Genomic DNA, 56,060 nt, shown 5'->3' with positions numbered 1-56,060 from the left:
GGCGCTGGGCGTGTGGTGGCGCGCCGGACAACCGCGCACCGACGGGCCGCGGGCAGGGCTCCTGCTCTGGGGCGGCTGGCTGGTGGTACACATCGTGGTCTTCAGCAACTCCAACGGCAACCACGGCTACTACACGACCGTACTGGCCCCGGCCCTCGCCGCGCTGACGGGTAGCGGAGTTGCCCTCTTCTGGGCCGAGTACCGCGCCGGCGGCCGACGTCGGCGGGCGTTGCCCGTCGCGGTCGCCCTCACCGCACTGTGGGCAGCCGCCATCGACGGCCCGCACAGCGGATTCGCGCCCTGGCTGCTACCGGTGGTGCTGATGCTGGGCCTGTGCGGGACCGTCGGCCTGTGGACCAGCGGGCCGGACACCGCACGACGGACGGTGCACGGCGCCCTGGCAGCGTCCCTGACGGCCGTCCTGCTCGCCCCGGCCGTCTGGGCCGCCTCCTGCCTGCACCCGCGGTACCCCGGCTCAGCGATGGAGCCACTGGCAGGACCGGTCGGACCCGGCTATGACGCCAGGCACCACCACCCGGTCAAGGTCCCACGATTCCCCTTGAGTAAACCGTCCGCCCGGGACACCGCACTGCTGAACTACCTCTCCGCGCACCGTTCCGGGGAGAAGTACCTGCTCGCCACCCAGGCCGCCTACGGCGCCGAGCCCCTGCTGCGCGCCACTTCCCAACCCATCCTGGTCATGGGCGGCTTCACCGGCCTGACCCCCTATCCGACCGCACGACGGCTCAGCGACCTGGTCTCCACCCACCAACTGCGCTACGCCCTGCTCACCACGCGCCGCCCGACCACACCGGCATCGGCCTGGGTGAAGAAGAACTGCACCCGCATCCCCCCAGCGCCTACGGTCGGCCCCCGGGCGGAAGCCACACCCTCTACGACTGCGCTGAAGGCGCATGACCTCCTCGAGACGTAGTCGACGCTTTGCTCAGCGCGGTCGGTCTGGAGCGGTTCGTCCTACCTCGGTGTACGGCGCCCGCGTACCGCGTCCCACGGCGTGCCGTCGACGAAGTGGACGTCGTAACGGTCCTGCTCGGGCAGGAGGCTCGTCCCGGACAGCTGGCCCCGGGCGATGCGGCCGAGTTGCCGGAAGTATCCGAACCGCTCGACACCGGGAGTCGCCACCACAAGCAGGTCAGCCGTGGATTCGGCGGCCGCGCCGAACGCGTGGGGGAGGTTCGGCGGGATGACGACCAGACCGCCCGCGGCAACCGTGGTAATCCGCTCCCGAGGAGGAACTCCATCACCCGTCGAGTACGTAGAACATCTCCGATGACCGTGAGTGGTAATGCGGCCTGGCCCCGTCGGCACCGGTGCCGAGCGTGAGTCGGTTCGCCCCCAATGCGCCGTCGGTGCCACTGGCGTCGACCAGCAGCTGGAACGCACTACCTGGGGACAGCTCCACCACCTCCACAACCTCCCCGGGAATGACCACGGCTTCCTCCATGCGACGACCGGCCACCGACATCTCCGCTCCTTAGGGCGATCTGATTCCGCTCGATGTCCCCCCATTCGACCGAGGGAACAGCGGCGGAACCACAAGCAGTTGTGGCAGACAGAAATCAGCAACGGTGATCAATCAACGGTGACGGACCGGAGAACACATGGAGCTACGACAGTTGCGGTACTTCGTCGCCGTGGCCGAGGAGGGCGGATTCGGGCGGGCCGCCGAGCGGTTGACCATCGTGCAGTCGGCTGTGAGCCAGCAGATCCGCAGGCTTGAGCGCGAGCTCGGGTTGCCGCTGTTCAACCGGTCGACCCGGCACGTGCGTCTGTCGGCCGCCGGTGAGCGTCTGCTGGTCGAGGCGCGGACCGTGCTCGCCGCGGCGGACCGTACCCGTCAGGTGGCGGCCGACATCGCGGCCGGTACCGACGGCGGCCTGCGGCTGGGAGCCATCCACGGCCCCGGGGACCGGCTCTACCGCGCCCTTGTCGAGCTCGCCGCGGGCGCTCCACGGCTGCGTGTCCGGCTCGAGCAGGCTCCGCCGACCGACCGGCTGGCAGCCGTGCGGTCGGGCGAGCTGGACGCCGCGCTGGTGCGCGCCGTGACCGCGGCGCCGGGGCTGAGGCTGATCCCGGTGTGGAGCGACCCTCTGTACGTCGCGCTGCCCGCCGACCACGCGCTGGCGGACGAACCCCTGCTACGGCTGGAACACCTCGCCGACCTGCCGCTGCGTCTCGCCGCACGCGACGGGAACCCTCCCTTCCACGACCTGGTCCTCGATGCCTGCCGGAGGGCCGGCACCGAGCCCCCGCCAGGACCGCCGTTCACCAGCCTTCGGCAGACCCTGATCGACATCGGTACCGACGCCCCCTCCTGGACGGTCTTCTACGAGGTCTCAGGGCTGCCGCCGGCACCCCGAACAGCACTCCGTCCCCTGACCGGTCTTGCCCTCACCACATCGCTCGCAGTCCAGGCCGGGCCCCTTACCCCGGCGCTCAAACGACTCTTGGAGGCACTCAGGTCCGTCGCGTCGTCGGAGGCAACGGGCTACCGAATGGGCTCCGGGACATACGGGCTAGAGTGATCCTCCACTCCACTTCAGGTGCCGAGCGGATTCGCCGGCGGGAGTCGTGGGGTCGAGTCGCAGATCCCGTGAAGGTGAAGGGGTTCCGTTGGGGGGAGCGCGAAGTCGGCGGCCCACCGTGGTCGTGCTCACCGCCCTACAGGTGGAGTACGAGGCGGTCCGCCGGCACCTGGAGGACGTCCGCGAAGTCGAGCTGCCGCAGGGCACCCTCCTCGACGTCGGCCGAATACCCGGCCTCAACTGGGAGGTGGCACTGGCCGAGACGGGCCCCACCAACACCCGTGCCGCGCTCGTCACGCAGCCCACGATCGAGTACTTCGATGCCGAGGCGGTGTTCTTCGTCGGCGTCGCCGGTGCGCTCAAGGACGATCTCCGCCTCGGGGACGTCGTGGTCGCCAGGAAGATCTACGACTATCAAGGCGGCCGGGAGAGCTCGGACAGGTTCAACGCTCGGCCCGAGGCCTGGCGACCGTCGTACGACATGGACCAGTTGGTGCGCTCCGCCCGCCGTAACAAGCCGTGGGCCTTCCTCACCCCCACCGCGGCGCCGCAGCCCACCGCGCCGCCCCGGGTGCACTTCGAACCGATCGCCTCGGGCGATGTCCTGATCGGCTCCCGGGACTCCGAGACGGTCCGCCGGATCCGCAGCCACTACAACGACGCCGCGGCCGTCGACATGGAGAGCCAGGGCGTTGCACACGCGGCCGCCATGCACCGGGGGGTGCGGATGCTGTCCGTCCGCGGTATCAGCGACTTCGCCGACCCCGGCAAGGCCGCGTCGGACGCCGCGGGCTCCCAGGAGACGGCGTCACGGCACGCCGCCGCCTTCGCGCTGCGGGTGCTGCGCGACCTGCGCCCCGCCGGGCGACCGGCCCAAGAGCGGCCTCAGCGGCCCGCTGTCGTCGTGGTGTCCGGACCCGACCGCGGATCCGGCCCCGCGGCCTGGGACACCCGGCCCGTCGTCGAGGTCGGGGAACGGGAGTACCTGCTGTACGAAGGTCCCGAGGACCTCCTCCACGAGTGGAGGGACGGCGACGTGATACGGCGTCAGGCCGTGGCACGGGTGGTGTCCGACCGGGACTCCCGCGGCTCCTACGCGTGGCTGCGCCAGGTCGAGTGGGCGCGGCCGCCCAGTCCGGGCCGCTTCGACCCCCTGGCCGCGCTCGAACAGGAGGCGGGGCTGTGTCGCGCCTTCCGCGGCCCCGACGTCGTACAACTGGCCCGTCGTGGGAACACCGCCACCCTGGCCCTGGCCTGGCCGGCCGACGCGAGGTTCGGCCGGCCCCTGGAGACCCTGCACGAACTGCTGCCCGAGCAGCCCGCGCCGACGGACCCGCTGCGGCTGTGGTCGATCGTGAAGGGGTTCACCGAAGTGGCCGAAGTCCTCGATGGGCTGCACAGCGAGGGGTTATCACACCGGGCGCTCCGGCCGACCGCGGTCGTCATGAACCGGCCGCACATGGTGCTGCGCGACTTGGGCCTCGCCGCCGTGCCACCCCGCCTTGGCGAGAACCCCGGGCCCTATCAGGCACCCGAGCAGCGGTACGGCTCCGGTATCCGCCCCGGACCCGCCACCGACGTCTACCAGCTTGGCGCGCTGCTTTACCGAGCCCTGACCGGCAGGACCCCCGCCCCCGGGCTGCCTCCCTACCGCGGCTCGGCCTCCGTGCCGGACAGCCTCGTCCACGCGGTCGCCGGTGCGCTGCGGCAGGACCCGGGCGCGCGCCCAGGCGTACGTACGCTCCGCCTCGCCCTGCTCGCCGCTGTCCGCGAGCTGTCGTCCGTCCCGCCGCCCCAGCGCTGAGGAGCGCCGCCGATGTCCGTCGCCACCGTCGCCCTGCGCGCTCCGCTGGTGCTCGTCCCGGGACACACGCTGGACGAACAGCTCCGCACGAAGGCCGAGTCCAGCGCCGGGTTACCGCCCGACGTCTCACGGATCATCCACGATCTGAACCAGCTCGAGGGCGGCGCCGCCGTGAGCGTCAGCCCGAGCAACGGCAAGTACAAGCCGTCCTTGCTGGTGCACACGCGTACGTACCGGCTGCGCCTGGAGGCCACGAACCGAGGTACCGGCTACTTCGTCAAGCACATCGATCCGCTGCGCCTCGCCGACCACGCGCGCCTTGCCCGGTCCTGTCTCCTGGTGCGCCCGCCCGCCTGGCGGATGGTTTTCGAACTGAGGGCGGTGCCCGAGGGCTCGGACGCCCAGTGGCGGGTACTTGAAGAGGCCTGGCAACGTCTCAGCCAAACGCCTGCACAGCAGCAGGAGGAAACCTCCTCCGTCAGCGAAGCCCAGTCGGAGTTCCTCGACACGGTGGACCGGCTGATCGACGCGACCGAGGAGATCACCACACGGGAAGAGCGCGAGGCCGCCCCCTTCCTGTATCAGCGCCTGACGACCACCGGCGGCAGGCGCAGCAGCGCTCCGCAATCGGTGTACGAATTCCAGCTCATCGGGCCGGAGTTGCCAGCAGTCGGCACCTTCCTCCGCATCCAGGGCGATACGGAGACCCGTGGCAAGGTGAGCCGGACCGCGGGAAGGTCCGTCACCGTCCGTTTCGACCAGCCCGTGTCATGGGAAAGGCTGCCGGCTCGCGGAGCACTGGAACTGATTCCGAGCAACGTGGTCTTCAACAAGCAGCGGCAGGCCGTGGCGAGCCTCCGCGCGCGGGACACCAGGAATCCGGGCCTGCTCCCGGCAGTGGTCGAGCACCGCGTGCGCACCGTCCCGGCCACGACCGCGACGCCGCACGAGGAGCTCGACCCCGAACAACTCGACGCCTTCCGCAAGGCGTTGACCACCGAGGACCTGCTGGTGGTGCTCGGCCCGCCCGGTACCGGCAAGACCCGGACCATCACCGAGATCGCCCACACCACCGCGATCACGACCGCCTCCGGCGGCGGCCGGGTCCTCGTCACCTCGCACACCAACCGCGCCGTGGACAACGTACTGGCCCGGCTGCCCCGGGAGCTCGTAGTGATCCGGGTCGGGGACGAGAGCAAGGTCCACGCCGATGTGAGGCCACTCCTCCTGGAGGAGCAGTCGGAGAACCTGTCCGAGGGAATCCGACGCGCCATGACCCAACGCACACAGGCATACCAGGAGGCGGAAGCGGCCGCGCCGTGGACGGCGGAGCTCGCCGCCCGCCTCCACCAGGTCGGCGACCTGATCCAGAAGGAGAAGGCCGCGTCGCTGCGTCTGCAGGACGCCGTCCGGGCGTCCACCGCACCGGCCCGGGAGCGGCTTGCCTCACTCCAACGCGAGGAGAGCGAAAGGGAGTCGGCCCGGCTGAGCCTCGCCGAGCGGGCTTCGCGGCTCCAGGCGAAGGTGGAGTCCGCGCAGCAGCGTTCCCATGCCCTGTTGACCGGTCGGCTGCACCGCTCCAGGGCCCGCCGCGGGGAGGAGGAGCTCACCACGGTACGGCACGAGATTCAGCGGCTCGACGCCCTGGGACCCGAGCTGCGCCGGCAGGCCGAAGCGGAGCGCGCCGAGGCGGAGCGCGCGGCGCGCGAGGACCCCGCCGTCAGCTCGGCCCTGGCCGCCTGTGAGGCGGCAGAGCGTCGGCGCGGCGAGAGCGTCCACTCCGCCTACGAGGCCGCCGACATGGCCGTCCGGGCGCTCGGCCCGGTCATGCCGGGCATATCCGCGCCCGCTCGGCTGCCGGATCCGGCCGATGCGGCAGCCGACCTGCACACCCTGCACCGACAGCTGGAGGCGTCGCTGCCGCTCCTCTCCCAGCGTCAGGAACTCACCCGGCAGTGGCAGGCCGCGATCGGCCAGGACCCGGGCCAACTGGTGCCCGAACTCGTCCGCTACGCCCAGGTGGTCGGCGCCACCTGTATCGGGGCCGCGTCCCGCCCCGAACTGGCCGGAGTCGACTTCGACCTGGGGATCGTCGACGAGGCCGGCCAGATCGGCGTCCCGGACGCGCTGGTGCCGCTGACCCGGGTCCGCCGCGGTGTCCTGGTCGGCGATGACCGGCAACTGCCGCCCTTCCTCGACTCCGCGGTGGCCGACTGGGCCCAGGACATCGGCGACCCCGAACTCCTCCGACTGACGTCACAGAGCGCCTTGGAGCAGCTGCGCGCCGGACTGCCTTCCTCCCACATCGTCCAGCTGACCCGGCAGCGCCGGATGCCCGCCGAGATCGCCGACTTCATTTCGGCCGCCTTCTACCAGGGGGAGCTGCTCACCGAGAAGGAACACCGGCACACCGACCCCTTGTTCTCAAGCCCGATGGCCTTCGTCGACACCGCCGCGCTGCCCGACCGTGTACGTCGCGAGTCGGGCGGACACCGCGCCGAGGGCCGCGGCCGCAAGGGCTCCTCCAACACCTGTGAAGCGCGCCTCCTGGCCCGCCTCGCCGCCTTCTACCACGGGCGGGGTTCCGAGTGGGTGGTGATCGTCCCCTACCTCGCGCAGCGCCTGGAGGTCGTCCGCCACCTCACCACCTTGATCGGTGATTCCCAGCTCGCGGACGCCTCGGTCGGCAGCGTCGACTCCTACCAGGGCGGGGAGAGCGACGTCGTCCTCTACGGTTTCACGCGCAGCAACCCCGATGGCCGTATCGGCTTCCTGAAAGAGCTGCGCCGCGCCAACGTCGCCTTCACTCGCGCCAAGAGCCAACTGGTGCTGACGGGCGACCTGAGCACCCTGCTCCGCGCGGACGACCCCGACTTCCGCGCTTTCGCCGACGACCTGCACCGGCATCTGCTCGACCGCGGCGACCTACGGGACTACCAGGACGTCATGGCGGCGCTCGACGAAGCCGCCCCGGGCCTGGACGAAGCCGCCGGCCTGGCCCCGGAAGGAGGCCGAGTGTGACGACCGCCCCCGCCTGATGCCCTTCCCCGAGGAGCGGGTCCTGGAGGATGCCGCCTTCGGCCAGGGCATCGTGCCCACCCGGCTCTACGCCCTGCTGCTGCCCGTCTGGCAGGTGGAGATCCGCGCCGACATCACCGAGGGCGAGGACTTCTTCCTCATCGACCGCTTCCTGGAGCGCGGGCTGCGCCACGGAGCCTTGCACACCGTCGACGAACTCGCCGCGTTCTTCGCCCTGGACCGTGCCCTGGTCGCGCAGGCCGTGCGCTTCCTGACCGCGATCGGCCACCTGCGGGAGTCCGGGGACCGTCTGTCCCTGACGTCACTGGGACAGCGCTCCGTGGACGACGACATCCGCTATGTGGTCACGCGTCAGGACCGCCGCAAGCTGCACTTCGAGGCCCTGAGCTGTACCCCGCTGACGCGGGTCCACTACGACGAGGACGTCGTGACCCTGCTGTCCGGCGACGAACTGGCCAGGGCGACGCGGAGCGACCGCTACCCGCGCTTCACCCCGATCCACGTGACATCCGGATTCGACCGCTCAGCCCTGGACCGTCTCAAAGACCGCAAGGACCGGGCCCGGTTCAATCTGCCCGTCGCGTTGGACGCGCTGGAGAGCCTGGACGAGAAGCTCGTCTTCCTGCCGGTCTATCTGGTGCGCGGCCAGGGGGGACTCCTGGTCTACGGCCAGGCCGGGGCGGGGGCCGCACACGACCCGGAGCTGAGCGAGCTGTGCGCCCGTACTCCAGAGCTGATCAACGCCCTCGACAACGAGGAGCAGGGCGAGGATGCGGACGAGCGCGTCATGCGGGCCGCCCGGAACTGGCTCCGCGAACAGGACCTCGACTCAGTCGCCCCGGAACAGGACGACGACGGCACCTGGTCGGTCTCGCTGCCCGCCACCGCCTTCGGTGAGAACGGAATCCCGGTATCCCGCATCGGCACCTACCGCATGGCGGGCAGCCGCTTCTTCCGCGTGTGGTGCCCGGCGGAAACCCCGCGGAAGCGCGCTCTGCTGGACCGCCTGGACCAACGCCTCGGCTCTCGACGGCAGGTCACCCGGCAGGAGGCGGAGGAAGCCGTCGCCCGCCTGGCCCGCCAACTGCGCCTGGAGGTCCCCGACCTGTCCCGCCTTCGCGGCGGCGCCGCGAGAACCGGCCGCAGCGGCCTGGAGGCCCAACTGGCCCGACTGGAGAATGAACCAAAGTGATCGACACCGGCCAACTCCTGCTCGCCGAGTACGAGCAGATCAAGCAGGAGCAGCGAGCCCGTATCGGCTTTCGGGACAACCTCATCTACGCCACCCTCGGGGTCATGGCAGCGGTGATCGGCTCGACGCTGGCAGGGGGCGGCCATCTCGACATGCTGCTCCTGCTGCCCCCGCTGTCGGTCACCCTCGGCTGGACCTATCTGGTCAACGACGAGAAGATCTCGGCCGTCGGCCGGTACGTACGGGACGAACTGGCCCCCCGTCTCAAGGAACTCACACCGGAACGGACCGAGGTCTTCGGTTGGGAATCCGCGCACCGCCGCGACGCGCGCCGCCACTCCCGCAAGCGGTTCCAGCTCGCCGTGGATCTGCTGACCTTCTGCGCGGCCCCGCTCGCGGCCCTCACCGTCTACTGGCTGCTCGGGCCGATGCAGTGGGCGCTGCTCCTGGTCTCGGTGGCAGAGGCTGCCATGGTCATCGGTCTCGCCATCCAGGTCGTGCGCTACGCCGATCTCGAACGCTGACCGGTGCCGGCTTTCGGGTAGCTCATCGCCGTCATGGAGCGCATCCGCCGCACCCGGGCCGGAGACGGACGCAAGCGCCGTGGCAGTGAGCGTCGAGTACGACGGCGTAGGACCTACAGCAGCCGGCCCGCTGACACACCCGGCGACGCACCCGTAGGTACGGCGGAGAACGGGCAGCAGTGACAGGTCGCCGAGCACGTCTGAATGGGTCAGCGAGGACCTTTGGCGGTGGCTGAGGACCGTCTTGTTCGCCGGGAGGTTGACGCGAAATGATCAGAGGACAGTGATCACAGCATCAAGGGGGAAGAAGCGCGGTGAACACCACACTGCTGTCACCGGCCGGATGGCTCGTACTGGGTCTGCCCTGGCCAACCCAGACCCGCGACGGCTGGGGGGAGTGCGCAACCGTCATCGCGCCGACGATGATTCCCCGCTCTCTCGTAAGTCAAGGCGCCGGCACCGCGCTCGATGTCGCCGCCGCCCTGGCCGGCGATGCGAACGAGGGGCCCGGGAAGGTCGTCTTCTTCTCCGACATCACCCTGTGGCTCGACAAGCAGGGTACGACCTGGGCGGACCTCGGCATCGACCATGACGCGGTCCTCGACGAACTGCTGAACGCGCCTGTCCCTCAGCTGTACCTCACGCTCACGCAGAAGGCCCACGCCATCCTGTGCGATGCCAGCCGCGAGGGCCTGCGACTGCACTACCCGAACGGCGACGTCGAGCACGTCGGCCCGCAGCTGCGGCGCGACGTGCACGACGGCATCGCCCAGAGCCTGGAGCGGGACTGGCCGCCCTACATCCAGGGCCTCATCGACCGCGGTGCCTTCCATACCCGGTGAGATGCGGCGATGGCCCCGCTGATGATCCAAGGCCGGCAGTCCTATGCCGTGGACAGCCGACCGTAGAAGCCTCGTTGGTCTGGCCGAAGATCACCTCTACAGCTTCGGCGTATAAGGGCTCACCCTAGGAACGAGAGCCTGACCTGACGGTGGGGATTGTCGACATTCGTGTCGACCAGGCAGACCGACTGCCACGTGCCGAGCGCCAGCCTGCCGCCGATGACCGGCAGGGTCGCGTGCGGCGGGACGATCGCCGGCAGGACGTGGTCGCGGCCGTGGCCGGGGCTGCCGTGCCGGTGGCGCCAGCGGTCGTCGGCGGGCAGCAGGTCGCGGAGCGCGGCCAGCAGGTCGGCGTCGCTGCCGGCCCCCGTCTCCAGAACCGCCACACCGGCGGTGGCGTGCGGGACGAAGACGTTGAGCAGCCCGTCCCGGCCTCCCGCCCACTCGCGCAGGAACGCCTCGCAGTCGGCGGTCAGATCGACCACGGCCTCCTCGCGGCCGGTGGTGATCTCAAGGACGTGGGTACGGAAGTTCTCGGTCATGTCCCCATCCTCGTACGGCCCTCGGCGAACGCGTCGCTGCGGCGCCGTTGGCGTGGGCGCGGCGCACCGGGCGGGCCGGGCGCTCGCCCCCTCACTGCGCCCCGAACAGCTCCAGCATGTCCTGGCGGTCGAACATCCGCGCCGTGTCGATCGCCGAGGGGCTCCCGGCCGCCGGGTCCGCGCCGTGCGCGAGCAGCAGCCGCAGCACCTCCGCCTCACCCTTGAACGCGGCCCCGGCCAGCGGCGTCTGCCCCCGGTCGTTGGTCCGGTTCGGGTCGGCGCCGCGCTCCAGCAGCGCCGCCACGGCGGCCACGTGGCCGTGGTAGGCCGCGAGCATGACCAGTGAATCGCCCTTGTCGTTGGTGAGGTTGACGGGCACGCCCGCGTCCACGTAGGCGGCGAGCGTGTCGGTGTCTCCGTGCCGGGCGAGGTCGAAGACCTTGGAAGCGAGCTGGAGCACCTCGGGGTCGTGCGCGGGCTCGGTGGACTCGGGGGTCGGTTCGCTCATGCCTCCACCCTACGGACAGTCAGCCGACGCGGGGCGGCGCGTTCCGGCAGCCGGGCGCACGCGCATGCGGGGGGACGCACCGCGCTGCGCTCCCGAACGCGCACGACTCACCGGATAAATCAACATCCTCCTCCATTTGCACCTTTCACCCATTGGATACATGCTGTGATCGAGACACCACCAACAGTGACCGTCCCACTCGCCAGGAGAACGTCATGGTTCTGTCCATCTCCGGAGTCGTCCTGCTGGGCGTGGTCGTCTTCCTGTTCTTCCGCAAGGACGGACTGAAGCCGACCCACATGCTCGTCTGCGCCCTCTTCGGCTTCTATCTCGCCAGCACCGCCATCGCCCCGAGCATCAAGGCGGGCGGGGCGAGCCTCGCCAACCTGCTGGGTGGAATCAAGATCTGACGTGCCACGGCCACCGCTCCCCCGGCTCCCTCGACTCGCCCGGCTCCCCCGCGCCGTCACCGACGGCTCCGCCGATGTCCTGCAACCGCTGCTGATCCTCCTGCGCGGGCTGCGCGAGCTGGCGGCCCGGGCGCGGCGCGGCTGGCTCCGTACGCCGAAGGACCGGCGCGGCCCCGTGGTGTTCCTCGCGGCCGCCTGTCTCGCCGTCATCCCGCTGATCCCGTACGGGCCGCTGCTGGCGCTGCTCGGACTGATGGGCGCGGCCGCCTGGGCCGGGCGGGGCGCGGCGGTCGGCGCCGCCGCCCCGGGCACCGCCGGAACGGAGCGGCTCCAGACGCTCTACGACGCGCTGGTGCCCTACTTCTCGGTGCCGCAGGACTGCGATCCGCTGTACCGGTACGGCGGGGTGTGGACGTCCGCCTTCGAGGACCACGCGTTCGACGAGGGCGGCCGGCTGATCAGGCTGCGGCTGCGCTACCCCGCGTACTTCACCGATGGCGAGCCGGAAGCCCGCCGCCGCGTCGAGCAGTTGCTGTACGCGAAGTCGGGGCGCGGCCGGGAGTACCTCTTCGACTGGGACGAGGAGGGGAACCGACTCCACGTGACCGTGCTGCCCCCGCTGTCCACGGGCGTCGCGGCGCAGCGCTTCGTCACCGCGCAGGGCGAGACGGTCCTGGGGTTCACCGACCCCGGCGACGTGGCCCGTACGCTGCCGGTCGTCGTCGACGGCGGCGCGACGCGCGACGCGTCACCGGTGGTGTGGCGCACCGGCCCGCGCTCCGCCGAGCCGCATCTGCTGGCGCTCGGTCAGCCCGGCAGCGGCGTGACGACGCTGCTGCGGTCCATCGTGCTCCAGGTGCTGCAGCACGGCGACGTCACGGTGGTGGACGGCGGCGGCACGGGCGACTACGCGTTCCTGACCGGGCGGCCCGGAGTGCTGGCCGTGGAGTGCGACCTGGCCGGGACGCTCGCGATGCTGGAGTGGGCCGCCCACGAGACCGAGCGGCGACTCATCGCCGCCAACCGGTCCCGGCAGCACGGCCGTCCACTGCCGGAGGACGTCGACCGGCCGCTGTGGCTCGTCCTGGACCGGCCCTCGGTGCTCGGCCAGCTCGCGGCGGCCGGGGGCGGCGCCTCGGGAGGCGGGCGGCGGGACCCGGTGGAGCTCCTCCAGGTGCCGCTGCGGTACGGCCGGGCGGCGAACGTCACCGTGGTGGTGGCCGACCACTGCGACAGCGCGGAGGCGCTCGGCGAGCCCGTCTGGTCCCTCGCCCGGGCGCGCGTGGTGCTCGGTCCGGCGCCGTACGAGTACGTCACCGCCGTGCTGGGCGAGCCGCCGCACACCACGCCGGTCCACGACATGCCGCCGGGCCGCGGGTACGCCCGGCTGGGCGCGGGCCCGGTGCACCGGCTCCAGGTCCCGGCCACCCCGGATCCGTACGACAGCGCCACCGGCGAGCAGCAGCGGCAGGCGGTGCTGGGGCTGCTGCCGCAGCCACCGGGGCCGACGGCCGCCGCACCGGAGGCGCCGGGGCCGGTGCCGGGGCTGCTGACGAAGCCGGGGCCGGTGGGAACGCCGTAACCGGCGGTCTTGGGCACGGCCCGGCGGGTCCAGGGCGGGGGGGGTGCGGGCGGCGGATCGGCCATGACGTCCTGGGCGGCGCCGCGCCCCTCGGCGGCTCAGGCCACGTACGTCCGGGGCAGGTCGGACTCCGCCGCGGCGCCCGTGGCGACGAGCTGGGCCGCTGCCGCCAGCCGGGTGGCGGCCTGCTCGGCGACCGCGCCGCTGACCGTGAACGGCAGGCGCACGAAGCCCTCGAACGCGCCGTCCACGCCGAACCGGGGGCCGGAAGGCACCCGCACCCCGAGCCGTTCGCCCGCTTCGGCGATCCGCGAGCCGGAGAGCCCGCCGGTGCGGGTCCACAGGGTGAGCCCGCCGCGCGGGACGGTGAACTCCCAGTCGGGCAGATGGCGGCGGACCGCGGCCACCACCGCGTCGCGGTTCTCCCGCGCCTGGTCGCGCCGCAGCGCGACGGCCTCGTCCCAGCCGCCGGTGGTCAGCAGCCAGGTGACGGCGAGCTGTTCGAGGACGGGGGTGCCCAGGTCCACGTACGCACGGGCGGCGACCAGGCTGCGGATGACGTCCGGCGCGGCGCGCACCCAGCCGATCCGCAGCCCGGCCCAGAAGGACTTGCTCGCGGAGCCGACGGTGACGACCGTGCTGCCCGACGGGTCGAAGGCGCTGACGGGGCGGGGCGCGGCAGCATCGTCGGTCCCGTCCAGGCGCAGCTCGGACATGGTCTCGTCGGCGATGAGGACGGTGCCGGCCGAGCGGGCGGCGTCCACCAGTTCCCGCCGCTGCCCGTCGTCGGCGAGCGCGCCGGTCGGGTTGTGGAAGTCGGCGATCACATAGGCCATGCGGGGCGCGGCGTCCCGCAGGACCTGCCGCCAGGCGGGCAGGTCCCAGCCGGCGAGCCGGTCCGCCATGGCGACCGGCACCAGCCGGACCCCGGCCTCGCGCATGAGCTGGAGCACGTTGGCGTACGAAGGGGACTCGACGGCGACACGCTCACCGGGGCGCACGAAGAGTCCGCAGGTGGCGGCGACGGCCCCCATGCCGCCGGTGGTGACCATGATCTGCTCGGGCATGGTGGGCACGCCGCGCGCGGTGTAGCGGTCGGCGATGGCCTGGCGCAGGGCGGGGAGTCCGGCGGGGTAGTCGCCGTGGGTGTGCGCGTACGGCGGCAGTTCCTCCAGGGCGCCGGAGACCGCGCGGGTCAGCCAGGGCTCGGGGGCGGGCAGCGCCGCGCAGCCCAGGTCGATCACCGAACCGGCGGCCTCGGGCGGCAGCGGGTCCAGGCCCCGGCCGGGCAACGGCCGCCCGGCGGGGACGGCGGTCCAGCTGCCCGCGCCGCGCCGCGATTCGAGGAAGCCCTCGCCGCGCAGGGTTTCGTAGGCGGTGGCGACGGTGGTGCGGCTGACCTTGAGCGCGGCGGCCAGCTCCCGTTCGGCGGGGAGCCTGGCCGCGACCGGGACGCGGCCTTCGAGGACGAGCAGCCGCACGCCGTCGGCGAGCGCGCGGTAGGCGGGCAGGCGCCGCCCGCCGGCGAGGGCGGTGGCCTCCCGCGTGTGCTGCGACTGGAGGAGGCGGGCGAGCTGCGGTGCGCCGACCGCCGAGGTCCACGGACTCATCTCTTGCGGTCCACCTTCCCGGAATTGGCCATGGAACTGGACTGGTCTCTTGGTCCAGGGTGACATGCCGTGGGCCACTGTCACCAGTCGCCCCCTTTTTCGAGCCCTGTTTCCTTCCTCGAACCCAGGAGCCGCAGTTGTCCACACCCGGGGGGTCGCACCTCACCCGTCGTCTCGTCCAGCTGTACGCGGGGCTCGTCCTGTACGGGGCGAGCATGGCGATGCAGTTGCGGGCCACCCTCGGGCTCGACCCGTGGGACGTCTTCCACCAGGGGGTCGCCGAGCGCACTCCGCTGTCGTTCGGCACGGTGGTGATCGTCGTCGGCGCGGCGGTGCTGCTGCTGTGGATTCCGCTGCGGCAGCGGCCGGGGCTCGGCACCGTGTCCAACGTCTTCGTGATCGGCCTGGCCGTGGACGGGGGGCTGTGGCTGCTGCCGGAGCCGGATTCCCTGGCGGTCCGGATTCCGCTGCTGGTCGCGGCGATCGTCCTCAACGGGGTGGCGACGGGCCTGTACATCTCCGCGCGCTTCGGGCCGGGCCCGCGCGACGGGCTGATGACGGGGCTGCACAAGCGCACCGGCCGCTCGATCCGGCTGATGAGGACGGGCATCGAGGTCACCGTGCTGGCGACGGGCTTCCTGCTCGGCGGGCCAATCGGCGTCGGGACGGTGGCGTACGCGCTGGCCATCGGGCCGCTGTCGCAGTTCTTCCTGCGGATCTTCGCCATTCCGGATCCGGAGGGCGCGCACTCCCCGGTCGTGGCCCGCGGGACCGCCTCGGAGGACCGCGCCGAGGACCCCGCTCCGGACCGGATTTAGAGGTTACGGGCGCGGAGCGGTAGTGTACGCCCTTGGCCTACCAGGCGGACCGTTACTGCGCGCTAAAGTACCGAAAACGCTGGGTGACATCTGCTGCCAGATGTGACAAACCGGGCGCCTGTGGGTAGAACAACGGGGCGGCACGACGGGCGACGCATGTCCCAGTACGGGAATCTTCACCGCCGACCGGACGTTGACCGGATGACGACGACAGCGACACCTGTCCTGTGGGCGACAAGCCCGGGAGGCACGAAGCATGAGTGAGCGAGCTCTTCGCGGCACGCGACTCGTGGTGACCAGCTACGAGACCGACCGCGGCATCGATCTGGCCCCGCGCCAGGCGGTGGAGTACGCATGCCCGAACGGCCATCGATTCGAGATGCCGTTCTCAGTAGAGGCGGAGATCCCGCCGGAGTGGGAGTGCAAGGCCTGCGGCGCCACGGCACTCCTTGTGGATGGCGATGGCCCCGAGGAGAAGAAGGGCAAGCCCGCGCGTACGCATTGGGACATGCTCATGGAGCGGCGCACCCGCGAGGAGCTGGAGGAGGTGCTGGCCGAGCGGCTGGCCGTCCTGCGCTCCGGCGCCATGAACATCGCCGTGCATCCGCGGGACACCCGTAAGTCCGCCTGACGGCGGAGGGAACGACCAAGGGCCGGGGCCGCTGCCGAGCAGCGGCCCCGGCCCTTGCGTGTCTTGGTGCGCCTGTGCCGGAGGGGCAGAGCGCCGACGGCTTGACCCGTCAGCGGGTCAGCGGGTCAGCGGGTCAGCGGGTCAGCGGGTCAGCGGGTCAGCGGAGGGTCCTGGCGGCCGCCATCGCGCGGTCCGCCCTCGCCACGCGCCGGGTCGTCGTCCCTGATGACCTCGCCCTGGACGACCTTCCCTTCGGGCTGCCGCATACGGGCCTGTTCGAAGGCGTCCTGGACCGAGCCGGGCACCACCGTCCGCATCCGGCGCTCCAGCGCCCGCTCCGCCCAGCGCCGCAGCAGCGCCCGCGTCGGCGGGAACAGGCACAGCAGCGCGAGGGCGTCGGAGACCAGGCCCGGCAGCATGAGCAGCAGCCCGCCGAGCATGACGAAGGAGTTGCCGGTGCCGGGCGCCGCGCGTCCGGCCTCCTCGGGGCGGACCGCACCGGGCTGCTGGAGCGATCCGGCCAGCGACTGCCAGGCCCGCCGCCCGGCCCGCTTGATCACGATCGAGCCCAGCACCAGGCCGCCGACCAGCAGCAGGAAGACCGTCAGCCCGCCCGCCGCGTCGGCCACCACCGTCAGCAGCCAGATCTCCAGCACCAGCCACGCCGCGATGCCCAGCGGTACGAGGGTCCGGGCACGGGAGCGCCTGGGGCGCCGGGAGTCCCCTCCTCCGGCGGAGCCCGGAGAAGAAGGGTCGAAGTGATGCGGTACGCCGGTCGTCATGCCCCCAGTGTGCCTGGACCCCTGCCCGGACCGCGCCCCAGGGCGGGCGGATACCGCGCCGCCTCTGGAGGGCCGACCGACCCTAGGAGGGCTGATCCTTGGAAGGCTCGTCCTTGGACGGCTGGTCCTCGGACACCTGGTCCTTGGACGGCTGGCTCTTGGACGACTGCTCCTTGGACACCTGGTCCTTGGACGACTGGTCCTTGGACGGCTCGTCCGGCTTCCGGCCCAGCACCCGGTTCACGCGGGAGCCCACGCCCCAGGACGTGACCCGCCACAGCGCCTCGGCGACGATGTCCTTGCTCATCTTGCTGTCGCCGCGCTCGCGCTCGACGAAGGTGATGGGCACCTCGACCACATGGAAGCCCGCCTTCAACGCGCGCCAGGCCAGGTCGACCTGGAAGCAGTAGCCCTGCGACGCGACGGCGTCCATGCCGAGCCCTTCCAGGGTCTCCTTGCGGAAGGCCCGGAAACCGCCCGTGACGTCCCGGATCGGGACGTCGAGGAGCAGCCGGGAGTACGTGCTGCCGCCGCGGGAGAGGAACTCGCGGTACTTGGGCCAGTTCACCACCCGGCCGCCGGGCACCCAGCGGGAGCCGAGCACCAGGTCCGCGCCCTTGAGCGCGGTCAGCAGCCGGGGCAGTTCCTCGGGCTGGTGCGAGCCGTCGGCGTCCATCTCCACCAGGACGCCGTAGCCGTTGTCGATGCCCCAGCGGAACCCGGCGAGATAGGCGGCGCCGAGGCCCTCCTTGCCCTTGCGGTGCAGGACCTGGACATGGTCGTCCTCGGCCGCGAGCTCGTCGGCGATCTTGCCGGTGCCGTCCGGGCTGTTGTCGTCGGCCACCAGGACGTGCGCCTCGGGCACGGCGGCCCGGACCCGCTCGACGATCGGCTTGATGTTCTCCGCCTCGTTATAGGTCGGGATGATCACCAAGGTCGTGCCGAGCGGACCGAACGTCCGCTGACCGCTTTCGCTCGCCGCCTCTGGCTGTTCCTGCTTCGTGCTGCGGCGCGGCTCGTCGGCCTCGCGTGCGTCGCTCACGGATTACTGCCCCTTCTCGTCCGTACGTCCTCGACGGCCCAACATGATCGCGGCCGCGCAGGACAGAACGCCCACCATAGCGAGGACCCACTCGGGCGTGGCACCGACTCGGTCCGCCACCGTGAGGTCATCGCGCAACGGGATCTGCGCGGTCAGGACATCCTGGGTGAATTCCTTGGTCCGCTGCTCGACGGTGCCGTCCGGCGCGACGACCGCGCTGATGCCGCTGGGGGCCGCGGTCACCACGGCGCGCCCGTGTTCGATGGCCCGCAGCCGGGACATCACCAGTTGCTGCTCGGGCTGGCCCGTGCGGCCGTAGGTGGCGTTGTTGGTCTGGATGACCAGCGCTCGGGCCCCGGCCTTGACGGTGTCCCGGACGATCCCGTCGTAGGCGACCTCGAAGCAGATCACATCGCCGAGCCGGGCCGGGCCGAGCTGGAGCACGCCGGTGTGGTCGCCGGGGTAGAAGTCGCGCGGCACCCGGTCCAGCCTGCTGATCACCTTGCTGAGCGCCTCGCGGAAGGGCACGTACTCGCCGAACGGCACCGGGTGCTGCTTGGTGTACGAGGCGCCGGGGCCGGTCTTCGGGTCCCACACGATGCCCTGGTTCTCGACGTAGCCCTTCTTGGTGGGGTGGTCGATGAGGGCACCGACCAGGACCGGGACGCCGATCGCCTTGACCGCCTCGTCGATCCGGGCGTACACCTGCCGGTACTTGAACGGGTCCAGGTCGGAGGCGTTCTCCGGCCAGATGACGAGGTCGGGGCGCTTGATGCGGCCCTCCTCGACGTCCTCGGCCAGCCGCAGCGTCGGCTCGACGTGGTTGTTGAGGATCCTCATCGGACGGCCCAGGAAGTCCATGCCCGGCTTTTGCACGTTGCCCTGGACGATGGCGATGTCGACGGTGTCGTCGGCGTCCGTGGGCACCGGCACCGCGTACCCGGCGGCGGTCACGGCCGCGGCCAGGCCCAGCGCCCCGGCCGCGCCCAGCGCCACCCGGGCGCTCCCCCGGGCTCTCGGCTCCCCCGCCGCCGCGCCCGCGCCCGCCCGCGCCCGCCACGCCGCGAGCCCCACGGCCGCCAGCAGCGCGCCGGTGAGGGCGACGGCGAAGGTGACCAGCGGAGCGCCGCCGAGCGCGGCGAGCGGGGTGTAGGGCGATCCGGTGTTGGCGAACGCCAGCCGCCCCCAGGGGAAGCCGCCGAACGGCGCCCGGTCGCGGAGGCACTCCTCCGCCACCCACAGGCAGGCGGCCCACAGGGGCCACAGGGGCAGCCGGGAGGTGAGCGCGAGCGCGGCGCCCAGCGGCAGGAAGAACAGCGCCTCGATGAGGGACAGGCCCACCACGGCGTCCCAGCCGACGACGTGCAGCCACTTGAGGAGGAGGACGAAGAACGGCAGCCCGAAGGCGTAACCGGTCCAGGCGCCCTGTCGCGCCGTACGGCCGCGGGTGAGCAGGCTCAGCGCGGCGACGGCGGCCAGCGACAGCGGCCACACGCCGTACGGCGGGAAGGCGAGGCCGAGCGCGAGCCCGGCGGCCGCGGCGAGCGCGCTGCGCCGCCACTCGCGCCGCGCCCACCCGGCGAGCCGCTGCCGCCGCGTCCTGCCCCGGGCGGGCGGCGGGACGGCAACGGGCGCGACGTCCGCGGAGCCCCCGGCAGGTGGCACGGCATCGGCGTCGGCGGCCGCGGCGGCACCGGCGGGTGGCACAGCGTCGGCGTCGGCGGTCGCGGCGGCACCGGGCCGGGCGGCCTCGGGCCGATCAGCCGCCGGGCGCTCGGGCCGCCCCGCCTCCGTCTGCCCCGTCCCGGACGAGACGGGCTCGGTCCGCGGTCGCTCGGGCGCTACGGCGGCGCCGTGGGCCGCCTCGGAGGCCGCCGCGGGCGGCTCCTCCGGCCGGTCGGCGGCCGTGCCGCCACTGGCGGCATCGGCGGTGGTCTCGGGTCCCGAGTGCACGGGCGCGGCCTTCCTGCAGGTCGTGAGCTGGTGAGGTGACCGTACAACGCGCGGCGCGGGACGTGGCCCCGAGGTGGGCAACGGATGGGCGGCGAAGCGGGTTCCCGGCCTCCACCGCGGCGCTTGCGCCAGCGGCGGCCCCCGTAGACGCCCGCGACCGCGGGCCGAGACTGCACCCCGGAGCAGACGGCAGTCACAGGGGCGGAGAAGGGGCGGAGAGGAGAGGAACCGCGGCGCACACGGAACGGCGCCGGGTGCGGGATTCCGGGCCAAGTGCGCCTCTGGCGCGCAGCGCGCGGAGGCGCCCGGCGCCCTTCGGGCCGACCTGGGACCCGCTGGCTGCGGGTCGACCGAGAGCCGTTGTCTACTGAGCGTCCGGGCCCCTCCCGGGTCGCACCTGCCGACCCGGTGATCTCTCCCTCGCCCCCGTGCACTGGACCTGGCTCCCAGCGATGGCGTACCGACGCGGTACGCCACCCCGTGGCCCAGCGGCGTGCGACGACTGCGTGGAGACTCCGCGGTCGGACGTCCTGTGGTGGACCCGGCCGAACCTACCGGCCGCCGCCCGCACCCTGTCAACAGCCGCACGACCTGCGCCGTTTCCCCAAATGACCAGGTCAGTACGGACGGTGTTCAGCGAGGCGAACCCGCGCAGGGCACGTCGTTCGGCGGTACGGCCGGGGCCGTACGTCACTCGTTCGGCCGCCGGTAGACCGTACGTCCGCCCACCACCGTGCGCAGGCAGACCGGCAGCGGGCCGCCGGGCGTGAGGTCGGGCAGGCCGGGGGTGCCGGAGCGGGGGTCGGTCGACCAGTTGGCGACGCGGTCGTCGGGGACCTGGACGACCAGTTCGCCGGTCTGCCACACCGCGTAGTCGGCGGGCGCGCCGGGCACGAGGACGCCTGCGTCGTCACGGCCGATCGCCCGCCAGCCGCCGCGGGTGTGCGCGGTGAAGGCGGCGCGGACCGAGATCCGGTGCTCCGGGGTGCGGTGGAAGGCGGCGGCCCGGACGGTGCCCCACGGGTCGAGCGGGGTGACGGGGCTGTCGGAGCCGAGCGCGAGTGGGACGCCCGCGCGCAGCAGGGCGGCGTACGGGTTGAGGGTGCGGGCCCGCTCCCGGCCCAGCCGCTGGGCGTACATGCCGTCCTCGCCGCCCCAGGCGGCGTCGAAGGCGGGCTGGACGGAGGCGGTCAGGCCGAGTTCGGCGAAGGCGGCGACGGTCTCGGGGGTGAGCATCTCGGCGTGCTCGACCCGGTGTCGGGCGGCGCGCACGCGGGCCAGGCCGAGCGTGTCGGCGGCGGCCCGGACGCCCTCGATCACGGTGCTGACGGCGGCGTCGCCGATGGCGTGGAAACCGGCCTGGAGCCCGGCTTCGGTGCAGGCGGCGACGTGCGCGCCGACCGCGGCGGCGTCGAGGTAGCCCGTGCCGGTGTGCGTGGCGTCGGCGTACGGCTGGTGCAGGCAGGCGGTGTGCGAGCCGAGCGCCCCGTCGACGAACAGGTCGCCCGCCGCCCCGAGGGCGCCCAGGGCGCGCACCTTGTCCAGGTCGGCGGCGCTCGTCGCGGCCTCGGCCCAGTAGCCGACCACCCGCGGTCCGGCGGTCTCGGCGGCCAGCGCCAGCAGCCCGGTGAAGTCGTCCTCGCTGGAGATCGCGGGACCGGCGCACTCGTGCAGCGAACCGATGCCCAGGGAGGCGGCGCGGGCCAGCGCGGCGCGCTGGGCGGCGGCGCGCTGGGCGGGGCCCACGCTCGCGAGCGCGGCGGCGCGCACGGCGTGGTGGGCGTCGGCGGTCAGCGGCGCGTCGGCGTGGCAGCCCGGCCGACCGGTGACGCCGGGCACGCGGTCGAGCAGGGCGGTGGTGACGACGGCCGAGTGCACGTCGATCCGCGACAGGTACAGCGGGCGGCCGCCGGCGGCCTCGTCGAGCTCCGCGCGGGACGGCGGGCGCCGCTCGGGCCAGCCGGTGGTGTCCCAGCCGTGGCCCAGCAGCACCGGGTCCGCGGGGTGGGCCGCGGCGTGGGCGCGGACCAGGTCCAGCGCCTCGGAGAGGGTGCGCGCGGAGGTCAGGTCGAGCCCGGTGAGGGTGAGACCGGTGGCGGTGGTGTGGACGTGCGCGTCGGTGAACGCGGGGGTGACCAGGGCCCCCTCCAGGTGGACGACCTCGTCGACGCCGTCGGCGAAGGCGTCCGCGGCGCCCTCGGAGCCCACCCAGGCCACGGTGCCGCGCTCGACGACCATGGCGGTGGCGAAGGGGTCGGCGGGGCTGTGCACCTCGCCGCCGCGCAGCAGCACGGTGCGGCCGCTGTCGTCGTCCTGCCGGCCGGGGCCGCCGGGGGCGGGAGCGTCCTGGACACGGGCGCCCGGGGCGGCGCCGCCCCGGGCACGGGGGGTGGTGCGTTCGGTCATGGGGTCCAGTGTGGCCTCTCGCCTCACACCTGCGGCGGGCGGGCCTCGTACGGGGTCGACAGCACGACGGTCGTACGGGTGGAGACCCCGGCCAGCGAACGGATCCGGGTCAGCAGGTGTTCGAGCTCCAGGGGCGTGGAGACGCGCACCTTGAGGATGTAGTTCTCGTCGCCCGCGACGCTGTGGCAGGCCTCGATCTCCGGGACGTCGGCGAGCCGGTCGGCGATGTCGTCGGGCGCGCTGGGGTCGAAGGGTTTGACCGAGATGAACGCGGTCAGCGGCAGACCCACGGCCTCGGGGTCGACGACGGCGGCGTAGCCGCGGATGACCCCTCGCTGTTCCAGGCGGCGGACGCGCTGGTGCACCGCCGAGGTGGACAGGCCGGTGGCCTTGCCCAGGTCGGTGTAGCTCATCCGCCCGTCCTTGACGAGCAGTTCCACGATCTGTCGGTCCAACTCCTCCACAGCGGATCACCTTATGGTGTCGGCAGGGTTCCGGCACAGCCGGACCGCGATCCGGAGTACGGAGCGGACGTACCCGATGCGGGAAGCATCTGCATCAGGCATGTGACGAACGCCACAGGTATGGGCCGGGCTGCTCCGGAGTGCCGCGATTACGTGGCGGGCACCGCGGGAAATGCTTGCTGTGGTCGCGACCGCAGCGGTGCGCGGCCCATCCGAGGGGGAGAACGACATGCCCAACCTTGAGCGCCTCGACGAGGGCGACAACGATACGTACGAGACCCACGAGACCTACGAGATGTTCCGGGTGACCTGCCCGGACTGCGCGCGGCCGATCGCGCTGCTGGCGGACGAGGACGTCCTGCCGGAGCACGCGCTGTGCCCCTCCCCGTGGAACCCGTTCGGACTCACCGTGTGCCCCGGCACGGGCCGCGCGGCGGCGGACGCCGCGCCCGCGGACGACACCCTGGACGCCCAGGAGCAGAACGCGGCACTGCTGCTGACCCTGCCGCAGAGCCTGGACTGGCGCACCCAGCCGTTCTCGCACATCGGCGGGCCCGGCTCCCGCCCGATGCGGGTGCCGGACATGCGCACGAGCCGGCCGTAGCGGCCGGTTCGACCCCAGCCACCGCGCCCCCGCCGCAGGCAGTGAGCGGCAGGGGCGGTACGGCGTAGGCGAGCGGCCGGGTCCTGAGCGGCGCCCCGGTGGGTCAGCGGCTCTCCGGGCCCACCAGGTGGCGGCCGATGACCATGCGCTGGATCTGGTTGGTGCCCTCGACGATCTGCAGCACCTTGGCCTCGCGCATCAGCCGCTCGACCGGGAAGTCGACGGTGTACCCGTATCCGCCGAGGAGCTGGACCGCGTCGGTGGTGATGCGCATCGCGGCGTCGGTGCAGAACAGCTTGGCCATGGCCGCCTGCTTGGAGTAGGCCAGACCGTTGTCGCGGCGGCGGGCGGCCTCCAGGTAGAGGGCGCGCCCGGCCTCGATCTGGGTGGCCATGTCGGCGAGCATGAAGCGCAGGCCCTGGAAGTCGGAGATCGGCCGGCCGAACTGGCGGCGCTCGGCGGTGTAGGCCAGGGCCTCGTCGAGGGCGGCCTGGGCCACGCCGATCGCACACGCGGCGATGCCGAGCCGGCCCGCGTCGAGGGCGGAGAGGGCGACCGTGAAGCCCTGGCCCTCGTCGCCGAGGCGGCGGTCGTCGGAGATCCGTACGCCGTCGAAGTGGAGTTGGGCGGTGGGCGAGCCGTTCATGCCCATCTTGCGCTCGGGAGCCGCGGCGGAGAGTCCGGCGGCGTCCCCGGGGACCAGGAAGGCCGTGATGCCGCGCGGGCCGTCCGCTCCGGTGCGCGCGATGAGCGTGTAGAAGTCGGCGACGCCCCCGTGGGTGATCCACGCCTTGGTGCCGTTGACGGTCCACGTGTCGCCGTCCCGCTCGGCCCGGGTGCGCAAGGACGCCGCGTCGGAGCCGGAGGCGGGCTCGGAGAGGCAGTACGCGCCGAGGAGGCCGCCGCCGAGCATCGCGGGCAGGTGCTCGGCGCGCTGCTCCTTGGTGCCGAAGTTGGCCAGCGCGTGGCAGGCGAGGGTGTGGACGCTGACGCCGAGGCCGACGGTCAGACGGGCCGCGGCGAGCTCTTCGAGGACCTGGAGGTAGACCTCGTACGGCTGCTCGCCGCCGCCGAACTCCTCCGGGTAGGGCAGTCCGAGCAGCCCGGACTCGGAGAGCAGGGTGAACAGCGGCCGCGGGAAGTGCCCGGCGGCCTCCTCTTCGGCGGTGTGCGGCCTGATCTCCCGGTCGGCCAGCTCGCGCACGAGCGCGATCAGGTCGCGGGCTTCCTCCGTGGGCAGCTGGCGTTCCACCGGCTGCCGGCCGTACTCGGTCATCGCGGGGCTCTCCTCCTGTCGGGCGCGGGACGGCGCGGGCCGAAGGGTGTGGCGGCGCCGCCGGTCTGACCTGCCCAGCCGATCCTCTCCCACCGGATCACGGCGGGCGATGACCTGCGGCTGTGGCGGGTTGGAGTATGCCCGATCAGCGGCCCTACGTCACTGGCCAATCGATCTTCACCCCGCGTCGGCGTCTCGGCCAGATTGGTCCGAACCATTGACCGTACTGGTCTAGTCCTTCTACGGTTTCCCGCAACGTTCCACGCGTTCATGTCAATCTGGGCGCGTTCCCTCGCGCTCGCGTCCGTTCCCTCCCCCCACTCTCCCACCCCACGAGGAGAACCCATGATCGGACCACGCCGGTTCCTCGCCGCCCTCGCGGCCCTGTGTACGGCGGTGCTGGCCGCCGCCCTGCTCGCCGGCTCGGCATCGGCATCGGCCGGTGGGAGCACCCGCACCCCGGCCCGTACCGGCACGGCCGCCGCCGGCGGCAAGGTCGTCGGCTACTTCACCAACTGGGGCGTCTACCAGCGCAATTACCACGTCAAGAACATCGAGACGTCGGGCTCGGCCGACAAGCTCACGCACATCAACTACGCGTTCGGCAACGTGCAGGGCGGGAAGTGCACCATCGGCGACGCCTACGCCGACTACGACAAGGCCTACAGCGCGGAGCAGAGCGTCGACGGCAAGGCCGACACCTGGGACCAGCCGCTGCGTGGCAACTTCAACCAGCTCCGCAAGCTCAAGAAGCTGCACCCGGACCTCAAGGTGATCTGGTCCTTCGGCGGCTGGACCTGGTCCGGCGGGTTCGGCGAGGCCGCGAAGAACCCGGCCGCCTTCGCCCAGTCCTGCCACGACCTGGTCGAGGACCCGCGCTGGGCGGACGTCTTCGACGGCATCGACATCGACTGGGAGTACCCCAACGCCTGCGGCCTGCAATGCGACACCAGCGGCAAGGACGCCCTGACGAAACTGCTGTCCGCACTGCGGACGACGTTCGGCTCCGACAACCTGGTGACGGCCGCGATCACGGCCGACGCCTCGCCCGGGGGCAAGATCGACGCCGCCGACTACGCGGGCGCGGCCCGGTACGTGGACTGGTACAACCCGATGACGTACGACTTCTTCGGCGCCTGGGACGCCAAGGGCCCGACCGCCCCGCACTCCCCGCTGACCTCCTACGACGGCCTGCCGAAGGAGGGCTTCACCACCGACGCCGCGATCACCAAGCTCAAGGGGCTGGGCATTCCGTCCGAGAAGCTGCTGCTGGGCATCGGCTTCTATGGACGCGGCTGGACCGGCGTGACCCAGCAGGAGCCGGGCGGCACGGCCACCGGCGCGGCCCCGGGTACGTACGAGGCGGGCATCGAGGACTACAAGGTCCTCAAGGGGAAGTGTCCGGCCAACAGGACCGTCGCTGGGACCGCGTACGCGCACTGCGGCAACGAGTGGTGGAGCTACGACACCCCCGCCACCATCGCCGGGAAGACGGACTACGCGCAGCGGCAGGGGCTGGGCGGCACGTTCTTCTGGGAGCTCAGCGGCGACACCGCCGACGGAGAGCTGATCAAGGCGATCAGGTAGGCCGGCTGACGGAGGACCGCGGCCCCGGTGCGGTAGCAGCCGCGCCGGGGCCGTGCGACTCTGAAACCGTCCCGCATCCGGACGCGGAGGTTCCGCCAGCGTGCCGTGGAGGGCCCGTCGCCGCCGTCTGTCGAACAGCCTCTTCGTGGCGCTGCTCGGGTACATCGCGGTGGTCGTGCTCGTCGACCAGCTGGTCCCGCGGTCCACCCGCCTGGACGTGTACGCGGCCGCCGCCCCGCTGGTGGCCGCGGCGCTGTGCAGCTACCGGCAGGCCGTCGTCATCGCGGTGGTCGACTTCCTGGTCCTGTCGGGGCTGAGCGGGTGGGTGCCGGACGACCCGCACGCGGTCAACAAGATCACCGCCCTCGTCGGCGACGCCCTGCTGTCGGGCGTCGCCATCGTCGTCGCCCGACTGCTGCGGGACCGCGACGCGCTGACGGAGCGGCTGATCGTCACCGGTGAGGCGGCGCAGCGCGCCCTGCTGCGCCAGCTCCCGCTGCGCAGCGCCGATGTGGTGGTGGACGGCTTCTACGTCTCCTCGCAGCGCGACGCACTGGTCGGCGGCGACATCTACGAGGTCGTGGAGACGCCGTACGGCACCCGGGTGCTGGTCGGCGACGTCCAGGGCAAGGGGCTGCGGACGCTGGGCGCGGGCGCCGCGGTGCTCACCGCGTTCCGCGAGGCCGCGTTCCACCGGCGGAGCCTGGTCAGCGGGGTGAACGCCATGGAGCAGGGGCTGCGCCGCTACAACCGGTCGACGGGCGAGAACGAGGACGCGGCGGCGGAGCGGTTCGTCACCGCCCTGGTCTTCGGCGTGGAGCAGGACCACCCGGGCCCGCGGTCGGCTCAGGAGGTACCGCTGCTCCTCGTCGACTGCGGCCATGTCGCCCCGTATCTGATCAGGGCCGACGGCACCGTGCGCGAGCTGGAGCCGGAGAGCCCCGGGCTGCCGCTGGGCCTCGGTGAGCTGGTGGAGCGGCCGCGCTCGGTGCAGCGCGTCGCCGTCCCGGTCGGCTCCCGGATCTTCGCCTGCACCGACGGGGTGACCGAGGCGCGCGACCCCGACGGCACGTTCTACCCGCTGGCGGACCGTCTGGGCGGCTGGGCCTCGCTGCCCACCCCCGAACTGCTGGCGCGGCTCCGGGCCGACCTGGACGCGCACACCGGGGGGCGGCTCCAGGACGACGCGGCGGCACTGATCATGGAACGCGCCGCCGCGGACGGCTCCGGCGCAGGCGCAGGTACAGGCGCAGACGCCGATCAGGTCAGCGGCTGAACGGCGCCGAACAGGTCAGCGGCTGAACGGCGTCAGCGGCTGAACACCTGGAAGGCGACGGCCGGGCGCCCGCCGAACCGCTGCGCCACGGCCGTCATGGTGCCGTTCAGGAAGGCGCGGCAGTAGGTCTCCGGGTCCTCGTCCGTGAGCGCCTCGATGTACGTACGGTGCGCCAGGAGGGACTGCACGGCCCGTTCCGCACCGGCCCCGGCGTCGACCGCGTGGGTGGGGTGCGGCGAGCCCGCCACCGCGACGTACCGCACCCCGTTCCACGGCTCCAGGCCCTCCTCGGTCAGCTCGGGAAAGATCCAGCGGTTGCCCGCGTCGCCGACCGCGTCCAGCACGGCGCGGCCCACCGCCCGGTGGTCGGGGGTGTTCCACGCGGTCCCGCCCTTCCAGGTGTCGTGGTGGTTGAGGGTCAGCACCAGTTCGGGCCGGTGGCGGCGGATCGCGGCGGCGAAGTCGCGGCGCAGCGCCGTGCCGTACTCGATGACACCGTCGCGGTGGTCCAGGAACTCCACCGTCTCCACCCCGACCACGGCCGCGCTCGCGATCTGCTCCTGGGTGCGCAGCGGACCGCACTCGGCGGGGGCGATCCCGTCGATCCCGGCCTCCCCCACGGTGGCCAGCGCATAGGCCACCTCGTGTCCGGCGTCGGTCCAGCACGCGATCGCCGCGGACGCGCCGTACTCCAGGTCGTCGGGGTGGGCGACGATCGCCAGGGCACGCCGCCAGTCCGTGGGCATGGGCACGAGCTGATCGCTGGTCATCGGAGCTCCTTCATGATCGTTGGACGAGGGCAGCGTACGGGGCGTCGCCTCGGCTGTCCCGGAAACCGTTCGGACCCTGGAGCAGGCGGCGGCGATCCGGACGGGAGCAGCGGGAACCGGACGGGCGTCGCGGCCGACTACCTGGTCCGGGTCCGCAGCGGCGGGCCCGGCAGCCAGTCGCGAACTCCCAGGAGATGTTCCATGCGCCCACGCGTGTTGTGCGGTGTCCTCGCCGCCGTCGCCCTGTCCGTCACGGCCTGCGGCGGCGGGGGCGACGGCTCGACCGGCAAGGCGGCCGGGGGCGGCCGCTCCGGCTTCCCGGTGACGGTGAAGGACTGCGAGGGCGCCGAGACCTCGTTCGACGGGCCGCCCGAGAAGATCGTCACCAGCAACGCGTCGAGCTTGGAGATGCTCATGTGGCTCGGCGCCGGTGACAAGGTGATCGGTACGGGCTTCCCGCCCGGCAAGGGCACGATGCCCGCGCAGTTCGCCGCGAAGGCCGCGAAGGTGCCCGTACTGGGCCGCATGGTGATCGGCAAGGAGCGGCTGCTCGGTTCGGGCGCCGACCTGTACATCGACTCGTTCGCGTCCATGGACATGATGGGCGGGGCCGGCGAGGGCCCCCGGCCGGAGGAGTTCAGGGCGGCCGGGATCAAGCACATGTTCCTGCACTCCACCGCGTGCGCGGCGCAGCGCGACAAGCCGGTGACGGACCTTTCGGGGGTGGAGGAGGACATCACCGAGCTGGGCCGGGTCACCGGCACCTCCCGCCGTGCGGCCGAACTCGTCACGGGCATGCGGAAGAAGACCGCGGCGGTCCGGAAGGCGCTCGCGGACGTGCCGGAGTCCGAGCGGCCCACGTACTTCTTCTTCGACTACGACGCGGGCACCAAGCAGCCGGTCGCGGTGTGCGGCAAGCAGGTCGCCAACGCGGTCATCACCCAGGCCGGGGCGCGGAACGTCTTCGCCGGCTGCGACGGCGACTTCAAGCAGGTGGGCTGGGAGGACGTGGTCGCGAAGAACCCGGACTGGATCCAGCTGGGGGTCCGCAACCGCGGCAGCGAGGCGGCCGACGACAAGGCGTTCGAGGAAGCCGCCGACTTCCTGCGCTCCTACGGCCCCACCAAGGGGTTGAAGGCCGTCAAGGAGGGCCACTTCCTGCGGATCGGCTCGGAGGCCACCACCATCGGCGGGGTGCGCAGCGCCGACACGGTCCGCGAGATCGCCCACACCCTCTACCCGGACCGGGTGAAGTAGTGGCCGACGTCGCGACCGAGGCGCGGCGCGGGATACGGGCCGGGTGGGTCGGCGCGGCACTGGGCACGGCACTGCTCGCCGCGCTCACCGCCGCCGTCTCGCTCGGCTCCACCGACGTGCCGCTGCGGGATGTGTGGTCGGCCGTGGGGCGCGGCATCACGGGGCGGGAACCGGTTCCGGGCACCCTGGACCTGATCGTGTGGCAGTTGAGGCTGCCGCGGGCGCTGCTGGCGGCCGTGGTCGGCGCGGGCCTGGGCCTGGTCGGTACGGCCGTCCAGGCGCTGGTGCGCAACCCGCTCGCCGACCCGTACCTGCTCGGGATCTCCTCGGGCGCCTCGCTGGGCGCCGTCGCCGCGATCGTGCTCGGCGCCGGAGCGGGCGGGGTGCTGGGGCTCGGGCTGTCCGCGGCCGCGTTCGCCGGAGCGCTGGGCGCCTTCGCCCTGGTGTGGGCGATGGCCCGGCGCGGCGGTGGCTTCTCGCCGCTGCGGCTGGTGCTCGCGGGGGTGGGCGTCGGCCAGTTCCTGGCGGGCTTCACCCACTACCTGGTGCTCCAGGCGAACGACCAACAGCAGACCCACGGAGCACTGTTCTGGCTGATGGGCAGCCTGGGCGGGGCGCAGTGGGAGACCCTGGCGGTACCCACCGCCGCCGTGGCGGCGGGCCTGCTGGCCCTCCAGGCACGGGCCCGCGCGCTCAACGCCCTGCTGATGGGCGACGAGACGGCGGCGAGCCTGGGCGTGCGGGTCACCCGGCTGCGTCGCGAGCTGTTCGTGGTGACCAGCGTGCTCACCGGCGTTCTCGTCTCCGTCTCCGGCGCCATCGGTTTCGTGGGCCTGATGGTGCCGCACGCCTGCCGGCTGGTGGTCGGCGGCGACATGCGGCGGCTGTTGCCGATCTCCGCGCTCGCGGGGGCGGTGCTGCTCGTCGTGGTGGACCTGGTGGCCCGTACGGCGCTGCCCGACCAGGAGCTGCCGGTCGGCGTGGTCACCTCGCTGATCGGGGCGCCCGCCCTGCTGTATCTGCTCGACCGGCGACTGGAGCGACCGTGAGGAACCTGACGGGAACGGCCGTGCAGGACGCGACTGGAGCGGGCGCGCAGGACCTGACGGGGGCGACCGCGCAGGACGGGACGGGAACGGCCGTGCAGGACCTGACGGGAGCGACCGCGCAGGACGCGACGGGAACGGCCGTGCAGGACCTGGAGGGTTCATGAGGATCGACATCGAGGACCTGTCGGTGGCGCTGTCCGGCCGGACCGTGGTCAGCGGGGTGGGCCTGATCGCGGAGGAGGGCGAGATCGCGGCGCTCGTCGGCCCCAACGGCAGCGGCAAGTCCACCGTCCTGCGGACCGTCTACCGCCATCTCGCCCCGCGCGCAGGGCGGGTGCTGGTCGGCGGGGCGGACCTGCGGGAGTTGTCCGCGGTGGAGTCCGCCCGCCGGGTCGCCGCCCTCCCTCAGGAGCGCGGCAGCGACTTCGAGCTGACGGTACGGGAGATCGTCGCGATGGGCCGTACGCCCTACAAGCGGGCGTTCGCCGGGGACGACGACGGCGACCGGGAGGCGATCGGGCGGGCGCTGGCCCAGGTCGGCATGGACGGCGGGCAGCAGCGGCGGCGGTTCTCGGCGCTGTCCGGCGGCGAGCGGCAGCGCGTGCTGCTGGCCCGCGCGCTCGCCCAGGCCCCGGACGTCCTGGTGCTGGACGAACCGACCAACCACCTCGACGTCCTGCACCAGGTGGAGCTCCTCGCCCTGCTGCGCCGGCAGCGCCGTACGACCCTGCTGGCGCTGCACGACCTGAACGCGGCGGCATCGGTGTGCGACCGCCTGCACGTCCTGCACGACGGCGCGCTGGTGGCCTCCGGCACGCCGCGCGAGGTGCTCACCCCGGAGTTGCTGGCCGAGGTGTTCGGCGTGCGGGCGGCGGTGGTGGACCATCCGCTGACCGGCGACCCGCTGATCGCCTTCGACCACCGGGCACCGGCCGGGCCCGGCTAGTCTCCCGGCTCCCCGAACGTCAGCCGCGCCAGGGCGCGGAACGCCTCGGCGGGGTCGCCCTCCCCGGGGATGTTGCCGCTCAGCCGCAGCGTCGCGTAGCCGTGGGCCAGAGACCAGGCGGCGAGGACGGCCTGCTCCAGGTCGGGCCCTCGGCCCGCGGCGGCGCGGGACTCCACCCCGCGCCGCAAACGGTGCCAGGCGAGGGAGCGGGCGGCGACGAACTCGAGGTCGTCCCGGTGCAGAAGCTCCGGGCGGTGCATGACCTCGAAGTGGGCGGGGTGGGCGAGCGCGAAGCGTACGTACTGGACGCCGAGTTCGCGCAGGCTGTCGGGCGTCCCGGCGGGGACCTCGGCCAGGGCGTCGGCGAGGAGGCTGTAACCCTCGGCGGCGATGGCGGTGAGGAGACCGGCCCGGTCCTTGAAGTGGTGGGCGGGCGCGGCGTGGGAGACGCCGGCCCGGCGGGCGAGGTCGCGCAGGCTGATCGCGCCGGGGCCGTCGGCCGCGACCACGTCGAGCGCGGCGGTGAGGATGGCACGGCGCAGATCGCCGTGGTGGTACGGACGTCGTGCCGGTGCGGGAGGAGCCATGACTCAACCGTAGCGCCAATCTAGGCATTGACAAGTTCACCGTGGGCGAGGAATCTAGTCAGTGACAAGATTTCGAGAGATTCCTCGCAGGAGGCGCCGCCATGACCACTGAGCTCGCTCTCACCCGGCAGCTGTGGCAGCTGCTGGAGCCGGTGCACGCCACGCTCTACTACGCCCCTGAGGTCTTCGAGGAGGCCGCCGCCCTGGGATACGGCACGGACGAGCGCTGGCCCAGCTACTTCGCCTGGCGCGGCGCTCCACTGGGGCCGGCGGGCCCCGCGCTGGTGACCGCCGCCTTCTACAGCTTCAGCCCCGGCATGGTCGCGCGGTACGTCCCGGACGCCTGGCGAGTCGCCGACCCCGACCAGGTCGTTCGGGCCCGTACCCGGGCGATGGACCGGGCACTGCGGGCGATACTCGGCGACCGCGCGGACTCCCCCGAGCTGGCCGAGGCCGCGGTGCTCGCCCGCCGCGCGGCGGAGGCGGTGGGTACGGTCGGGCGTCCGCTGGCCGCCGCGAACGCCGCGCTGCCCTGGCCCGACGAGCCGCACCTGGTGCTCTGGCAGGCCGCCACCATCCTGCGGGAGCACCGGGGTGACGGCCATGTCGCCGCCCTGCTGACCCATGAGCTCGACGGCGCCGAGGCGCTTGTCTCGCACGCCGCCGCCGGAGCCGCCCCGGCAGAGGTGTTCGCCAGCAGGCAGTGGAGCAGCGCGGAGTGGGACGCGGCGCGGGATCGGCTGGCGGAGCGGGGCTGGGTGTCCGCCGACGGCACGGCGACGCCACGTGGCGTCGAGGGCCGGACCTCCGTCGAGCGGCTCACCGACCAACTGGCCTCAGAGCCCTGGCGTGCGCTCGGGACCCCCTCGGCCGGACGGTTGGCGGAGTTGCTCGTTCCGACCGTCATGGACATCGTCGGCACCGGCCTGCTGCCCGCGAGCAGCACCCTGGGCATCGGGATGACCTATGCGTACACGTGACGCTGCGGGATCACTCCGGCCGGGCGGCCTCGAAGTGGCTGGGGCGGCCGTCGTGCAGTACAAGCCGGCCCAGCCGCTCCGCGTCGGCGCGGCGCATCAGCCGTCGGCGGCCGTCGGCGCCGCACAGCACCGTCGTGTGCCAGGGCGTTGCCCAGATGTCGTCGGAATCCAGCAGCCGTATGCCGAACTTGGCCGATCCGTACCGCTGCGGGTGGATCGACAGCCGGACCGAGCGCGGATGGTGGTCGGCGATCAGATCGCCCCACGCGCGGCTGCGTGCGATCACGCCGTAGGCGCGGGTCCGGCACTCACGCTGGAGGGCGGACCGGGTGCCGGCGAAGTCAGTCGTGTCCTCCACCAGGAAGCGGGTGATGCCCCGGTAGAGGCGGAGCGTGTCCGCGTCGGTGCGGACCTCGGCGCGCAGGCGTTCGGCGGAGGGTGCGTACGCCTCGTCCACCAGGGCCCGCTTGGTGTCGTACGGAAGGTCGCCGTACACCTCGCGCAGGTCGAAGGTGGACAGCCGGGTCAGCCCGGCGTCGCTGATCATGGCGCGCAGTTCGTCGGCGTACGCGTCGATGTGCGCGTCGGGGACGCGGATCAGGTCGCCGAAGACATGGCCGTCGGAGCAGATGAGCATGCGCGCGCCGGGCGCGTGGACCTCGCCGACCCGCGCGCACAGCCGGTCCAGGAAGGCGAGCGACAGCCGCTCGCCCTCGTCGGGGAGGTGGCCGAGCACCTTGGCGGGGTTGGGCGACTTGCAGGGGAAGCCGGGGAGGGTGAAGACGACCGGCTCTCCGGCGCGGACGAACTGCCCGATCTGGCGGAGCTGTTCGGCGTAGCCGGGGTGTGTCGGGTCGGCGGCGCCCCCGGCGGCGTCAGGCTCAGCTGCTCTTCGGTGCGGAAGTAGGAGCGCCAGGATGCGGGCGCTGGTGCTGACGGTGTCGGTCACGGCGTTTTCCGGCGCGGCGGTTTCCTGCGCGGTCTCCGGCGCGGCGGTCTGGGTCGCAGCCGTCTTGGGCGCGGTCATGGTGGTGTCAGTCGCGGTCACGGGGGCACACACGCGGTTCGTAGGAGACGGGCAGGTGCGGGGTGCCGCGGCCGAGGACGGCGGGGATCCACTCGATGTCCTCGTCGGGTACGGCGAGCCGCAGGCCGGGCAGCCGGGCGAGCAGGGTCCCGAGGGCGACCTGGAGTTCGATACGGGCGAGCGCGGCACCGGGGCAGAAGTGGATGCCGTGCCCGAATGCGAGATGGGAGCCGTCAGCCCGGTCGAGGTCGAGGGCGTCGGGGTCGGCGAACCGCTCCGGATCCCGGTTGGCGGCGCACAGCGAGACGATCACCGAGTCGCCCGCCGGGACCCGGGTGCCGTGCAGGTCCGCGTCCTCGGCGAGGAAGCGCCAGGTGGTGAGTTCGAACGCGGCGTCGTAGCGGAGCAGTTCCTCCACCGCGCGGGGCAGGATCTCCGGTTCCGCGCGGAGCCGGTCGAGGGCCTCCGGGTGGCGGAACAGCGCCATGAGGGCAGTGGTGATCTGGTTGGTGACCGGTTCCTGACCGGCGACGAGGAGCTGGAAGACCATGGAGTCCCGTTCCTCCGCGGTCAGTTCGCCACCTTCGCAGGCGGTGACCAGCCGGGTCAGCAGATCGTCCGCGGGCCGCTGCCGCTTCTCCGCGACGACCTCGGCGATGTAGCCCTGCAGGCCGCGCAGCAGCGCCTCGTAGGCGGGGCGGCCCGGGTCCTTCGGGCCGACCGGCTGGACGACCTTGCCCCACTCGCGGCGGAACGCGGCGGCCAGGCGCGGCGGCAGGCCGATGACCTCGGCGAGGACGAGGAAGGGGAAGCGGGCGGCGAAGCACCGTACGAGATCGGCGCCGTCCCCGGCCCCCGAGACCGGCGGCATGGCGTCGACCAGTTCGTCGGCGATCTCCTGGAAGCGAGGGCGCATCGCCTCGACGCGGCGCGGCGCGAAGGTGTCGAGGATCAGGCGGCGCATGGCGGTGTGCCGGGGCGGGTCCTGGTGCAGCAGGTGCACCTGGAGCTGGGAGTGCTGCGGCTCGGGCATGATCGAGGCGCGTTCGCGCCAGCGATCGTTGCCGAGGTCGTGGCTCTTGCCCAGCCTGGGGTCGGCGAGTGTCTGCACCGCGGCCCGGTGGCCGGTGACCAGCCACGCGGCGACACCACTGGGGAAGCGCACCCGGTGGATGGGCCCGGCGGCGCGCAACCGCTCGTACAGCGGGTAGGGATCGCGCTTGTACGCGCGGCCGAGCAACGGGATCGGGTCGGGCAGGGACACGGCTGCGGCTCCTCGGATGTCGTGGGTCCCCGAAGAAGTCGTACGGAAGTGCGGATGAGTTCCCGGGCGTCCGCGGTGACGGTGAGGCGTGCCGTATGGAGGTCCGGCATCCACAGGAAGTCGGCCGCGCGGGGGCGCTGGTTCCCGGGCGCGAAGAGGAGAATCCTCACGTGTCATCTGGTGAGTGAAGGCGCGGGTCCGGGCTCTGGGGCGTGTCACGATGGCCGCTCCCCCATCCCCGGCCGGCTTCCCGGTCGACCGCGTTTCTGGAGCGGCGATGACCTCACGTCAGCACAGTCCGACCGTCGTTCTGACGGGATTCCTCCTGCTGCTCGCCGCGATGTTCGGCGTCGCGTACGCCGTGGGCTCGGCCGTGGGGCCGGTGGCCCCGGGAATGCACGAGAAGGGCGGCAGTGGGGGCTCGGGCGGCTCCGGGCACATGGACGACATGCACGACATGGGGGCGGGGGCGGGCCGGTGAGCGCGCCCGTCGCCCCCGCCCCTGCCACCACCACCGAGCTGGTGGTGGGCGGGATGACCTGCGCCGCGTGCGTGGGCCGGGTGGAGCGGAAGCTGGGCAAGCTCGAAGGGGTCAGCGCCACCGTCAACCTGGCCACCGGCCGGGCGCGGGTCAGCCATCCCGCCGAGGTCGGTGTCGAGGAGCTGGTGGCCGTGGTGGAGGCCGCCGGGTTCACCGCCGCGCTCCCGCCGCGGGAGAAGCCGCCGGCAGCCGAGGACGACGAGGCCGCGCCGGACGCCGATCTCCTCGGGCGGACGCGGCTGCTGGTCACCGCCCTGCTGTCGGTCCCCGTACTCGTGCTGTCCATGGTCCCGGCGCTGCAGTTCCGCAACTGGCAGTGGCTGTGCTTCGTCCTGGCCGCCCCGGTCGCGGTGTGGGGGGCCTGGCCGTTCCACGCCCGGGCGCTGCGGGGTCTGCGGCACGGCGGCGCGACGATGGACACGCTGGTGTCGCTGGGTGTCGTCGCGTCCTTCGGCTGGTCGACGTACGCGCTGTTCCTCGGCGGGGCCGGGGAGCCGGGCATGCGGATGCCGTTTTCCCTGCTGCCGTCCGCCTCGGGCGGCACCGCGCACGTGTACCTCGAAGCGGCGGTCGGCGTGACGCTGTTCGTGCTGGCGGGGCGGCTGCTGGAGGGGCGCGCCCGGCGCGGTACGGGGTCCGCGCTGCGCGCCCTGGCCTCGCTCGCCGTGAAGGACGTGGCCGTGCGGGACGCGGACGGCACCGAGCGCCGGGTTCCCGTCGAACGGCTGCGGGTCGGCGACCGGTTCGTGGTACGCCCCGGGGAACGCGTGGCCACCGACGGCGTCGTCACGCACGGCGGCTCGGCCCTGGACCTGTCGCTCGTCACCGGCGAGAGCGCACCGGTGGAGGTGGGGCCCGGCTCGGCGGTCGTCGGCGGGGCGGTCAACTCCGGTGGCCTGCTGGAGGTACGGGCCGAGGCGGTCGGCGCCGACACCCAGCTGGCCCGGATCGCCCGGCTGGTGGCGGACGCGCAGGCGGGCAAGGCCCGGGTGCAGCGGCTGGCCGACGCGGTCGCCGCGGTGTTCGTACCGTCGGTGCTGGCGGTCGCGGTCACCGTGCTCGGATTCTGGCTCGGTGCGGGCGCCGACCCGCAGGCGGCGGTCACGGCGGCGGTGGCGGTCCTGGTCGTGGCCTGCCCGTGCGCCCTCGGCCTGGCCACCCCCACGGCCCTGCTCGCGGCCACCGGCCGCGGCGCGCAACTGGGCATCCTGGTCAGCGGGCCGCAGGCGCTGGAGGGCCTGCGCCGGGTCGACACCGTCGTACTGGACAAGACGGGCACGCTGACCCACGGCGCGATGCACGTCCTGGAGGTGACGGCCCGCCCGGACGGCGTCGGCGCGGAGACGGCGCTCCGCTTGGCGGGCGCGGTCGAGCAGGGCTCGGAGCACCCGGTAGGCCGCGCGGTGACCGCCCACGCCCGCAGCACCGCGCCGGAGGACGACCTTCCGACGGTCGCGGACTTCACGGCAACGCCGGGCCTCGGCGTCAGCGGCGCGGTGGCGGGCCGGCGGGTGGAGGTCGTACGCCCGGACGCGGTCGGGTCGCCACCGGGGCCCGACGCGCGCGGACCGCGGCCCGAGTCGGCCGCGGACGGGGCACCGCCCGCCTCGGACACGGGCGGTTCCCCGGCCGAGCCGGACACCGCCGGGCCGGACACGGCCGGACCGGACTCGGCCGGATCGTCGTCGGAGGCAGAGGCATGCGGGTCACTGCCCGAGCTGGGGGCGACTGACGGGCCGGGCGCGCCGTCGCGGCCGGAGGCGTGCGGCGGGTCCGGCACCCGGGGTACGCCCGCCAGCGGACGGGCCGGTGCGGAGAACAGCGTCACCGGCGCCCCGGGCGGCGGCGGAACGGCGGAGGGCGCCACCCCACCTCCAGGGCCGGACGCCGCCGGATCACCGTCGGAGGCGGGGGCAGGCGGCGGTGCCGCCGGGGTGGACGCGGGTGGCCGAGCCGCCGCGGCGGCCACCCGCACGTGCGCGGGTGGACCGGCGCCGCGCCGGGGCGCCACCGCACCGGCGAGTGCCGGCCCGGGCGGTGTCCCGGGCGGCCCGGCCGACGGCGCGGCGGGCGATGGGCGGCGTGCCGCCGCCGGCACCGGTGGCCACGGGGAGGGGCCGCGCCGGGGCGCCACCCCGGCGGACGGTGCGCTGCCCGACGAGTTGGGCCACGCCGTGGCGGCCGCCGAACGGGCCGGGCATACGGCCGTCGTCGTGTGGGTGGACGGGCGTCCCGAGGCCGTGATCGTGCTCGGGGACGCACTCCGCTCCGGCGGCTACCGCGCCGTGCACCACCTCAAGCGGCTCGGGCTGCGGCCGGTGCTCGCGACCGGTGACAGCGAGGCCGCCGCCCGCGCCGTCGCCGAGCAGCTGGGCATCGACGAGGTGCACGCCCGCACCACCCCGGAGGGCAAGGCGGAGCTGGTCCGCGCCCTCCGCGAGCGCGGCCACCGCGTCGCCGTCATCGGCGACGGCGTCAACGACGCCGCGGCGCTGGCCGGGGCCGACCTGGGCATCGCCATGGGCAGCGGTACGGACGCGGCCATCGGCGCCGCCGACGTGACGCTGGTGCGCGAGGACATGGCGGCGGTGGCCGACGCGGTGCGGCTGGCCCGCCGCACCCTGGGCACCGTACGCACCAATCTGGCCTGGGCGTTCGGCTACAACCTGGTGACCATCCCGCTGGCCGCCGTCGGCTGGCTCAACCCGATGGTCGCCGCCGCCGCGATGTCCGCGAGTTCGGTGATCGTGGTCGCGAACAGCCTGCGGCTGCGCGGATGGCAGCCGTCCGCGTCCGGCGGCGCCGCGGGCCACCGCACCCGCCGCCCGACACGTACACGTACACATCCGCGTTCGCGTCCGCGGAACTCCACCGACACCGCCTGGGGGCGTTGATGACCGATCTGACCGCCGTACGGGCCGCCCTCGCCCCCGTCGCCGCGAGCGTCCTCGCTCTGGCCGGGCTCACGGCGTGGGCCGCGACCGGGGCGGCGGGCAGCCCCGCCCAGCCGTCGGTCATCGCGGCACGGATGCTGGTGCCGACGAACCCGGACGTGACGGCCGCCTTCTTCGACCTGCGCAACGACGGCGGCGTGGACGACGAGCTCGTGCGCGTCACCTCACCGGAGACGGGCCGCGCCATGCTGAGCCGCACGGTCGTGCGCAAAGGGGCGGGCGCCATGCGGATGGTCCCGTCGGTGGCCCTTCCCGCGGGCGGCACCGTACGGATGTCCGCGTCCGGGGTGGACGTCATGGTGGAGGACCCGCCGCGGCTGCGCGTGGGCGAACGCGTGCCGTTCGTCCTGCACTTCCGCGACAGCGGGCAGGTGCGCGTGGAGGCGGTCGTCATCCGCCCGGGACAGCTCTGACGCGTTCCGGCGCACGCGCCTCCCAGCCGCCCCCGACCGCCAACCGCCGACCGCCGACCGCGCCTACGAGAACGCCTCCCCTGTACACGGCTGACGCACCCTCCTGGCGGTGCTCAGGCGACGCAGAACTCGTTCCCCTCCGGATCGGCCATCACGACATGGTGCTCGTCGACCTCCTCCAGGAGGGTCCCGCCCGCCGCCACCAGCCGCCGTGCCTCCGCCCTGATCCGCGCCCACCGCTCCTCGGGGCTGCCGTGCCGGGGCAACCGGATGTCTATATGAAGCCGGTTCTTCGCCGTCTTCGGCTCGGGGACCTTGAGGATGGACAGGCGGGGGCCGACACCGTCGGGATCGCAGAGCCACGCCACGTCGTCGGCGGAGTCGTCCTCCGACAGGTCGAACTGCGCGAGCCACTCCTCGCGCGTCGCGAAGGGAGGAGGCGGGGGCTCGTCGATGTAGCCGAGCGCCGCCTTCCAGAAGTCGGCGAGAAGCCGCGCGTCCGCGCAGTCGAGGGTCAGATCGATGCTGGCTGCCATGACGTCACCGTACGGCGCGGCACTGACAATCGCGGCCGGCGCGTATCCCCCCGCCTAGTTCTGGGAGTGACCCCCGCGTACGGCTGGGAGCGGCCCCGTGTATGGGCCGGGAGCCCGCCCCCCGCCCACAGGCTGGGAGAGCGGCCCAGCGTTCGGCCGCGGGCAATGGCGTGAACGCCGGGCCGTGACCCGTGCGGTGTGGGGGCCACGGGAGCGCCTCCGCGTCCCCGTGGCCCCCACGTGCCTCTGCCCCGCGTCAGCGGGATCCCGCGAGCGCCGGTACGCGGTCGCACCGTCCGGCCGCCGCGGCGATGCCGCCTCCGGCCACCTTCGCGGTCGTGCCCGGCGTAGCCACCAAGCCCGGCGCACCCGGAGCCCCTGGTGCACCGGGCGTAACCGACGCAGCCAGCGCGCCCGGTCCGTCCGACGCGTCCCGTTCCGCCGTCGTCAGCTGCGCGATCAGCGCCTCGCGGGCGCGTGCCACGCGGGAGCGGACCGTGCCCACCGGGCAGCCCGCGACGACCGCGGCCTCCGCGTACGGCAGCCCCAGCAGCTGCGTCAGGACGAACGCCTCACGCCGTTCGTACGGCAGCAGGGCCAGCAGCTGCGACAGCGCCACGCCCTCGTCGAAGCCGAGCTGGGGCAGGGCGCGGGCCTGGGTGCGTTCGGCCACCGACTGCCAGTCGTCGGTGTCCGAGAGCCGCGGCCGGGCCGCGTTCCAGCGCAGCCGGTCCACGACGGCCCGGCGGGCGATCGACAGCAGCCAGGTACGGGCGGAGGACCGGGCCTCGAAGTTCGGCAGGCCGCGCAGCGCCCGCAGATACGTCTCCTGGACCAGGTCGTCCGCCGACTGCGGGTCATCGCTCAGCCGGGAGACATATCGCCACACATCGGTGCGGGTCGCCCGGATGAAGCGGTCCACGGCCTCGGCGTCCCCGCCGCCCGCGGCGAGCGCCCAGGCGGTCAGCGCCTCGTCGTCGCGGTCACGCATCGCCACCTCCGTGGCGGCGAGAGACGATACGGGCGTGGACTGCTCTGATTTTCACACCGCCATCTCGGCGCGGCTCGACGGCGAGGACATGCCGCCGGACATCCCGGACGACGTTCTCGACGCGCATCTGCGGCAGTGCCCGGCCTGTCGCGACTGGCGCGACCGCGCACGGGAGCTGCGGGAGCTCACCAGCCGCTGGAGCGAGCTGGGGTGAACCGGCCGCTGGAGCGGGGTCGGGTGAACCGGGGGCCGGGTGCCGAGGTGGCACGGCCCGAACTCGGGCCGGAGCCGGCGCCCGAACGTGGGCAGGGGTCATCGCCCGGACAAGGGCAGGAGTCATCGCCTGCGGTCCTTCCTGGAATCCGGACTCGGCCGCCGCGCGGCGGCGGAGCCCGGTGATGTGGTCGGTGGCCTGGTGGGCAGCCGTCAAACGACGGCGCCGCACGGCGGCGGACCACGGGTGGCGATGACATGGACGAGCAGCAGCCGGCGCAGCCGCTGTCCCGCGCCGTGGTGCGCGGGGCGGACGCGGGGCGGCCCGGCGACCGGCGCGGGGTCACGGAGCAGGCGCAGGAGGGGGGCGAAGAGCCGTACGGCAAGGGTGCGGCCGAGCCGGAAGGCGGCCTGTTCGCCGCCGGACAGCCAGATGCCGCAGATCAGGGCGACCAGGACGTGCGCGGACCACATGCCCAGCGCACCGTGCCCGTGATGCATGCCGGCCATGTCCATCGCGGACATGCCCATTCCCGACATGTCCGTGCCCGGCATGGACGCCCCGTGGGACATCCCGTGCTCCGGCATCCCACCCGAGCCGACCTGTCCGGCCTGGTGGAGATGGCCCGCGTGCCCGCCCGGATCCAGGGGAAGGAAGGCGCCGCAGCGCGAGGCGCCCAACCCGCCACCGCGAAGCCCCTCGGCACCTGCGCCTGCCCCCGCACCGACACCGGCTGCACCGGCACCGGCACCAGCACCCGCTGACGGCACCGACCGTCCGGCCGCCGCCTCCTGGGCGAGGGTGAACACCGTATGCAGCGCGAGCTGCGCGCCCACCGTGGCACCGGTCACCAGCAGCGGTCCGCGTTCCCGGCCCGCCAGGCACCACGCGGCGCCCCCGGTGACCGCCAGCGCCGAGGCGATCGCCCACCACGGGACGGCCGCGCCGGACATGACCGCGTGGCCCAGCGCCGCGAGCAGCACGCAGACCGCTGCGAACACCGCGGCTCGCAGCGCCCGCAGTACGTGCCCCACATGCCGCGCTTCCATGACGTCCACATCGTTTCACCCGCGCTCCGGGCTCCGACGGCGGGGGCCGGATGACGCGCGAGGACGGACAAGGCGCCACCGTCACGGCGCGCCGTGTGGTACACGGCTGCGGCACCGTGTGGTATACGAGCCGCGGCGCACCGTGCGGTACAGGGCCGCGCCGTACGAGATCGCGCAGGGCGCCGCGCACCCCGCGGGGCTTGTTCCCCGCGGGGCTTGTTCCCGCCGTTGCGGGGCGGCCTCCCGCGCGGGAACGTGGCCGCGGAACCGTCCGTCCGATGAAGCGAGGCCGTGTGGTCGATCCATGGCTGGCGATGGCGCCGGGTACGGACCCGGCGGAGCGCAGCCGCGCGGTGCGCCGCGCCCACGAGGCGTTCCTGGCCCAAGGGTCCGTGGGCCCCGGTGTGCGCCCGGTCGTCGCGGCCTCCTGGCGGCGCTCAGCCGACGCGCTGGCGAGTCCGGAGGCCATGGCGCCGATCGACCTCGCGGACGCGGAGCTGGCGGCGTACCGGGCCGAGCATCCGCTGTCCCGCGTCATGCCGCTCTTCCGGGAGCTGCTCGGCAGCATCGCCGATGACGGGGCCCATCTGCTAGCGGTCTGCGACGAGCAGGGGCGGCTGCTGTGGGTCGAGGGGCACAGCGGCGTCCGGCGGCGCGCCGAGCGCATGAACTTCGTGGCCGGCGCCCGATGGGACGAGCGCCACGCGGGCACCAACGCGCCGGGCACCGCCCTGACCGTCGACCACGCCGTCCAGATCTTCGCCACCGAGCACTACAACCCCCGGGTGCAGCCGTGGACGTGTGCCGCCGCGCCACTCCACGACCCGCGGACCGGGCGGCTGCTGGGCGCGGTCGACATCACCGGCGGCGACCATCTGGCCGCCCCGCAGAGCCTGGCCCTGGTGCGGGCGACCGCCCGCGCCGCCGAGGCCCAGCTCGCGGCGCCCGCCTCGTACCCGACCGGCCCGCGGGTCGCGCTGACCGCGCTGGGCCGGGACGACGCGCTGCTGGTCGCCGACGGCGAACGGATACGCCTGAGCCGGCGGCACAGCGAGATCATGGTGCTGCTGGCCGGTCACCCGGAGGGCCTGACCGGCGAACGCCTGGCCCTGGAGCTGTACGGCGAGCGGGCCGACCAGCGCTCCCCGGTGACGCTGCGCGCCGAACTGTCGCGGCTGCGCCGGCTGGCGGGCCCGCTGCTCGCCTCGCGCCCGTACCGGCTGTGCGCCCCGCTGGTCACCGACGTGACGGCGGTGGCGGAGGAGTTGGCGGCCGGGAACCTGCACGCCGCGCTGCGCGCGTACCACGGGCCGCTGCTGCCCCTGTCGGACGCGCCCGGCGTCTGCCGGATGCGGCGGAGGCTGGAGGACCGGCTGCGGTGGGCGGTGCTGTCCCGCCGGGACCCGGAACTGCTGCGCCGCTGGACGGAGTCCCCGTGGGGCGAGGACGACCTGGAGGTGTGCGAGGCGCTGCTTGCGGCGCTGCCCGCGTGCGCGCCCGGCCGGACCGCGCTGGTCCGGCGCATCGACTGGCTGCGCGCGGCCTACGGCCTGGGCGACCCGTGCCCCAGCACCCGCCCGGCCGCGGACCAAGGCCCAGCCGATCCCCGCCCGACCACAGACCGCGGCCCGGCCAGCCCCCACCCCAGCCCGCACCCGACCACAGACCACAGCCCGGACGACCCCCACCCCAGCCCGCACCCGGCCGCGGATCCCGCCCTCGCGTACGCCTCCCGGGCGGCAACGTCCATGCAACGTGGCCGCGGCTAGCCTCGCCGCGACGCCGCCCGTGACGGCGCGGGCGGCGCATCCGCACGGAGGGGCCGCTCATGACGCGCTACGCAAGTCCCGGCAGTGAAGGCTCGATCGTCCGCTTCCAGTCGCGCTACGACCACTGGATCGGGGGCGAGTACGTCCCGCCCAAGCAGGGCCGGTACTTCGAGAACCCGACGCCCGTCAACGGCCGGCCGTTCACCGAGGTCGCGCGCGGTACCGCGGAGGACGTCGAGCGGGCGCTGGACGCCGCGCACGCGGCCGCGCACGCCTGGGGCCGTACCCCGGCCGCCGAACGCGCCGCCGTCCTCAACAAGGTCGCCGACCGGATGGAGGCCCATCTGGAGGAGCTGGCGGTCGCCGAGACGTGGGAGAACGGCAAGCCGGTACGGGAGGCGCTGGCGGCCGACATCCCGCTGGCCATCGACCAGTTCCGCTACTTCGCCGGAGCGATCCGGGCGCAGGAGGGCAGCCTTTCCGAGCTCGACGAGGACACCGTCGCGTACCACTTCCACGAGCCGCTGGGGGTCGTCGCCCAGATCATCCCGTGGAACTTCCCGATCCTGCTGGCCGCCTGGAAGCTGGCTCCGGCGCTGGCCGCGGGCAACGCGGTGGTCCTCAAGCCCGCCGAGCAGACCCCCGCGTCGGTCCACGTGTGGCTGAGCCTGGTCGCCGACCTGCTGCCGCCGGGCGTGGTCAACATCGTCAACGGCTTCGGGGAGGAGGCCGGCAGGCCGCTGGCGTCCAGCCCGCGCGTGGCCAAGATCTCCTTCACCGGCGAGACCGCGACCGGCCGCCTGATCATGGGGTACGCGAGCGAGAACCTCAAGCCGGTCACGCTGGAACTGGGCGGCAAGAGCCCGAACATCTTCTTCGACGACGTGTCGTCGGCCGACGACGACTTCTACGACAAGGCGCTGGAGGGCTTCACCATGTTCGCCCTCAACCAGGGCGAGGTGTGCACCTGTCCGTCCCGCGCGCTGGCCCAGGGCGGCCACTACCGGGACTTCATGGACGCGGCCGTGGCCCGCACGGAGAAGATCGTGCAGGGTCATCCGCTGGACACCGGCACCATGATCGGCGCGCAGGCGTCCGGCGACCAGATGGCGAAGATCCTCTCCTATCTGGACATCGGGCGGGAGGAGGGCGCCCGCGTGCTCACCGGTGGCGCCCGCGCCGAGCTCGGCGGCGAACTGGAGGGCGGCTACTACGTCCGGCCCACCGTCCTGGAGGGCGGCAACCACATGCGGGTCTTCCAGGAGGAGATCTTCGGCCCGGTGGTGGCGGTGACGTCGTTCGCGGACCTCGACGACGCGATCGGCATCGCCAACGACTCGCTGTACGGACTGGGGGCGGGGGTGTGGACCCGTGACGGCACCACGGCCTACCGCGCGGGCCGGGCCATCCAGGCGGGCCGGGTATGGACCAACTGCTACCACGCCTACCCGGCGCACGCCGCGTTCGGCGGCTACAAGCAGTCCGGCATCGGCCGCGAGACCCACAAGATGATGCTGGACCACTACCAGCAGACGAAGAACCTCCTGGTGTCCTATTCGCCGAAGAAGCTTGGGTTCTTCTAGAGCCTGAAGTCGGGTGCCTGAAGCAAACGTTATGCCTCAGGTACGCGACTGTCGTGCATACTGCTTGCGCCGACGTCGATCGTCAATGACGTCGGCGCAGCCGGAGTTGCCTTTGACACTCCGTAGCAGGTGGCGATCGCGGCGGCGCGGTTGCGCAGGGAGTCGCGCAACCACTGCGGGGCCAGGGCCTCCGCGCTCGTGGCGAGCTGCCACAGCGCCCATTCGGCGTGTCTCGGATCTTGGAAGGTCACCTCCAGCCGCAGCCAGCCGTCTGCGTCGGCTTCCTCGGTGAGGACAGCCAGCGCGGTGCCCACCAGGTCCTCCCGCCGCGCCGGGTTCACCCGTACCAGCACGGTGACTTGGTCGCCGCCGGTCCGAAACCGCGTGCTGCGTTCCTGCCAGGCCCGGTCCAGATCGACCCGGTCCGGTCGCTGGGCCGGTTCGGCGAGTTCCTCGGCGGCCAGGATGCGGGACAGCCGGTAAGTGCGGTCCGCGCCAGACCTCGTGGCCAGCAAGTAGCCCTGGTCGCGTACGGTGACCAGGCCGATCGGGTCCACCGTGCGCCACTTCGGGGTCTGGTCCACAGCCGCGTAGTGGATGCGTAGCTTGTGTCCGGCAAGCACGGCGCGCCGGACCTCGGCCACGATGGTGTCGGGCACCTCCTCAGGAACCAGCCGGCGCGAGAGGAGATCGGTCTCCGGATCGATGAGCAATCGCTGAGCCGCGCCGGCCGCGGTGGCCCGATAGCTCTCGGGTAGCGCGTCAACCACCTTGCGCATGGCCGAAGCCAGCGCCGGGCCGAGGCCGAATACCTGCGCGCCGCGCCGCGATCCGGCGATCAGCAGAGCAAGCGCCTCGTCATGGTTCAGTCCGGTGAGCTCGGTCCGGAAACCGGGCAGCAACGCGAAACCGCCGTGCCGACCGCGTTCGGCATAGACCGGGACACCGGCCGCGGACAGCGCATCGATGTCGCGCAGCACGGTGCGGGTGGATACCTCCAGTTCGCGGGCCAGCGCGGCCGCGGACAGCCGACCGTGCTGCCGCAGCAGCAGCACCAGCGAGACCAACCGATCGGCGCGCATACGAAGACCGTACTGGAATACACGACACAGGATGTCGTGATTCGTTGCGAGGCTTTAGCAGCACCACACAGACCCATCGCACATGAAGAGGTGACCCGCATGGCACACGCCATTGTCAATCCGGACGGTTTGCACGACCCGGTCCCGTTCGGCTACAGCCACACCGCCACCGTCCCCGCAGGTACGGAACTGGTGCTGATCGCGGGTCAGTACGGATCGGGCCCGGACGGCGCGGTCGTCTCGGCCGACTTCACCGAGCAGGTGAAGCAGACGTTCCGCAACATCGGCGTCGCTCTCTCCGCCCATGGGCTCGACCTCAGCCATGTCGTCCAGCTCAGGACGTATGTGGTGAACCATGACGTCAGCAAGCTCGGGCCAATCGCCGAGGCTGTGCAGGAGGGCTGGGGGACGAAACCGCCCACGCAGACCCTCATCGGTGTCGCGAGCCTGGCTGCGCCTGACGTGCTGTTCGAGGTCGAGGCCCTCGCCGCCCGGCCCTGACTCGACGCCGCCCGCACCCGGGCGATTCGGTGTCCTCAACAACGCCGCGCCGCCCGCGTTCCGCGGCTGGAGGTCAGCTGACTGATGGGGTCCGCGGGCGGAGCTCGCGGACCCCATCAGGCTGTGCACCTCAGCGGAGCGTCACTCGTCGAAAACCCCCAGCCGGTGCGCGATGGCCGCGGCCTCTCCTCGGCCTGAAGCGCCCAGCTTGGCCAGGATGTTGGAGACATGCACGCTCGCCGTCTTCGGCGAGATGAACAGCTCCTCCGCGATCCTCCGGTTGCTCCGCCCGGCGGCGACCAGCCGCAGCACGTCCCGCTCCCGGGCGGTGAGCCCCAGCGACACCGCCGGCGCCGGGGGCGGAGCCGCCTCCCCGTCGGCCTGCCGCAGCCGGATCCGAGCGCGGCCGGCCAGCGTGGTGATCTCCGTCTCGAGCGGCGCCGCTCCCAGCTCGCGCGCCACCGCCTCGGCCTGCCGCAGCAACTCACCGGCGGCTGAGCGGGACCCGGTGCGGCCCTCGGTGATCAGGGCCTCCGCGAGCCGCAACCGGGCGGTGGCCAGCAGTGCCGGGGCCTCCAGTTGCTCGGTGGCGGCGACGGCCTCCGTCCAGTCAGCGGTGGCGTCCCGGCCCTCGGCGGTGAGCAGCTCGGCCCGGGTCATCAGGGCCTGCGCGGCCCACAGCGGTACGAACTCGGGCTGGCCCTTCATCGCCTTGCGGATCCGCTCCACCGCCGCCTTGCGCCCCGGCTCGGCCACCGCGAGCCCGCGGGCCCGCGCCTCCGCCGCCGCGGCCTCGTACAGCAGCGGCCATCCGTAGCGGTGGTGGCCGAAGGGGATGGCCTCGCCGACCGCTGACTCCAGCAGGGAGCGGGCGTCGAGAATCCGGCCGTCGGCGATCGCCAGCGCGATGGCCATGCGCCCCACGGCCAGGGTGTGCTGTGGCTCCGGGTAAGAGCCGGTGCTGCCGCTCTCGGACTCCTCAATCCGGAGCCGGGCCTCGTCGTACGCGCCCCGGGCCAGGGCCAGTTCGGCCCTCCGCTCGGCGATCAGCGCCCGGATGCGGACGCTCACCGCACGGCGGCCGAGGGCCCGCTCGATCACTTCGTCGGCTTCGGCCCAGCGGCCGAGATGGATGAGGGACTCGGCGAGGTTGCCGTCGATGAACGAGGCAATGTTCGGCAGCCCGTACCGCTCGGCGAGGCCACTGCCTTCCTCGGCGGTCTCGACGGCCTCGGCGTAGCGGCCGAGGCCGTGCAGCGCCGTGGACAGGTTGCCGTAGCCATTCAGCACGACACTGGCGTTGCCCGGCTCCAGGTCCCGGGCGCACACGTCGCGGGCCCGCGCGAGCCCGGCCTCGACGTCGCCCGAGTGGATGGTCAGCCAGGCCAGGGTGTGCTGTGCGGCGAGTCCGGTGATCTCGGCGCCCGTCATCCGGCAGAGCTCCACCGCCTGTTCCGCGGTCTTGAGAGCGGTCCGCGCGGGCTGGTGCACGACGGACCAGTGCGCCGCATGTGTCAGTACATCGGCGTGCACGACGGACGGCGGCAGGCCCTTCAACAGCTTCTGGGCCTGGGCGATCTCGTCCCAGCCGTCGGAGCGGGACAGGTCGCGCACCAGCCGGTAGCGCTCGGTCCAGAACCAGGCCGCACGAAGAGGGTCTCCGCCGTTCGAGCCAGGTCGAGAGCTCGGGGACAGATCGCCCTCCAGCTTGCGCAGCGCCCGCTTGCAGATGGCGAGTGCCCGCTCCCGCTCTCCCGCGAGGCGCGCGGCGACGGTGATCGCGGCGAGCAGGTCCACGAAGTCCCCGGGCATGTCCGGGGAGATGGCCGGACACAGGTCTTCCTCGACGCCTTGCCGCATCGACTGCCGGCGCAGTTCCTCGGGGGTGTCGTCCCACAGCTCCAGCGCCCGCTCCAGCAGATGGTGCTGCTCGGCGAACGCGTACCGGCCGCGGGCGCTGCCCGCCGCGGCGATCACGGCGGGCAGCGCCCTGGCAGGGTCGCGGGCGTCGAACCAGTAGCCGGCCAGGCGTCCGGCCCGCTCCTCGGACCGTACGAGTGTGGGGTCGGCCTCCAGCGCCTCGGCATAGCGGCGGCTGAGCCGCGAGCGCTCGCCGGGCAGCAGGTCGCCGGCCACGGCCTCGCGCATCAGGGCGTGCCGGAAGCGGAAGGACTCGCCCTCGTCGGCGGGCTGCAGGACGGCGGCGCCGACAGCGGTACGCAGGGTGCCGATCAGCTCGTCCACGGCGAGGCCCGTGACGGTGGCCAGTAGCCGGAACTCCACCTCGGAGCCGCCCCCGGCGGCGATCCGCACCACCCGCTGTACCTCGTCCGGCAGTGCCTCGACCCGGACCAGCAAAAGGTCGCGCAGGGTGTCGCTGATGCCGCCCGGGGAGCCTTCGAGGATGCTGCAGGCCAGCTCCTCAACGAAGAAGGCGTTGCCCTCGGAGCGTTCGAAGACCCGGTCAAGGACCTGCTCGGGCGGGGCCTCGCCGCGGAGGGCGGCGAGCTGGCGGCGGACCTCGGTGCGGTCGAAGCGGGGCAGCTCGAGGCGGGTGACGGTGCGCAGCCGCTCGTACTCGGCGAGGGCGGGACGCAGCGGGTGGCGGCGGTGCAGGTCGTCGGTGCGGTAGGTGGCGACGATGAGCAGGCGGCTGTCGGTGAGGGCGCGCAGCAGATAGCTGAGCAGCTCGCGCGTGGAGCGGTCGGCCCAGTGCAGGTCCTCCAGGGCCAGGATGAGGGTCCGGTCCGCCGCGAGGCGCTCCAGGAGGCGGACGGTGAGCTCGAAGAGCCGGGCGCGGCCGTCGGTTTCGGGGCGGCCCCGGTCCATCTCGCCGAGCTCGGGCAGCAGCCGGGCGAGCTCGCCCTCCTGGCCGGCGACCGCGGCGTCGAGCTCCGCGCCGAGCTGGCGGCGCAGGGAGCGCAGGGCGGTGGAGACGGGGTGGTACGGCAGGGCATCGGCGCCGGTTTCGACGCAGCCGCCGAGGGCGACGACGGCACCGTCCGCGGCGGCCCGGCCGAGGAACTCCTGAATCAGCCGGGTCTTGCCGACGCCGGCCTCGCCGCCCACGAAGAGGGCGCGGGGCTCCCCGGCGTGCGCCCGGGACAGGGCCTCTCCGAGGGCGGTCAGCTCGGCGCTGCGGCCGACGAAGACGGGGCTTGTGTGACTGCTCTGCACGGTGCCGAGCATCGCATGCCGTACAAGGTGAGGGACAGCGGTTACGGCGTCGGCTGGGGCCGCTGCAGCCGGGTGCCCAGCCACGCGACGCCCCTGCTCCGTCATGCGGCGCGGACGTGGTGCTTGCGACCGTCGGCGCCGGAGGTGCTGTCGGCGGCGGCACGGGCCGCCTTCGCGGCCTGCTCGGCCTCGCGGACCAGGCGGCGCTGCGCGGCGCGGGAGAGGAGCTCGGCCTGGCGGGCGGTCTGGTACTCGTGGTGCAACATGACGGTCTCCTTGGACCCAGCTGGTCTCTTGTTGTGCTTCCAGCGTCGTCTCCAAGGCGGGGGCGCCACATCGACAGGCTTGCGCATCGTGCCGCACGGGAGGTGCCTTAGCCCCGGGGCAAGGGGACCTTAGGGAAGGGTGCTGGGCGAAGTGCCGGCGGAAGGCGGCGACGGGGGTTCCTCACCTCTCACGTGGTCCCGATGCGAGGCGGGCTGTCACCGAGCACGTCGGTTCCCGTACAGTCCGTGATGCTCACGCTCCGTCAGGGACCAAGCCCAGCGGTCGAACAGGAGAAGACCCGTGGCCACCGAAGCCCGTTCCGCCGCCCTCCCGCCGAACGCTGCTCCAGCTGGTCGGCCGGTCCCCGAGGTGGACTCCGCCCTCGTGGAGCGGTGGCGCTCCGACGGCGGGGAGCTGGTCGATCTGCTGGCCCTGGCGCGCGAGCGGCTCGGCGGTATCGCCGCGTTCCGCCTCGGGCCGCGCCCCACGGTCCTGGTCACGGAGCCCCGGGCCGTCCAACACGTGCTCGCCCGGCACCCGGACCGGTACGTCAAGCGCTCCCACCGCGCCCGCCTGCTGATCGGCGACGGCGTCCTCGCCGCCACCGGCGAGGCATGGAAGCGGCAACGGCGCCTGTTGCAGTCCCAGTTCACCGGCACCGGGATGCGCCGCTACGAAAAGCGGATCAGCGAGGCCGCCCGGAGCACCGCCGAGCGCTGGGCCGAGTACGCCCGCACCGGGCAGATGCTCGACGTCGGCGAGGAGATGCGCCGCTTCGCCCTGGACACCATCTGGCGCTCCCTCACCGGATACCCCCTCGATGGCGAGACCGCGCACGAACTGACCGCCGTAGGAACCGTGGTGGCGGCCCTGCCGACCCTGCCCGCCGACGCCGTCGACGCCGAGGAGGCCGTCGCCGCCGACCTGTCCAGGATCGACGCGGTCGCCCGGCGCGCCATCGGGGCCGCCCGCCGCGGCGCTGCCGGTCCCGACGGCCCGGGCCTGCTGCACGTCCTGCTCGACGCGGCCACCGAGCGCCCCGAGTACACCGACCGGCTGATCCGCGACGAACTGATCACGCTGCTGGTCGCCGGCCACGAGACCACCGCCACCACCTTGACCTGGTTCTACTTGCTCCTCGACCGCCACCCCGCGGCCCGCGAACAGGCCCTCGCCGCCGGCGACGAAGGCTCACCGCAGCGCCGGGAAGCCATCCAGGCCCTGGTCAACGAGACGCTCCGGCTCTACCCGTCCGCCTGGATCCTGCCCCGGCACGCCGTCGAGGACGACACCCTGGCCGGCTACGCCATCGAGGCGGGCACCGATGTCCTGGTCTGCCCCTACCTCGTACACCGGGACCCTGAGCTGTGGCCGGATCCCGAGCGTTTCGACCCGCGGCGCTTCACCACTCCGGGCAGCCGCCCCACCCCGCCAGGCGCCTACCTGCCTTTCGGTATCGGCCCCCGCGCCTGCCTGGGCCTGCAGTTCGCCCTCCGCGAGTCGACCCTTCTCCTCGAACACCTGCTGCCCGCCCACACCCTGACCTTCCGCTCCACCCCCACCAAGGCCGCCTACAGCCTCACCGTCCGCCCGGACGGCCCGACCCCCGCCACCCTCGCCGCCGAGCGGGCCTGAACGCCCGCGGCGACGGCACTCAGCCGGAGCCCTGTCGAACGGGGACTGCCGTGTGTGCCAGGAGTTCGGCGAGGCGGGACGGGGCGAGGCCGCCGGGCTCACGGCGCTCCCGCGCCCAGGTGTTCACCAGCTGTTGCAGCGCTTCGTTCACCGGGGTCGGGACCCCGCACGCCCGGCCCAGCATGGCGATCTCACCGTTCAGGTAGTCGACCTCGGCGGAGCCGCTGCCGCGCCGCAGGCTCTGCCACGTGGAGCTGTGCCCCGGTTCGGCGGCGGTGCCCGTCACCTCGTCCACGGCCCCGCGGCGCAGCTCGGCCAGCTCCTCCGGTTCCGCGTAGGCGATGCCCGAGCGCTTCAGGACCTCGACCGCCTCGGCCCTGGCCCCGGCGATCAGTTCCTGGAGCTGTCCGTCCGCCGCCCGGCCGCACAGCGCGTCCACGGCGTTGGCCAGGTTGCCGAGGAGTTTGCCGTACTTCCAGCGCATCGCGTCGTCCGCGACCAGGGTGCGGAAGGTGGAGCCGCGCAGGTCGTCGGCGATGCGCTGGACGGTCTCGTCGCTGCCCTCGGGGAAACACCCCAGGACCAGGGCGCCCGTGCGGGGGCCGCACCACGTCCGGACGACGCCCGGTGTGAGGAAGGCGGCGGGCAGGACGACGCAGGCGGCGTACACGTGCCGGAAGTGACGCAGCGCCATCCGCTCACTCTCCACCCCGTTTTGAAGGCATACCAGCGGCAGGCGGGAGGCGGAACCGCCTCCCGAGACCGGGCGGGCCGCCCAGGCGGCGAGTATGGACGCCGTGTCCTGCGTCTTGACGGCCAGGAAGAACACGTCGTCGCCGCGCAGTTCGATCTCTTCGGGCCCCCGTACCACGGGGATGCGGAGGGTGTGGCTCCCGTCGGGCGCCTGGAGTGTCAGCCCGCGTTCGCGCAGCGCCGCGTGGTGCTCGCCGCGGGCCACGAGGACGACCTCCTGCCCGGACTGGTGGAGGCGGGCGCCGATCGCGCCGCCGATGGCGCCGGCACCGATGATGATGTATCGCATGCGCCGATTCTCCTGGTGTGTGGCCGACAGGCCAGTCAGCGCCTCTGACACCACGGGACGGGCAGGCCCGAGAAGGCACCTGACGGGGTTTCAGTCGTTCCGGGTCTCGGCGCGGGACTGCCCACGCGTCACACCGTCCCCCTGCGGCACCGGGAATCGGCGCGGCAAGAGGCAAAGCGGCCGCATGGCACGGACTTCCGGCCATTGAGGCCGCATGAGGTTCGCATACATGGTTCGGGCGGCCTGTGATCGCCATGGCGGGATCAAACCAGAGGGCAACGACGTCACATCAGGCGCCGTTGCCCCTCGCAAAGGTCTTCCCTAGCCTCGGATGGGCTTGATCTCCCAGAGCGGGATAATTCCCTCGCGAGTTTACCGGAGGTCGTATGACATCGTCGGTCTCGCTGTGTGCGCATCCGGACTTCACCGAGGAGGACGAAGTCCGAGTCGCCCGAATCGAAGAAGAATTACTCGGCAGACTGAAAATGCTGAACGAGGACGATGATCTGGTCGTCGTGCTGGGTATGGCCGCGGCGGAGGTCCTAGGTCGGGATGTTGTCGATGGACTGACGCGCGGTGGAAAGTTCCGCATTCAGCCGGGTGAGCTGGCCGGGTACGGGATCGACGCGGAGGATTTCGCGCGCTTCCAGCGGCTCTGGTATCGCTTCAAGGTTCCCTACGCGCGGGCGTCGCTGGTCTGGTGGTACGTGTTCTGTCTGGCCATGGGGCGTGAGGCGGAGGGCGTGGCGGGTGCCCTGGACCGTATGGGGCAGTGGCTCGGGATGCTCGGCGGTACCCCTGCCGCCGTCCTTCCGCGGATCGGCGAGGCGCTGGGGCTGGCCACGGACACGGTCGTGGTCACCGACGCGGAGCTGACCGACGTCGCCGCGCTGGCGGCGGCCGTACGGCTGCACGCCCCGCTGGTGGCGGTCGACGACGTGAAGGCGGCACGGGACGTCGCGCGGGCGCACGGGCTGGGGGTGGTCGCGGCAGCGGACGCAGCTGTTCACGGACCCGACGGGGCGGGTGCCGCCGCTCGACCGCCCGGCGGGGCAGGCGCTGCCGCTCAGCCACCCGGCGGGTCGGGCGCCGCTCTGTGGCTCGGCCCGCCCGTCGCGCTGCGGGACCTTCCGGCGGTGGCCCGACGGGCGTGGGAGCGGCTCGCGGACGCCGAGCGCGACGAGTTGCTGGCCGGGTTCGAGCAGCGGGTCTCCTCGATCGAACGGGTGCGGCTCCTGGTCGATGAGGAGGTGCTCGACAACCGGGCCGTCGTCGCGATGGTCGCCGAATGCCGTAAGGCGGACGTCGCCGACTGGTCCGGATGCCATCTCGTCCTCGCGACGGTGCTCTGGTGCTGGCACGAGTCGGGGTGCGTGCTCCAGGAGCTGAACCAGTCGCTGCTCTCCTTCCCCGCGCTCGCGCTGTTCCTGACGCGTAAGGCGCGGACGTACGGCGGTCAGCTCGCCACCGCCCCGGGCACGCCGGCCTCCGCCGCCCCGGTGGAGCCGGACGTCGCCGACGTCGTGGAGCCGGTCGGCAACGATGTCGTGGAGCCGGTCGGCAACGATGTCGTGGCGCTGGCCCGGCGCCTGCGAGCGGTCCGCACCGGTGTCGAGGCGGAGTTCGAGCGGTGCCTGCACTTCGACGGCAGCAACTGGGAACGCCGCGAGTTCCTGCTGCCGCGCTCGATATACCGGCGGGTCCAGCGGGTGCCGGAGGGGCTGTGCCGCCATCTGTACGACAGCGTCGGCGTCGAACTGCCCGGACGGACCGGCCGGCCGGAGGACTGGGACAGGCTGGTGGAGCTGGCTCTGGAAGCGGGCAGCAGTCCGACCCGCCTCCTGCAGGAGATCGCGCACTGGGCGGCGAACAGCCCGGATCCCGAGGTCGATCTCGCCATTTTCACGGTCCCGGTGGGCCGTAAGCTCGACGCGCCGTGGACCATGGAGTTCACGGACCTGTTCTGCTACACCGGATTCCGGGACGGATTCCGACCGGAGGACCACGGAATCACCGCAAGCCGGGTGGAGATGTACAACATCATCGCTCAGCGCATGCGGTACAACGCGGTGAAGAAGGCGCAGAATTACGCGCCGGTTCAGCGTTTCGCGCCCCAGGGTTTCAACCTTCCCGACATCGCCATCGCGGAAGACGCGAATCACGGCGGACACACCGCGGCGGGGATACGGCTGGCATGCCGCCTGCCCATCACCGTCGAGCATCGCGGAACCGAATGGAACGGCCTCGCGGATGTCCGGCTGAACCGGTCCGCATACCGCCAGGAGAACCGCTTCCGGCCGCGCGACATGGTCCGCGGCTGTCGCTATACGCAATGGGCCAAGGGGATCGCTGACGCGACGTACCGGAGAGATCTGCAGTTCGCGGAGAAATGGGCGGGCAAGGTCAGGGACCTCCACCTGTGAAAGGTCCGGACCTCCACCTGTGAAAGGCCGGGATCGCCACCTGTGATCGGAGCCGAATTGAGCAGCAGCAAGGACGTGTTCACGGTACAGCTGGGCGATCGCGCCGTCACCGTGCCGGCACGCTGCCCGCACCGCGGTGCCCCGCTGGCGCAAGGAGTCGTCGACGGCGCCTTCCTGGAGTGCCCCTGGCACGGGGCCACCTTCGACCTGCGCACCGGCAAGCGGCTGCGCGGGCCGGTCTGTTCCGACCTGGCGGTCACCGTCGACGGCTGCCCGGGCCAGGGCGAAGGCCGGGCCCGGCCCCACCGCACCGAGAAGGGTTCTCGTACCGACACCGCTTCACGAGGAGAAGATCGCACGTGACATACGTCATCACCCAGCCCTGTGTGGACGTCAAGGACGGAGCCTGCGTCGACGTCTGTCCGGTGGACTGTATCGAGGGCGAGCAGCGGGACCGGCAGTTGTTCATCGATCCCGAACGCTGTGTCGACTGCGACCTGTGCGCCACCGTGTGCCCGGTCGACGCGATCTACCGGGAGGAGGAGGTGCCGCCGGAGTGGCAGCA

General features: G+C 73.0%; 51 protein-coding genes and 1 pseudogene (1 of these 52 running past the window's edge). 30 read left to right on the top strand and 22 right to left on the bottom strand.

The genetic code is table 11. The features are described from left to right. A protein-coding gene (locus tag Q3Y56_RS29900; RefSeq protein ID WP_304464886.1) for a glycosyltransferase family 39 protein crosses the window boundary here: on the top strand, positions 1–934 show its 3' end. Its footprint begins 2,114 nt before the window's first position; 934 of the gene's 3,048 nt are visible here — the last part of the coding sequence; the start codon falls outside the window, past its left edge; it ends in the stop codon at positions 932–934. A gap of 41 nt (positions 935–975) precedes the next feature. On the opposite strand, the gene Q3Y56_RS29895 is transcribed toward Q3Y56_RS29900, so the two are convergent. Both Q3Y56_RS29895 and Q3Y56_RS29890 read right to left on the bottom strand, forming a co-directional pair. Continuing rightward, the gene (locus Q3Y56_RS29895) at positions 976–1,143 is read right to left on the bottom strand and encodes a hypothetical protein (protein WP_304464885.1); all 168 of its coding nucleotides are present in this window, start codon (positions 1,141–1,143) and stop codon (positions 976–978) included. Positions 1,144–1,261: 118 nt separating this feature from the next. Continuing rightward, positions 1,262–1,486 (bottom strand): hypothetical protein, encoded by a 225-nt coding sequence (locus Q3Y56_RS29890; RefSeq protein ID WP_304464884.1) that lies wholly within the window; start codon positions 1,484–1,486, stop codon positions 1,262–1,264. A 136-nt stretch (positions 1,487–1,622) separates the two neighbouring features. Between Q3Y56_RS29890 and Q3Y56_RS29885 the strand changes: the two genes are divergently transcribed. From Q3Y56_RS29885 to Q3Y56_RS29860, 6 genes are all read left to right on the top strand, one after another. Beyond that, the gene (locus tag Q3Y56_RS29885) at positions 1,623–2,546 is read left to right on the top strand and encodes a LysR family transcriptional regulator (RefSeq protein WP_304464883.1); all 924 of its coding nucleotides are present in this window, start codon (positions 1,623–1,625) and stop codon (positions 2,544–2,546) included. A gap of 88 nt (positions 2,547–2,634) precedes the next feature. Further along, positions 2,635–4,350: a hypothetical protein gene (locus Q3Y56_RS29880; protein WP_304464882.1), complete on the top strand. Its 1,716-nt coding sequence runs from the start codon at positions 2,635–2,637 to the stop codon at positions 4,348–4,350. 12 nt (positions 4,351–4,362) lie between these two features. After that, entirely contained in the window at positions 4,363–7,371 is a 3,009-nt protein-coding gene (locus Q3Y56_RS29875; protein ID WP_304464881.1) for a DEAD/DEAH box helicase, read from the top strand. Between the two features lie 16 nt (positions 7,372–7,387). Beyond that, a complete protein-coding gene (locus tag Q3Y56_RS29870; RefSeq protein WP_304464880.1) occupies positions 7,388–8,581 on the top strand; it encodes a hypothetical protein in 1,194 nt (397 codons plus the stop codon). Then, positions 8,578–9,105, top strand: coding sequence for a hypothetical protein (locus Q3Y56_RS29865; RefSeq protein ID WP_304464879.1), 528 nt, complete (start codon positions 8,578–8,580; stop codon positions 9,103–9,105). Before Q3Y56_RS29870 ends, Q3Y56_RS29865 begins: the two co-directional genes overlap by 4 nt. 314 nt (positions 9,106–9,419) lie before the next feature. Continuing rightward, positions 9,420–9,947: a hypothetical protein gene (locus Q3Y56_RS29860; RefSeq protein ID WP_304464878.1), complete on the top strand. Its 528-nt coding sequence runs from the start codon at positions 9,420–9,422 to the stop codon at positions 9,945–9,947. 119 nt (positions 9,948–10,066) lie between these two features. On the opposite strand, the gene Q3Y56_RS29855 is transcribed toward Q3Y56_RS29860, so the two are convergent. Both Q3Y56_RS29855 and Q3Y56_RS29850 read right to left on the bottom strand, forming a co-directional pair. Beyond that, entirely contained in the window at positions 10,067–10,489 is a 423-nt protein-coding gene (locus tag Q3Y56_RS29855; RefSeq protein WP_304464877.1) for a YjbQ family protein, read from the bottom strand. Positions 10,490–10,580: 91 nt separating this feature from the next. Next, positions 10,581–10,997 (bottom strand): ankyrin repeat domain-containing protein, encoded by a 417-nt coding sequence (locus Q3Y56_RS29850; RefSeq protein ID WP_304464876.1) that lies wholly within the window; start codon positions 10,995–10,997, stop codon positions 10,581–10,583. A 215-nt stretch (positions 10,998–11,212) separates the two neighbouring features. Between Q3Y56_RS29850 and Q3Y56_RS29845 the strand changes: the two genes are divergently transcribed. Continuing rightward, a complete protein-coding gene (locus tag Q3Y56_RS29845) occupies positions 11,213–11,407 on the top strand; it encodes a hypothetical protein (RefSeq protein WP_304464875.1) in 195 nt (64 codons plus the stop codon). Between the two features lies 1 nt (position 11,408). Then, complete coding sequence (locus tag Q3Y56_RS29840; protein ID WP_304464874.1) at positions 11,409–12,989, top strand: hypothetical protein; 1,581 nt, start codon at positions 11,409–11,411, stop codon at positions 12,987–12,989. Positions 12,990–13,087: 98 nt separating this feature from the next. On the opposite strand, the gene Q3Y56_RS29835 is transcribed toward Q3Y56_RS29840, so the two are convergent. After that, positions 13,088–14,599 carry a PLP-dependent aminotransferase family protein gene (locus Q3Y56_RS29835; protein WP_304464873.1) on the bottom strand — a complete coding sequence of 504 codons (1,512 nt, stop codon included), beginning with the start codon at positions 14,597–14,599 and terminating at the stop codon, positions 13,088–13,090. A gap of 215 nt (positions 14,600–14,814) precedes the next feature. Here Q3Y56_RS29835 and Q3Y56_RS29830 point away from each other — a divergent pair, with 215 nt between their 5' ends. Both Q3Y56_RS29830 and Q3Y56_RS29825 read left to right on the top strand, forming a co-directional pair. Next, the gene (locus Q3Y56_RS29830) at positions 14,815–15,417 is read left to right on the top strand and encodes a YitT family protein (RefSeq protein ID WP_304465863.1); all 603 of its coding nucleotides are present in this window, start codon (positions 14,815–14,817) and stop codon (positions 15,415–15,417) included. Between the two features lie 256 nt (positions 15,418–15,673). Beyond that, entirely contained in the window at positions 15,674–16,048 is a 375-nt protein-coding gene (locus Q3Y56_RS29825; RefSeq protein WP_135337109.1) for an RNA polymerase-binding protein RbpA, read from the top strand. A gap of 149 nt (positions 16,049–16,197) precedes the next feature. On the opposite strand, the gene fxsA is transcribed toward Q3Y56_RS29825, so the two are convergent. From fxsA to Q3Y56_RS29800, 5 genes are all read right to left on the bottom strand, one after another. Further along, positions 16,198–16,830 (bottom strand): FxsA family membrane protein, encoded by a 633-nt coding sequence (gene fxsA, locus Q3Y56_RS29820; RefSeq protein ID WP_304464872.1) that lies wholly within the window; start codon positions 16,828–16,830, stop codon positions 16,198–16,200. An 82-nt stretch (positions 16,831–16,912) separates the two neighbouring features. Continuing rightward, on the bottom strand, positions 16,913–17,764 hold the full coding sequence (locus tag Q3Y56_RS29815) for a polyprenol monophosphomannose synthase (protein WP_304465862.1): 852 nt from the start codon (positions 17,762–17,764) through the stop codon (positions 16,913–16,915). 111 nt (positions 17,765–17,875) lie between these two features. Further along, positions 17,876–19,537 (bottom strand): apolipoprotein N-acyltransferase, encoded by a 1,662-nt coding sequence (gene lnt, locus Q3Y56_RS29810; protein ID WP_304465861.1) that lies wholly within the window; start codon positions 19,535–19,537, stop codon positions 17,876–17,878. Between the two features lie 978 nt (positions 19,538–20,515). Beyond that, positions 20,516–22,231, bottom strand: coding sequence for an amidohydrolase (locus tag Q3Y56_RS29805; protein ID WP_304464871.1), 1,716 nt, complete (start codon positions 22,229–22,231; stop codon positions 20,516–20,518). A gap of 23 nt (positions 22,232–22,254) precedes the next feature. Continuing rightward, on the bottom strand, positions 22,255–22,695 hold the full coding sequence (locus Q3Y56_RS29800; protein ID WP_304464870.1) for an Lrp/AsnC family transcriptional regulator: 441 nt from the start codon (positions 22,693–22,695) through the stop codon (positions 22,255–22,257). 229 nt (positions 22,696–22,924) lie between these two features. Between Q3Y56_RS29800 and Q3Y56_RS29795 the strand changes: the two genes are divergently transcribed. Beyond that, entirely contained in the window at positions 22,925–23,299 is a 375-nt protein-coding gene (locus tag Q3Y56_RS29795) for a hypothetical protein (RefSeq protein WP_304464869.1), read from the top strand. A gap of 103 nt (positions 23,300–23,402) precedes the next feature. On the opposite strand, the gene Q3Y56_RS29790 is transcribed toward Q3Y56_RS29795, so the two are convergent. Then, positions 23,403–24,575, bottom strand: coding sequence for an acyl-CoA dehydrogenase family protein (locus Q3Y56_RS29790; RefSeq protein ID WP_304464868.1), 1,173 nt, complete (start codon positions 24,573–24,575; stop codon positions 23,403–23,405). Between the two features lie 345 nt (positions 24,576–24,920). Here Q3Y56_RS29790 and Q3Y56_RS29785 point away from each other — a divergent pair, with 345 nt between their 5' ends. After that, positions 24,921–26,162, top strand: a complete 1,242-nt coding sequence (locus Q3Y56_RS29785) for a glycoside hydrolase family 18 protein (RefSeq protein WP_304464867.1) — start codon at positions 24,921–24,923, stop codon at positions 26,160–26,162. A gap of 100 nt (positions 26,163–26,262) precedes the next feature. Beyond that, positions 26,263–27,438, top strand: coding sequence for a PP2C family protein-serine/threonine phosphatase (locus tag Q3Y56_RS29780; RefSeq protein WP_304464866.1), 1,176 nt, complete (start codon positions 26,263–26,265; stop codon positions 27,436–27,438). Positions 27,439–27,470: 32 nt separating this feature from the next. On the opposite strand, the gene Q3Y56_RS29775 is transcribed toward Q3Y56_RS29780, so the two are convergent. Next, positions 27,471–28,208: a PIG-L deacetylase family protein gene (locus tag Q3Y56_RS29775; protein WP_304464865.1), complete on the bottom strand. Its 738-nt coding sequence runs from the start codon at positions 28,206–28,208 to the stop codon at positions 27,471–27,473. A 201-nt stretch (positions 28,209–28,409) separates the two neighbouring features. Between Q3Y56_RS29775 and Q3Y56_RS29770 the strand changes: the two genes are divergently transcribed. The 4 genes from Q3Y56_RS29770 to Q3Y56_RS29755 are packed head-to-tail and all read left to right on the top strand — an operon-like array spanning position 28,410 to position 31,460. Further along, positions 28,410–29,465: an ABC transporter substrate-binding protein gene (locus Q3Y56_RS29770; RefSeq protein WP_304464864.1), complete on the top strand. Its 1,056-nt coding sequence runs from the start codon at positions 28,410–28,412 to the stop codon at positions 29,463–29,465. A gap of 32 nt (positions 29,466–29,497) precedes the next feature. Next, the gene (locus tag Q3Y56_RS29765; RefSeq protein WP_304465860.1) at positions 29,498–30,514 is read left to right on the top strand and encodes an iron ABC transporter permease; all 1,017 of its coding nucleotides are present in this window, start codon (positions 29,498–29,500) and stop codon (positions 30,512–30,514) included. Further along, complete coding sequence (locus Q3Y56_RS29760) at positions 30,511–30,678, top strand: hypothetical protein (RefSeq protein ID WP_304464863.1); 168 nt, start codon at positions 30,511–30,513, stop codon at positions 30,676–30,678. Before Q3Y56_RS29765 ends, Q3Y56_RS29760 begins: the two co-directional genes overlap by 4 nt. Further along, positions 30,675–31,460, top strand: coding sequence for an ABC transporter ATP-binding protein (locus Q3Y56_RS29755; RefSeq protein WP_304464862.1), 786 nt, complete (start codon positions 30,675–30,677; stop codon positions 31,458–31,460). Before Q3Y56_RS29760 ends, Q3Y56_RS29755 begins: the two co-directional genes overlap by 4 nt. Here Q3Y56_RS29755 and Q3Y56_RS29750 read toward each other — a convergent pair. Further along, entirely contained in the window at positions 31,457–32,047 is a 591-nt protein-coding gene (locus tag Q3Y56_RS29750) for a TetR/AcrR family transcriptional regulator (protein WP_304464861.1), read from the bottom strand. The two genes, Q3Y56_RS29755 and Q3Y56_RS29750, sit on opposite strands and share 4 nt — an antisense overlap. Before the next feature lie 101 nt (positions 32,048–32,148). Between Q3Y56_RS29750 and Q3Y56_RS29745 the strand changes: the two genes are divergently transcribed. Further along, on the top strand, positions 32,149–33,027 hold the full coding sequence (locus tag Q3Y56_RS29745; protein ID WP_304464860.1) for a hypothetical protein: 879 nt from the start codon (positions 32,149–32,151) through the stop codon (positions 33,025–33,027). 10 nt (positions 33,028–33,037) lie between these two features. Here Q3Y56_RS29745 and Q3Y56_RS29740 read toward each other — a convergent pair whose 3' ends face one another. After that, positions 33,038–34,075, bottom strand: coding sequence for an isocyanide synthase family protein (locus Q3Y56_RS29740; RefSeq protein ID WP_304464859.1), 1,038 nt, complete (start codon positions 34,073–34,075; stop codon positions 33,038–33,040). Continuing rightward, positions 34,062–35,318 (bottom strand): cytochrome P450, encoded by a 1,257-nt coding sequence (locus Q3Y56_RS29735; protein ID WP_304464858.1) that lies wholly within the window; start codon positions 35,316–35,318, stop codon positions 34,062–34,064. The genes Q3Y56_RS29740 and Q3Y56_RS29735 overlap by 14 nt, the downstream gene beginning before the upstream one ends. Before the next feature lie 277 nt (positions 35,319–35,595). Between Q3Y56_RS29735 and Q3Y56_RS29730 the strand changes: the two genes are divergently transcribed. The 3 genes from Q3Y56_RS29730 to Q3Y56_RS29720 are packed head-to-tail and all read left to right on the top strand — an operon-like array spanning position 35,596 to position 39,226. After that, a complete protein-coding gene (locus tag Q3Y56_RS29730; protein ID WP_304464857.1) occupies positions 35,596–35,799 on the top strand; it encodes a hypothetical protein in 204 nt (67 codons plus the stop codon). 53 nt (positions 35,800–35,852) lie between these two features. Then, positions 35,853–38,753: an HAD-IC family P-type ATPase gene (locus Q3Y56_RS29725; protein ID WP_304465859.1), complete on the top strand. Its 2,901-nt coding sequence runs from the start codon at positions 35,853–35,855 to the stop codon at positions 38,751–38,753. After that, a complete protein-coding gene (locus Q3Y56_RS29720) occupies positions 38,753–39,226 on the top strand; it encodes a copper chaperone PCu(A)C (protein WP_304464856.1) in 474 nt (157 codons plus the stop codon). The genes Q3Y56_RS29725 and Q3Y56_RS29720 overlap by 1 nt, the downstream gene beginning before the upstream one ends. 113 nt (positions 39,227–39,339) lie before the next feature. Here the strand turns inward: Q3Y56_RS29720 and Q3Y56_RS29715 are convergent, their stop codons facing one another. Together Q3Y56_RS29715 and Q3Y56_RS29710 are read right to left on the bottom strand one after the other, a co-directional pair. After that, positions 39,340–39,762, bottom strand: coding sequence for a VOC family protein (locus Q3Y56_RS29715; RefSeq protein WP_304464855.1), 423 nt, complete (start codon positions 39,760–39,762; stop codon positions 39,340–39,342). Positions 39,763–40,018: 256 nt separating this feature from the next. Then, positions 40,019–40,753, bottom strand: a complete 735-nt coding sequence (locus tag Q3Y56_RS29710) for a sigma-70 family RNA polymerase sigma factor (protein ID WP_304464854.1) — start codon at positions 40,751–40,753, stop codon at positions 40,019–40,021. A 34-nt stretch (positions 40,754–40,787) separates the two neighbouring features. On the opposite strand from Q3Y56_RS29710, the gene Q3Y56_RS29705 reads away from it, so the two are divergent. Beyond that, positions 40,788–40,967 (top strand): zf-HC2 domain-containing protein, encoded by a 180-nt coding sequence (locus Q3Y56_RS29705; protein WP_304464853.1) that lies wholly within the window; start codon positions 40,788–40,790, stop codon positions 40,965–40,967. A 212-nt stretch (positions 40,968–41,179) separates the two neighbouring features. Here the strand turns inward: Q3Y56_RS29705 and Q3Y56_RS29700 are convergent, their stop codons facing one another. Continuing rightward, a complete protein-coding gene (locus tag Q3Y56_RS29700) occupies positions 41,180–42,016 on the bottom strand; it encodes a PE-PGRS family protein (protein WP_304464852.1) in 837 nt (278 codons plus the stop codon). A 293-nt stretch (positions 42,017–42,309) separates the two neighbouring features. Between Q3Y56_RS29700 and Q3Y56_RS29695 the strand changes: the two genes are divergently transcribed. Together Q3Y56_RS29695 and Q3Y56_RS29690 are read left to right on the top strand one after the other, a co-directional pair. Next, positions 42,310–43,785, top strand: coding sequence for a helix-turn-helix domain-containing protein (locus tag Q3Y56_RS29695; RefSeq protein ID WP_304465858.1), 1,476 nt, complete (start codon positions 42,310–42,312; stop codon positions 43,783–43,785). 59 nt (positions 43,786–43,844) lie between these two features. After that, positions 43,845–45,368 carry an aldehyde dehydrogenase family protein gene (locus Q3Y56_RS29690; RefSeq protein ID WP_304464851.1) on the top strand — a complete coding sequence of 508 codons (1,524 nt, stop codon included), beginning with the start codon at positions 43,845–43,847 and terminating at the stop codon, positions 45,366–45,368. A gap of 29 nt (positions 45,369–45,397) precedes the next feature. Here the strand turns inward: Q3Y56_RS29690 and Q3Y56_RS29685 are convergent, their stop codons facing one another. Continuing rightward, entirely contained in the window at positions 45,398–46,450 is a 1,053-nt protein-coding gene (locus tag Q3Y56_RS29685; RefSeq protein ID WP_304464850.1) for a YafY family protein, read from the bottom strand. Between the two features lie 99 nt (positions 46,451–46,549). On the opposite strand from Q3Y56_RS29685, the gene Q3Y56_RS29680 reads away from it, so the two are divergent. Then, positions 46,550–46,951 (top strand): RidA family protein, encoded by a 402-nt coding sequence (locus tag Q3Y56_RS29680; protein WP_304464849.1) that lies wholly within the window; start codon positions 46,550–46,552, stop codon positions 46,949–46,951. Between the two features lie 141 nt (positions 46,952–47,092). On the opposite strand, the gene Q3Y56_RS29675 is transcribed toward Q3Y56_RS29680, so the two are convergent. Further along, a complete protein-coding gene (locus Q3Y56_RS29675; RefSeq protein ID WP_304464848.1) occupies positions 47,093–50,128 on the bottom strand; it encodes a helix-turn-helix transcriptional regulator in 3,036 nt (1,011 codons plus the stop codon). Between the two features lie 101 nt (positions 50,129–50,229). After that, a complete protein-coding gene (locus Q3Y56_RS29670) occupies positions 50,230–50,394 on the bottom strand; it encodes a hypothetical protein (RefSeq protein ID WP_304464847.1) in 165 nt (54 codons plus the stop codon). Positions 50,395–50,695: 301 nt separating this feature from the next. Here Q3Y56_RS29670 and Q3Y56_RS29665 point away from each other — a divergent pair, with 301 nt between their 5' ends. After that, positions 50,696–52,030: a cytochrome P450 gene (locus Q3Y56_RS29665; protein WP_304464846.1), complete on the top strand. Its 1,335-nt coding sequence runs from the start codon at positions 50,696–50,698 to the stop codon at positions 52,028–52,030. A gap of 19 nt (positions 52,031–52,049) precedes the next feature. Here Q3Y56_RS29665 and Q3Y56_RS29660 read toward each other — a convergent pair whose 3' ends face one another. Further along, on the bottom strand, positions 52,050–53,072 hold the full coding sequence (locus Q3Y56_RS29660; RefSeq protein WP_304464845.1) for a ketopantoate reductase family protein: 1,023 nt from the start codon (positions 53,070–53,072) through the stop codon (positions 52,050–52,052). 485 nt (positions 53,073–53,557) lie between these two features. Here Q3Y56_RS29660 and Q3Y56_RS29655 point away from each other — a divergent pair, with 485 nt between their 5' ends. The 3 genes and pseudogenes from Q3Y56_RS29655 to Q3Y56_RS29645 all read left to right on the top strand — a co-directional run. Beyond that, the gene (locus Q3Y56_RS29655) at positions 53,558–55,495 is read left to right on the top strand and encodes a hypothetical protein (RefSeq protein ID WP_304464844.1); all 1,938 of its coding nucleotides are present in this window, start codon (positions 53,558–53,560) and stop codon (positions 55,493–55,495) included. A 57-nt stretch (positions 55,496–55,552) separates the two neighbouring features. Then, positions 55,553–55,858 (top strand): Rieske 2Fe-2S domain-containing protein, encoded by a 306-nt coding sequence (locus Q3Y56_RS29650; protein WP_304464843.1) that lies wholly within the window; start codon positions 55,553–55,555, stop codon positions 55,856–55,858. After that, positions 55,855–56,055, top strand: a pseudogene (locus tag Q3Y56_RS29645) (indolepyruvate ferredoxin oxidoreductase subunit alpha); the annotation flags it as partial. The gene Q3Y56_RS29650 and the pseudogene Q3Y56_RS29645, both read left to right, overlap by 4 nt. Positions 56,056–56,060: the final 5 nt, after the last annotated feature.

It is taken from the genome of Streptomyces sp. XD-27 (genome assembly GCF_030553055.1).
Classification (GTDB): Bacteria; Actinomycetota; Actinomycetes; order Streptomycetales; family Streptomycetaceae; genus Streptomyces.
The sequence above is the reverse complement of the archived record's forward strand: the minus strand, read 5'-3'. Positions and strand labels throughout refer to the sequence as shown.

Excerpts from the sequence above, each read along its gene's own strand:
- Q3Y56_RS29890 (WP_304464884.1), bottom strand. The coding sequence starts at position 1,486 with ATGTCGGTGGCCGGTCGTCGCATGGAGGAAGCCGTGGTCATTCCCGGG.
- Q3Y56_RS29885 (WP_304464883.1), top strand. The coding sequence starts at position 1,623 with ATGGAGCTACGACAGTTGCGGTACTTCGTCGCCGTGGCCGAGGAGGGC.
- Q3Y56_RS29875 (WP_304464881.1), top strand. The coding sequence starts at position 4,363 with ATGTCCGTCGCCACCGTCGCCCTGCGCGCTCCGCTGGTGCTCGTCCCG.
- Q3Y56_RS29870 (WP_304464880.1), top strand. The coding sequence starts at position 7,388 with ATGCCCTTCCCCGAGGAGCGGGTCCTGGAGGATGCCGCCTTCGGCCAG.
- Q3Y56_RS29855 (WP_304464877.1), bottom strand. The coding sequence starts at position 10,489 with ATGACCGAGAACTTCCGTACCCACGTCCTTGAGATCACCACCGGCCGC.
- Q3Y56_RS29850 (WP_304464876.1), bottom strand. The coding sequence starts at position 10,997 with ATGAGCGAACCGACCCCCGAGTCCACCGAGCCCGCGCACGACCCCGAG.
- Q3Y56_RS29845 (WP_304464875.1), top strand. The coding sequence starts at position 11,213 with ATGGTTCTGTCCATCTCCGGAGTCGTCCTGCTGGGCGTGGTCGTCTTC.
- Q3Y56_RS29835 (WP_304464873.1), bottom strand. The coding sequence starts at position 14,599 with ATGAGTCCGTGGACCTCGGCGGTCGGCGCACCGCAGCTCGCCCGCCTC.
- Q3Y56_RS29830 (WP_304465863.1), top strand. The coding sequence starts at position 14,815 with ATGGCGATGCAGTTGCGGGCCACCCTCGGGCTCGACCCGTGGGACGTC.
- Q3Y56_RS29825 (WP_135337109.1), top strand. The coding sequence starts at position 15,674 with ATGAGTGAGCGAGCTCTTCGCGGCACGCGACTCGTGGTGACCAGCTAC.
- fxsA (WP_304464872.1), bottom strand. The coding sequence starts at position 16,830 with ATGACGACCGGCGTACCGCATCACTTCGACCCTTCTTCTCCGGGCTCC.
- Q3Y56_RS29805 (WP_304464871.1), bottom strand. The coding sequence starts at position 22,231 with ATGACCGAACGCACCACCCCCCGTGCCCGGGGCGGCGCCGCCCCGGGC.
- Q3Y56_RS29795 (WP_304464869.1), top strand. The coding sequence starts at position 22,925 with ATGCCCAACCTTGAGCGCCTCGACGAGGGCGACAACGATACGTACGAG.
- Q3Y56_RS29790 (WP_304464868.1), bottom strand. The coding sequence starts at position 24,575 with ATGACCGAGTACGGCCGGCAGCCGGTGGAACGCCAGCTGCCCACGGAG.
- Q3Y56_RS29785 (WP_304464867.1), top strand. The coding sequence starts at position 24,921 with ATGATCGGACCACGCCGGTTCCTCGCCGCCCTCGCGGCCCTGTGTACG.
- Q3Y56_RS29775 (WP_304464865.1), bottom strand. The coding sequence starts at position 28,208 with ATGACCAGCGATCAGCTCGTGCCCATGCCCACGGACTGGCGGCGTGCC.
- Q3Y56_RS29770 (WP_304464864.1), top strand. The coding sequence starts at position 28,410 with ATGCGCCCACGCGTGTTGTGCGGTGTCCTCGCCGCCGTCGCCCTGTCC.
- Q3Y56_RS29755 (WP_304464862.1), top strand. The coding sequence starts at position 30,675 with ATGAGGATCGACATCGAGGACCTGTCGGTGGCGCTGTCCGGCCGGACC.
- Q3Y56_RS29750 (WP_304464861.1), bottom strand. The coding sequence starts at position 32,047 with ATGGCTCCTCCCGCACCGGCACGACGTCCGTACCACCACGGCGATCTG.
- Q3Y56_RS29745 (WP_304464860.1), top strand. The coding sequence starts at position 32,149 with ATGACCACTGAGCTCGCTCTCACCCGGCAGCTGTGGCAGCTGCTGGAG.
- Q3Y56_RS29730 (WP_304464857.1), top strand. The coding sequence starts at position 35,596 with ATGACCTCACGTCAGCACAGTCCGACCGTCGTTCTGACGGGATTCCTC.
- Q3Y56_RS29725 (WP_304465859.1), top strand. The coding sequence starts at position 35,853 with ATGACCTGCGCCGCGTGCGTGGGCCGGGTGGAGCGGAAGCTGGGCAAG.
- Q3Y56_RS29720 (WP_304464856.1), top strand. The coding sequence starts at position 38,753 with ATGACCGATCTGACCGCCGTACGGGCCGCCCTCGCCCCCGTCGCCGCG.
- Q3Y56_RS29715 (WP_304464855.1), bottom strand. The coding sequence starts at position 39,762 with ATGGCAGCCAGCATCGATCTGACCCTCGACTGCGCGGACGCGCGGCTT.
- Q3Y56_RS29710 (WP_304464854.1), bottom strand. The coding sequence starts at position 40,753 with ATGCGTGACCGCGACGACGAGGCGCTGACCGCCTGGGCGCTCGCCGCG.
- Q3Y56_RS29700 (WP_304464852.1), bottom strand. The coding sequence starts at position 42,016 with ATGGAAGCGCGGCATGTGGGGCACGTACTGCGGGCGCTGCGAGCCGCG.
- Q3Y56_RS29690 (WP_304464851.1), top strand. The coding sequence starts at position 43,845 with ATGACGCGCTACGCAAGTCCCGGCAGTGAAGGCTCGATCGTCCGCTTC.
- Q3Y56_RS29685 (WP_304464850.1), bottom strand. The coding sequence starts at position 46,450 with ATGCGCGCCGATCGGTTGGTCTCGCTGGTGCTGCTGCTGCGGCAGCAC.
- Q3Y56_RS29680 (WP_304464849.1), top strand. The coding sequence starts at position 46,550 with ATGGCACACGCCATTGTCAATCCGGACGGTTTGCACGACCCGGTCCCG.
- Q3Y56_RS29670 (WP_304464847.1), bottom strand. The coding sequence starts at position 50,394 with ATGTTGCACCACGAGTACCAGACCGCCCGCCAGGCCGAGCTCCTCTCC.
- Q3Y56_RS29660 (WP_304464845.1), bottom strand. The coding sequence starts at position 53,072 with ATGCGATACATCATCATCGGTGCCGGCGCCATCGGCGGCGCGATCGGC.
- Q3Y56_RS29655 (WP_304464844.1), top strand. The coding sequence starts at position 53,558 with ATGCTGAACGAGGACGATGATCTGGTCGTCGTGCTGGGTATGGCCGCG.